The following is a 57,671-nucleotide window of genomic DNA, read 5'->3' as shown; positions in this document are numbered from 1 at the left end:
ATAAATATGGGACAAGCTTTAGTAAGATTCTTTTTTGGATTTATAGATTACATTTTCTTAATTGGATTGATAATTGCGTCTACCGATAAAAATAATAGGCGTATTGGAGATATGGTAGCTAATACTTTAGTTTGTAAAAAAAATAATTGATAAAAGTAAAGCTCAGAGAATCTCCATGTTTCTCTGCGAATCTCAGTGAAACAATAAAAAAATGCAAAAACTAAAAGAAGCCAATTTATATAGAAGCGAACTCATCCCAGTAAGCGGAAAGTTAGTGGAACGTTATAATAAATGTTTAGTAAAACTTGGATTTACAAAAACGAAGTTAAAAACGTTTCATATAGATGGTATAGGGTGGAGTCCGGAGATTGCAGAAGAAAAGAAAGCAATGCATTATCTAAATAATGGTGATGCCAATGCACATGGTATTATAATTTCTCCACTTCAAAAAGGAAAACCTGTCTATGTCCCATTTCATACATTCGATAGAGAAATAATGCAACATGTTTTTAAAACACATGGAGAAAAGATACATGATATTACCCGTGACTGTGCCATTTGCTTAGATTTTGATCAGGGAATAGATGCTTTTTACGAACCTTTAGATGTTTTAAAATACAAAACGGTTTTTATAAATTTCCATTTAATAAATAATTTAGTGGATGTTCAAAAAGAGCAACTAAAACTCATTGAAACCTTCAACAGCGATAATAATTTCATAGATGAGAAAATTCATGAACAACTATTAGTATCAGCTAAAACTTATGGCGATTTGCGTAATAGAGATTTAGAATTATATCAGTTACAATTCAACACCGATTCTTTTTATACCAAAGCATTTAATGGTGTTTATGTGTTACGCGATTTTATTACACCAATAATTGTTTTTGAAGATGAGGCCTGGCATAAAGAAGCCATTAAAGACACAAATTATGATGTGCTAATATATCATATCCATCAACCGGAATTAATGGATAAACTGCGGGATCATGTCATTATAGAATACGATTTAGAAACAGAAGTGAAAACAGAACGTTACGAACGTATTAAAAAGTTCGAAATAACTCAATATTTGGAAAAAACGCAACACCCAGTAAAAGATATTTTAGACAATCCTATTCTGTATAAAAGCTATCTTAATAAATTAGATATAGAATCACGTAAAAAGGTCATGAGTGTTGAACGCTATTTAGAAAAACTAGAAACAAGTAATCAATACAAAATAGCCGATATTGTAGATTTGAAGTTATTTGAAGCCCTACATAAACCACATTCCTCTTTAGAAGGAAGACACCAAGATTTAATTTGGAAACTATTGGTAAACATATCACCTAAAGATGTTTTATATTGGTATTGGTACGATAAAGAAGATTTTTATGCTAGTTTTAAGTCATGGGACGATTCGCTTAAAGAGTGGGTTATAGCTATTATTAGTAACAAAATTTGATAGTTTTAGACTAACTTTATATTATAGTAATTAATGCACTCCTTCCCTAAATAAGGGAAGAGCTTGTGCCGAACTTGATTCGGTATGGATTTAATTCTTTGAAGAATTAAAGACGGAAGGGTAAAATAACCACCTCGTCTTTTGATTTTTGAGAAATCAAAATCCACTCCTCCTTAAAAAAAGGAGGAGAACAACTAAAAAACGAACAAGTACGAGTAAGAAACTTCAAGCTTCAAACTTCGTACTTCAAACTAAATAACAACATGGGACTAGAATTAATAATTTTTATAGCAGCAATCTTTTTTGGCGCCTTTTTGTATTGGCGAGAATCTCATGGTAACGGTTTATATCGGTTTTTTAATAAAGTTTTTAATTCTAAAGAATTACAAATGAAACCAACCGATAAGAAAGGATTTGTATACAAACAAACGTTCTTGGTTCGGCTCATTTTTATCGGATTTATGTTTTTAATAGGTATTGTTATTGTCCGTTTTTTAATCCCAATAGATATAGCCACCATTTCAATATTTGCCTCTATGATTGTTGGTACATTAGCAGGAACGTATTTGGCTAATTTTGTGTTTAAATCTGGTGAAGTTATCGATGAAAAAAGTGATTCTTTAGAAGGTATGGTACACGATACCATTGAAAAAGGAAAAGACTTTATTGAAGATTTAAAAACTAAAGATACCGAAGAAATAGAAGATGTAGAGGAAATAAAAGAAAAACCAGAAGGAGAACAGAAAAGTGCTAGAGAACGATTAAAGGATAAAGGATTGTTGTAATTGTCATTCCTGCGTGGTCATTGAGTGAAGTCGAAGTGAAGGCAGGGGGCAATTTAAAAACATGATAGTTTAATAAGATTCCCGACTTACTGAAACTAGTTCAGCACAGGTCGCGGGAATGACAAAAAGATAATATGATTAAAAACTACTGGAACAGAGGAAAAAGACAAAAGATAAGAACAATTATTATTGCATTGATCTTACTCATTTTATTGTTTATTCTACGAGACGATTATCAACCCGCTTTATTATTTGTTAGAAAATTCATTTTCATCATTTTATTAAGTGCGATTGTTTTATTTTTTGGTTTGAGAAAATTCAGAAGCTCTGCAAGTACCGGAACCCGTTTGAGCATTCTGGGCTTATTGATTGTTTTCTTCGGAGTTTTATATTTAGTAGGCTGGCATTTTAAAATGTATGATTATATGAAAACTTACAATGTTTTTAATAGTCTAAATAGAGTTGAAATTAATGAATTGCCTTTAACACAAAACGAACGTATACAACCTTTAAGAAATGTGTTTTCTATGGCAAATGAAAGCGTTGGAGAAACGAAAGACGTTTCATTGCCACATTTAGTAAGAGTAGGAGATGAAAATAAATGGACCATGGCTATTCAGCCTACAGAAAAGTATGTATGGCAAGGTATGACTGATAATACTGAAGAAGTTTTTGCAGTGTCCAGTACCACACCATTTCCAAGATTTTCTAATGAGAATAGAATCCCTGTAACCTTTTCAATAGGGGAATCATTAAAGTTTAGTAGAAATACTTATAACGCCGTAGTACAACGTTTTAACTTTTTTCAATTATTTACGATGGAACCCAGTGATACCTATTACATGAAAAATGATACAGGGCAATGGGTAGAAGTTGTAAGTTTAATTAAATGGAAAGGATTTTTATTTCCCTATCCAACCTTTGGAGGTGTTATGGTTATTGAAAACGGTGAACATGATTTTAGTGATTATATCGAACGTATTTTAATAGGGAAAGGAACTTATATAAATCCTGATGAGATGAAAAACCACCCGTATCTCACAAAACAAAATACATTAGCAGAAAAAGTCTCCCGATTACAGGCAGAGTCTTTAAAGTTTTTGGGAGGGTTTAGTGATCCATTGCCATGGAACATGGAAACAGCAGTTAAGATTCCGGATTTACCAGACGACCAGAATCAGCAACCATTTGTAACCGATTTTGATTTTTCTGATACCGACTCTGATGCTTATAGCGGATTATATCATTGGTTTGGCTTAGAACCAGTAGGGGATACCCGTACCAGTTTAACCTTTAGCGTTTTTATACCAGCAGATGGTACCGATGCGGTTTATTATTACGACCATGCTTCAAAAAAACAAGGATATGCGGGCGTTTCTGCCATGCCTTTAAAGGTGATTGAATCTCGTAAAGAGTTTGATTGGTCGGTGAATAAGCCTGTTGAGTTTAGACCATATATAAAAGATTTAGCAGGTAGAAAACGTATGTTCTTTTTGGGGACTATATCTGCCATACGAGAAGGTTCCGATAATTTTGATGGATCGGCTACACCAGATTTAGCATTGATTGACAGCGAGTATAGAGACGTAGTTTGGATTGATGTGAAGCACCCAAGTCAATGGGACAAAACTGTTTATGACCAATTAAACGAGGCTTGGAGGGCTAGTGAAGGTATTGGGTATTATTTTGTTGAAGAGACTAAAGAAATAGACATTTCTGAAACTGTAAAAGATTCCATAAGTATTCTTCCTGTAGTTGATAAAAAAGCTGAAGAAATCGAAAGATTGCAGAAACAGATTGATTCGCTCAAGGCAGTTAGCAATTAATATTAAAAAGTTAGTCTCTAAATAGATTCACCTTCTTTATTCTCTTTTGAAATGGTTGATTTTCTATGGGAAAAATGGTCATGGATATGAAGCGGAATATTAAAAAACTGGTTACAACAATAAATAAAAAACAGTTAATTAGTTAGAGTATCGTAAAATAAAAAAGTCGTTTTTAACTTGTTTAAAAACGACTTTTTAGTATTATAAAATCAATTTATTCCTTTTTTGTAAAGGTTCCTATGTATACATAAGTATTGTTACTGTCTACTTCTACAGATTTTAAGACCATTGTAGTTGAATTAAGAGTAACAATTTCTAAAGGTAAATCATCACCTACTATAGTAATAATATTATTATCTATGCTATATGCATGGGTGTAGGTGTTTGATACTTCACATGGAGCACTTCCTGAATTATATTTTATAGATGTAGCTTGTGTTTCTGTGAAAGTATATGATAATTCGCATTCGGTTAATGTCTCAGCAACATCATTTTCGGAAAAAGCAGTCAATTCCCATGTTCCAATAATTAATTCAGAGTTACTTTTTACATCATCGTCGCTACTGCAAGAAAAAGTTAAGCAAACTGTGATAATAGCTAATAAAGAGGTTTTAAAAGTTTTCATTTTGTATTTGGGTTTTTTAATTTTTCGTAAAAAAAGACCAAATTTATTTTATAACAAACTAAAATTTACATTTTTGAATCGTTAGAATTAGGTTTTACCTTTTAACGGATTTTTTTGTTCTACATGGTAACATTTTCCTAAATATTTATAACCTTAAAGTCTCAACATTGTTATTTACTGTTACTTTTTTATGATCAAATACGTCATTATTAAAATACCAATTCCATTTTAATATCACTTCGTTTATAAGGCGTATCAGGTTCTAAAGGTTGTTCTATAAAACCATATTTTCTATAGATGTAAATAGCATTTTCTAAAGAAGTATTAGAGTAGAGAACTAGTTTTGGTAAACCCATTTCTTTAGCAAAATCAATACAGTGTTGCATGAGTTGTTGTCCAATTTTATGTCCACGATGCTTAGGAGAAACAGCCATTTTTGTTAATTCAAAAAGGCCATTATTACCTATAGGCATAAGCGCAACAGTTCCAACAATTTGTTCATTAATTTTTGCAAAAAATATGTGACCTCCTTTTTTTACAATATACTGTTCAGGTTTGCTTAAAACCTCTTCATCATAAGGCTCAACATAAAAATAACGTTTTAACCATTCTACATTCAACTCATAAAAATCCTTAGCATATTGTTTATCAAAAGAAATAATTTCAAGCTCACTCGTTATATTCATTTTAATATTATTTATTATTGTAGTACTGAAACTTTTAGTGTTAAGTTTATTTTCTAAACTGTTTAAATGTTCTATTAAAGAGGAAGAACTTTCTAAAGTATACTCTTTAATTATTTTATCGATACTTTTCCAGATAGGTTTTAACCTTTGTAATAAATTAGAACCTTTATCTGATAAGGAAATTATTTTTTTTCGTTTATCTAGTTTATCAGACTCATATATAATTAAGCCTTTGTCATTTAATTTATTAATAGCCTGTGTTATGGCAGGTTGCGTAAATTGTAGTGCGTTTTGAATTTCAGAATTTGTTACACCATTTTTATTAGCTATAATCTTAAACATAGGGAATAGGTAAGGGTCGAAATCTACATTAAAATGATTGTAAACTAATTGAGTTTCTTTCATCATATATTCACTCACTCTTTTTAACCTAGACCCTAAGCCTAACTCTCCGTAACCACGTAATGCATCCATAATATTATTATTTATATAAGTGCTTATGCAAATATATGTAATTAATTAAATTATCTGAAAATAAAATTATACTTTTATAAAATCTGTAATTAAATAGGTGATAAGTTTCCCAACCATAGTACGAGACTTTTTGTTTGGAGCCGCTTCACAAATATGCAAGTAACAAGCATTATCTTGTTTGGCGAAAAAATTTAAAAAACGTCTTGTTTTGTTAACACTAAAACCACTTGGAGTCATGGCACTACTTGGAATGTTTTCGATAGCATCACAATCTATTTCTATGCCAAATGGTGCTTCGGAAATATGGTTCAAAGCGCGTTTTAACTCTTCTTTAAATTCGAGTTCTTTTCTAATTTCTAACGATTCAAATGTATTGTACTTAATAGACTTTAATTTATTCAACGTTTTAAATAGTTTATCCGATGTATAGTTTTCATGCAGACCAAAAATAAAATAGTTTTTTAAAAAGCCTTCAGCATAGGCATAGCTAAATCCATTACCACTATGTCTTCCTTCTTCGGGTCTAAAATCGGAATGCGCATCAAAATTAATAACATTTATAGGATTGTTTAGTGCTAACGATGCACCCTTTATATTTCCATAAGCATTATTATGTCCGCCACCAATAATGATAGGTTTTTTACCAGCTAGAATTATTTGGTTTATAATAAATGACACTTGGCTATCAATTTTCGAAACTATTTTTCTGGCTTTTAAAAGATCTTTTTTATTAGAAATATCCAATTCTGATATATCCAATATTTCTGAAGTAAAGTCTAGATGCCCCAATATTAAAACTTTGTCAGCCATCGTATACTGGTTACTTTGGATGTTTAACAAAACTTTAAGGGTGGCTTCCCAAGCCTTTGAAGTTCCTGTTTTTCCATGATTAGCAAACACGCCAACATCTTCTGGCAAACCAATAATTACATAAACAACATCCAAATTTTTAAGTTGTTCGTATATATTGGAAATGCTGGTTAATATTTTAATATGTTGACCAAATTTGGATTCACCAAGGCGTTTGTTTATTAATTTATTTAGTGAAGAATTTTTAAATAAAACCAGGTTGTCCATTTAATAAATAAATTTTATTGAGTACTAAAAATACACCAATTATTTGTTTATTGCATTAAAAATTTTAACTAATAAAATTATAATAACACTAGACTTTTAAAAACAAGTAATTATGGAAAACGACAAAAGTATTAAGGGACTTAAGATAGCATTAGGGATCGCATTAGTTTTATTTTTAGGAACCGGATTTTATACAATGAATTTGTATAGAAGCAGTAATCAGGTGCAAAAAGATTTAACAGAAGAAAAGCAATTGGTTATGAACGATTTAAATGCTATGGCAAAACAATATGATGTTGCTATTAGTGAAAATGATGTAGCAAACAAAAACTTATCTGATGCAAGATCTCGTATCCAGGGTTTAATAGACTCATTAAAAATTTCTGAAACAAACGTTAGAAGTTTATGGAGGTATAAAAAGAAATACCAGTCTTTACAAAAAGAAATGGATGTATTGTTAGCACAAAATGATTCTTTAAGAGTTGAAAACTCATATTTAGCAACGTCTTTAGATAGTACTCGTGTGCGTTTAGAAGAACGTACAATATTTACAGACTCTTTATTAGTTCAAAATAATGCTTTAGCCGAAGTTGTTGAAAATGCAGCAGTATTAAATACGGTTGGTTTAAAAGGATTTGGGGTTATTGAAAGAACTTCTGGTAAATTAATACCAACAGAAAGAGCTTCTCGTACAGATAAAATTAGAGTATGTTTTACTGTTGCTAAGAATAGCTTAGTTCAAGCTGGAGACCAAGAATTGTACATACAGGTTATAGACCCAAAAAACAATACTTTAGGTTTAAATGAACAAGTTAATTTTAATCAAAAAGCATTAAGTTATAGTATTATAAGTAAGTTTAACTATGAGAATGCTAGCCTTAATATATGCGAATTTGTAGCATCGAAAGGAAAAAAGAACTTTGAAAAAGGACGTTACATTGTAAATGTTTTTAACGAAAAAGATTTAGTATCTAGCTCAGAATTTACATTAGAGTAAATTATTATTAACACTTAAGCAAGAAGAAGCTTCACTAGAAATAGTGAGGCTTTTTTGTTTTTATTAAAGAACTCTATATGATGTTGTGACTAGATAACTTTAAATAATTCTTATTTTAATACATTATAAATTAGAGGTTGTTAAAAAAAATGATCAAAAAAAACACTAATTTTGTTAAAGTTTCAAATCTGCAAAAGGAAATAATCAAGGGGGATTTTCAAGAAAACATGCATTTAATGAATAATTTGATCTGAGTTGTCTAAATGATAGTGAAGGATGTATATAAATATATTATTTGCAAATTGATAGATAAGTGAATTAATAAATGGTACAAAAGTAAAAGGTGCTATTTTAGAATGTACTCAAATAATATTGGATAGCACAACAAATTAATTTGAGCCTGTTTTCTACGGTTACAAAACACACTCCTAAACAATTTTTATATAGTTAAAATTATAGTAAATGAATCCATATGCCATTTTTGTAAATTCATTTTTAAATGTTTCAGAAGAAACTTTTAATAAGCTTGCAAATATATCAACGTATAAAAAATTTGAGAAAGGCTTTCAAATAGATAGTTCTGGTGAGGTTCCTGGGAAAATTTATCTGCTCACATCTGGGATTGTACGTGCTTACCTTAGTTCTGAAGAAGGAAAAGAATTTAATAAGAGTTTTTTTATGGCTTATAGTTTTGTTGGATCGCTTACAGCCTTAATAAAAAAACAACCTTCAAAATTGACTTACGAAACACTTACTGAGTGTAAAGTGTATGAATTAAGTTTTGATGAAATCACAAAACTTTGTCGTGAAGATATTACTATTAGTAACTTATATAATAAAATATTAGAGTCCATTTTTATTAAATATGAAGAGCGACAATTGGAATTTATTTCTATGAATGCGACGGAGCGATATTTAAAATTGAGAAGGAGAATACCTGAAGTAGATGATTTAATTCCACAATATCATATAGCATCATATTTAAGTATAACTCCAGTACAATTAAGTAGAATTAGAAAAAAAATAGGAAGGAATTAACATTTGTTAATTTTTACTTATATGTTTAATTATATATTTGGTCAGATTTCCTTTTATTGTATATATAAAGGATTGATAATTAACTAACCAACCAAAAAAAAACAGGTAAATATAATTTTACCTGTTTTTTTATATAATAGTAATGATTTATTTTAAGCTCCCAACCATGTCTTCTGGTTTAACCCAATCATCATAATCTTGAGCAGTAACATAGCCTAAATTGATAGCTTCTTCTTTTAAAGTTGTGCCATTTTTATGTGCCGTATTAGCAATTTCTGCAGCTTTATAATACCCAATTTTGGTATTTAGTGCTGTAACAAGCATTAAAGAATTGTTTAGCAATGTTTTTATAACATCGTGGTTAGGTTGAATACCTATGGCACAATTTACATCAAAGCTAATACATGCATCTCCTAAAAGTTGTGCAGACTGTAATACGTTAGCCGCCATTACTGGTTTAAAAACATTTAATTCGTAATGGCCTTGCATACCACCAACCGAAACAGCAACGTCGTTACCCATAACTTGTGCGCAAACCATAGTTAAAGCCTCGCATTGTGTTGGATTAACTTTTCCGGGCATGATAGAGCTTCCTGGTTCGTTGGCCGGAATAATAATTTCTCCTATACCAGAACGAGGACCAGAAGCCATCATTCTAACATCATTAGCAATTTTATTTAAAGAAACGGCCAATTGTTTTAAAGAACCATGAGTCTCTACCAAAGCATCATGAGCAGCTAAAGCTTCAAATTTATTTGGCGCTGTTACAAATGGTAAATTTGTAAACTCTGCGATATATTCAGCAACAAGCTTACTGTAACCTTTTGGTGTGTTTAGTCCGGTTCCAACTGCAGTACCACCTAGTGCTAATTCGCTTAAATGTGGCAAAGTGTTTTCCAGAGCTTTAATGCCATGATCTAATTGTGCTACATATCCTGAAAGTTCTTGCCCCAGCGTAAGTGGCGTGGCATCCATTAAATGTGTACGTCCAATTTTTACAACGGCTTTAAAATCTTCAGATTTATTTTTTAAAGTATTTCGTAATTGTTTAATACCGGGAATCGTAGTTTCTACAATTTTTTTATATGCGGCTATATGCATACCGGTAGGGAAGGTGTCGTTAGAAGATTGTGATTTATTCACATCATCATTAGGTTGAATGGTTTTATCGCCTTCACCAATTACTTTTCCGGCTATTTGATGTGCTCTGTTGGCAATAACTTCATTTACATTCATATTGCTTTGAGTTCCCGAACCTGTTTGCCAAATAACCAACGGAAATTGGTCGTCATGCTTACCTTCTAAAATCTCATCACATACTGTAGCAATTAAATCGCGTTTTTCAATTGGTAATACTCCCAATTCACAATTGGTATATGCCGCTGCTTTTTTTAAATATGCAAAACCATAAACTATTTCTAATGGCATGGATGCAGATGGGCCAATTTTAAAGTTATTTCTAGAACGTTCGGTTTGTGCTCCCCAAAGTTTATCGGCAGGTACTTTTACCTCGCCCATGGTATCTTTTTCTATTCTAAAACTCATCGTTGTAATAATTAAATTTGAGCTGCTAAGTTAGTTGTTTTCAATTGTATTTTATTATGATAACTATCAGTTTTTAAAAGATTTTTTTAACACTTATATAACGAGATAAAAGAAAAAACCATATTAAAATTTGGTATCTTAGCTAGATTAATATTAAACTGAATATAACTATTAAAATTTTATAATTATGGCAACAATTAGATTAGGTGACGAAGCTCCAAACTTTACTGCACAATCTACCGAAGGAAATATAAATTTTCATGATTGGTTGGGGGATAGCTGGGGGATTTTATTTTCGCATCCGGCAGATTATACACCTGTTTGTACTACTGAATTAGGAACTGTAGCAAAATATAAAGCAGAATTTGATAAGCGTAATGTAAAGGTAGTGGCACTTAGTGTTGATGGCATTGATTCGCATAACGGATGGATTAACGACATTAATGAAACGCAGAATACTACAGTTAATTTTCCTATAATTGCAGATGAAGACCGAAAAGTTTCCGAGTTGTACGATATGATTCATCCTAATGCAGATAGCAAACTAACAGTGAGATCTGTTTTTGTAATAGGTGCTGATAAAAAAGTAAAACTTACTATTACATATCCGGCATCTACAGGAAGAAATTTTGATGAACTATTGCGTGTTATCGATTCGTTACAACTAACGGCATATCATAAAGTAGCAACACCAGCAAACTGGAACAATGGTGATGATTGTGTGGTAGTGCCTGCAGTAGCAACCGAAGATATTCCGGCAATATTCCCTAAAGGGTTTAAAGAAGTTAAGCCTTATTTAAGAATGACACCACAACCTAATTTAAACTAGGAGGAGCAAATATTCTTGGGACAAGTCCAAGAAGTAGTTTTACTAATAAATTTTAATTTGATATTGTATAACAATTAGCTTTACGCTATCTTTGCAAAAGATTTTTAAAAGACACTTACAATTATGTTTGATTTTGATCAATATTTAGGATTTTTAGCATTTTTAACCATTTTAACAATAGGATTTTGGTTAATGATTTTTTTATTAACTTTTGTAATTCCTTATTGGATTGGAGGTTCTTTAATTGAAAGAATTAAAGAAATAAGAGCAGAAAAGAAAGCTAAACGTCAAGCTTAAACATAATATTAAATTATAAAAAAAAGGAAACTAATTATTTTAGTTTCCTTTTTTTGTTTTAAGTATTATCTATCCTGCTGATATTATCCTTCAAAACCGAAGTCTTCGTCACCTCCATTATTGCCTCTTCGGCCTTCATTCTCTCGTGTTTTCTTTTGATTAAACCTATGTGTATAAGAGATATTAAAACTACGTTCTCTTCTTTGAAACTCACCATAGCTATTAAACGAATCTGTAAATGATTCTACGATACGTTTTCTGCTATTAAATAAATCATTTATAGAAAAAGCCAGCGATGCCTTGCTCTTAAATAAGTCTTTGCTAAAAGCAAGATTTGATGAGAACATACCTTTACGTAAATTTTGAGCATCTTCTGTTGGTCCCATATAAAATAAGCGTGTTTGCCAATCTATATCTCCTGGTAATGTATATTTATTATTTAACCTAACAAACCAGCTTAAATTATCTGCGTCGTAAATAACATCATTATGACTGCCTCTGGTTTTAGAATCAAATAAATTGAAATTACCGTTTAAGTTCCATTTTTTATTTGGCCTGTAAGTAAGTGTGAACTCGAATCCCAACCTATCGTTAGTTGCCAAGTTTATAGGTGTTCTTCTAATAACAGGTACTTCGGTTCCATTAACTATTGCAAAATCCCCAGTAGCTTCTGTTATAAATGTAAATACATCGGTAGAACGGCTAAAGTAAATTGATGAGTTTAATGTTAATTTTTCAAGACTATTTAAATAACCTAAATCTACTGTATTAGAAAAACTAGGATCTATATCTGGGTTTCCTTGAAATAAGTTGGTTGCACTACTTCTAGAAGGAAATGGGTTGATATAACGAGAACGTGGGCGGCTAATTCTTCTATTGTATCCTAGTATAAAACTTTGATCTTCAGAAACTTCATAAGCTAAGTTTACTGTAGGGAAAAATTCGACATAATTTTTACGATCAAAATCACCACTGGTAATTTGATTAATAGTAATGCGCGTAGATTCCATTCTTAGTCCTAAAAGGAATGAGAATTTGTTAGCTATCTTACTCCCAAATTGGCTATAAGCAGCATTAACATATTCTCTATATATAAGATTATTACTAGCATTAGTATCTAAAACAAAAGCATCATTTTCATTAAATTTTAAGGTGTAATCTGTATTTAATTCGTTAAATGTTCCTCTATAACCTGCTTCAAATTGAGCATTTTCTCCAATAGGGAGCGTATAATCTGTTTGTAAAAGAATTTCATTTTGTTCTTCTAGAGTTCTAACTTGTTCAGCATCATCACCATCTTGAGTTATTATGGCATTTTCATCTTCTGTACTGGTTTCATATTGAAAATCGAACGTTAATCTATGTTCACTATTTCCATTAAATTGTTTGTCGAAATTTATGGAGTACTGAATCGTTTTGTCATCTTCTAATTCGGGCTCTAAACGAATAGACTCACTTAATAGACTACCATCAATATCAAGTTCTGTAATTGTATTGCTAGTATTGGAGGTGTTATCGCTATTTCTATGCACAAAAGAGGCCGTTAATGAAGCTGTATCATTTATATACCATTCTAAACCAAAGTTTGTTGTAAGGCTTTTTCTTTGTCTGTCGAATATTCGCTTTTCATTAATAAATGTATCCGGATCATTAACATCAACTAATAAATCTTCATCAAAATATTCATTAAAATATTGTGTTTCTGTTAAAGCATTTCCAGGAGATTCTCTATAGCTATATCCTGTAGTATTAAAAAAATTAAAGTCTCCGGTTCTATAATTAATATTACCAGAAACTCCTGCAGAAGTTGGGTACCCTGCATTAGTAGTTATAGCGCCATTTAAGCCTTGTAATTTGCTTCTGCGTAATATAATGTTTAAGATTCCTGCAGTACCTTCTGCATCATAGCGTGCCGAAGGAGATGTAATAATTTCTATTTTTTCTATAGCTTCGGCAGGAAGTTGTTGTAGTGCATCTGTAGAATTTAAACCGACCAAGCCAGAAGGCTTTCCATTGATTAAAATACGAACGTTATCGTTGCCCCTCAAGGCTACATTACCTTCAACATCTACAGAAACTGATGGCACATTATCTAATACATCACTTACGGTACCACCTCTAACGGTTAAATCTTTTCCAATGTTATAGATTTTCTTATCAAGTTTTAATTCTACTGTAGTACGTTCGGCTATAATCTCTACTTCTGCTAATGATTCTGTGTCTATTTCTAATAAGTATGTTCCTATGTTTTCTGAAGTACTTAATTTTTTGTTTGGTATTGTGATTGTTTTAAATGAAATATATTCAATTGAAATATCATAGATACCACTTAATACATCAATACTAAAATTTCCATTGATGTCTGTAATACCTCCGGTAACTATTTTGTTTTGTCTTTTATTGAAGAGCGCAATTGTAGCATACTCTAGCGGTTCTTTGGTTTCTTTGTCTATAACTTTTCCTGTAATATTTACTTCTTTTGATTCAGGCCTTTGGGCTGATAAAATATTTGTAAATAAGCTAATAGTTATAGATAAAAATATGGTTTGCCTCATGAGATTGGTTTAGGTACTTTGACGGCAAATTTATACCATGGTTTAACGCGCTTTGGTTAAACTTATGTTAAAAACAAAATGTATTTTATGCTATAGAATGTCGAGAATGACTTCGGGAGGTCTTCCTATTATCGCTTTATTGCCGTTTATAATTATGGGGTTTTTTAACAGACTTGGATATTGCAGAATAATTTTAATTAGCTCTTCGTCCGTAAAGTCTAGATTTCTTAGTAAAGTCTTCCAAATAATCTGACTGGTTTTTATAATATCTATAGGTCTATAATTAAGTAATTTTAAAATTTCTTTTAGTTTTTCCTCTGATAACGCTAGACCTTCATACCTTATGTCATGTTGTCCATTAAATTTTGTTTCAAGTAATTTGATACATTTTCCCGCTATTCTACACTTAGGTTTGTGATAAATTATAATCATATCTATAAAATAAATAAGTAAAATAATTAATCTCTTAAGTAGATAATACGATTTAAACCTTACATAAAAGTTTATTTAATAATGTTTAAAATTAATTCTGGTGGTCTTCCTATCACTGCTTTTTTGCCATTTATAACTATAGGACGTTCTATAAGCTTTGGGTTTTTAACCATAGCATCAATAACTTCCTGATCTGTTAAAGTTTTATCTTTAAAATCACTTTTCCAAATGGGTTCATTTTTTCTAACTAAATCGATGGGTTTGATTCCTAAAAGCGCAATGATGTCTTTTAGAGCTTTTGCAGAAAGATTATCTTCTAGATATTTAACTACTTCGAAAGGTTTTCCGGAGTTTTCAAGAATTTCCAATCCGCAACGTGATTTACTACAGCGGTTATTATGGTATATTTTAATCATTACAAATGAATATTATAGTGTTTTAATTGTTGGATAAGTTGCTCGGGAGATTTAAATTGAATACCGTTTATTCCCAGTTCTTTAGCAACCTCTATGTTTCTTAAGTTATCATCAATAAAAATTGAGTTTTCGGCTATTATATTGTATCGATTTAGGGTAAGGTCATAAATTTCTTTAAATGGTTTTCTGGTTTTTTCTTCACCAGAAACAATAATACCGTCAAACCATTGTAAAAAATCAAAGCGATCTAAAGCAATAGGAAATGTTTCTGCACTCCAATTGGTTAAAGCAACCACTTTATAAGCATCAGATTTAATAAATTTGTCTAGAATTTTTACTGTTCCTTCAATAGCATCTCCTAACATTTCTACCCATCTGCCATAAAACATTCTAATGAGTTTTTCATGTTCTGGAAAAAGAGCTACACGCTCTTCGGTAGCTTTAGCCATAGGGTAGCCAGCATCTTGATTTTCGTTCCAATCACTGGTGCAAATGTTATCGAAAAACCATTGCATCTTTTTTCTATCTCCGTTAAATTCGTCTAAAAAAACGTATTCAGGTTGCCAATCTATTAAAACTCCACCGAGGTCGAAAATTATAGTGTCTATTTTATTCATAATTGATTATCGTCTTCTACTTTTTGCCCCATCATCATTAAATATGATTTTAAAAAGGCGTCAATATTTCCATCCATAACAGCATCTACATTACCAGTTTCGTAAGCTGTTCTCACATCTTTTACTAGTTTATAAGGATGCATTACGTAATTACGAATTTGACTTCCCCATTCAATTTTCATTTTGCCAGCTTCAATATCGTCACGTTGTGCCAGTTGTTTTTGTAATTCAATTTCATATAATTGAGACTTAAGCATTTGCATAGCACGTGCTCTGTTGTCGTGTTGCGAACGGGTTTCGGAACATGAAATTTGAATACCTGTTGGTTTATGAGTTAACTGTACTTTAGTTTCAACTTTGTTAACATTTTGTCCGCCGGCACCACTTGATCGTGCTGTTGTAATTTCTATATCTGCAGGGTTGATCTCAATTTCTATAGTATCATCTACTAGTGGATATACATAAACGGAGGCAAAGCTTGTATGGCGTTTGGCATTACTGTCAAAAGGAGAAATTCTAACTAAACGATGTACACCGTTTTCTCCCTTTAACCAACCAAATGAAAAATCACCTTCAATTTCTAAAGTAACTGTTTTTATTCCGGCGACATCGCCTTCTTGAAAGTTAAGTTCTTTTACTTTAAAACCATTTTTTTCGGCATACATTAAATACATACGCATTAACATACTGGCCCAATCACAACTCTCTGTACCTCCAGCTCCAGCAGTAATTTGTAACACAGCACTTAAGCTGTCTCCTTCTTCAGATAACATGTTTTTAAATTCAATGTTTTCTAGTAAATCGGAAACTTTAATGTATAGTTTTTCTATTTCTTCTGCGGTAGCTTCTCCTTCTTTATAAAATTCGTAAAGAATATCTAAATCTTCAATAAATGTTTTTATGGTATTATAGTCTTCAACCCATTTTTTCTTTACTCGAAGCGATTTCATAATCGCTTCTGCCGTTTTTGAATCATTCCAGAAATTAGGGTCGAACGTTTGTTCTTCTTCGTTTTGTATTTCTATAAGTTTGGCGTCTACGTCAAAGATAGTGCCTTAGTTTGTCAAGGCGGGAATTAAGATCTTTTATTTGATCGGAAGTTATCATAGTTATTCTATTTTTAACAAAAATAGGATTTGAAATACCTATTTAAAAATAAATTCAGTTTTATTTTAAAGACATATTTTGAACCTTAACGATTAAGTTTAATATTGAGTTTTATTAAATCTATTTTTATAGAGACAAGAACAACTCAACTAAATGAAATTAAGTATATTAATTCCAATGTATAATGCTAACAAGTATATTGGGAATTGTCTCGATAGCTTATTGAATCAGGATATCTCTAAAGATGAATATGAAATTATTGTTATGGACGATGGGTCAACCGATAATTCGGTCGAATTGGTAAAAAAATATCAATTAAAAAGCTCGAATATAATTTTGCATGAAGAAGAAAATGTAGGGACTTATTCAACAAGAAATAAATTATTCAAATTAGCCAAAGGCAAATATATATACAATATTGATGCAGATGATTATATTGTACATAATTCATTGGGGGCTTTGTTAAAAATTGCATTTCAAAATGACGTAGATGTTTTAGGGTTTGGAACTTTAGAAACCATAGAATTGGATTTGTTAGGTTTTGATAATAAACTAACAGTTTCTGATACAATGTCTGGAATGAAATTTTTGAAAGATTATAGATATTTAAGACATGAAATATGGTGGTATTTTGTTAAAACGACTTTTATAAAAAGTAATGGACTCTGGTTTGATGCTAATGAATATTTTGGAGATACTACTTTTACATTAAAGCTTTTATCACTAACCAAAAAAATGATTTATGTGCAAGAGTCTATACATAGATACGTGCAAACGACTGACTCTATAATGAGGAACAAAGATTTAAGCAAAAGAAAGAAACAAATAGAGAATATGTTTATATCAATTTATGATTATAGTAAGTTTATAAATAATATTCAATTTAAAAACGGTAGCCAGAAAAAAGCCATCATGGATAACTTAATGTTTCGTAGAGATGCATTGACTTTTTTTACTTTGTTAAAGATGATTAGACTTAATCTAAACACAAAAAAGATAAAAGAGCAGATTAAGGCATTAAAAGCAGTTCAGGCTTACCCTATAACAAACTTTTTGGGAAAAGAACATAATTCATTGCATTATAAAATACTAACCAAAATATTAAATAATGAATTTATCCTATATAAATTAGCGACATTGTTTAATGTTCTTAAGATCAAGCTTTACAGATGAAATTAAGTGTTATAATTCCTGTTTATAATGTTGAAAAGTATATTCGAACATGTCTGGATAGTATTTTAAATCAAGGGCTTGAGCCTTCTGATTATGAGATTATTTTAATAAATGATGGTTCAAAAGACAATTCGGTATCAATCATAAAAACGTATTTAGAGAATTGTCCTAATATGGCGCTTTATAATCAAAAAAACAAAGGATTAGGAGCCACTAGAAATGAAGGAATTAAACTTGCTAAAGGCGATTATATTTATTTTATAGATTCGGATGATTACCTGGCAAAAAATGTTTTAAAAACTATTTTATTACATGGATACAAATACGATTTGGATGTTATAACATTTAATTCGACAGTAACACCTCTATTTGATCTGGATGAATCAAATACAAATAACGATGAGGCGTTTTCTTTAAATACAATGCATGGAATCGATTATATAGGTCATGTAGGTTTTAGAAATGAAGCGTGGTGGTATATTATTAAGAGAGGCTATTTGAGTGAGATAGGCATTACATTTGTTGAAGGACGTTTTTTAGAGGATGCCATTTTTACGGCGTCTTTATTAATTAAATCGAAAACAATAGCTCATATACCAATTGACGCTCATAGATATTTTAAAAGGGAAAACTCGATTATGACTAGCAAGTCTTCCAGTAATAAATTAAAAATGATTTATGATATGGAAGATGTAGTTATTAAATACAAGCCTTTAATTGAAAGTATTCCTGTTACTGTTGAAAACAAATTATGTATTGAAAGATTAAAATCCAGACAGCAATCCTACGTATTTTTTATGATGGTGAGAATATTGAAATCTACAATAAAATTAGCTGAAATTAAAGTAATAATTAACAATATTGCTAAAATAAAAGTGTATCCTTTGAAATCTTTTATAGGAAAAGATTATAATGGAATCGTTTACTTACTAATCACAAACTTTTTTAATGTTAAGTATTTATATTATTTAGCTTTTTTATTAATAAACCCATTTTACAGGATAAAGAAATTTTTGTAAATTATTTAATGTTAATTACTAACCACATAAAATGACTAATATTTTAATAACTTCTGCGGGAAGAAGAGTTTCATTAGTTAAAGCATTTAAAAATGAATTAACGAAAATTGATTCGTCAGGAAAGGTATTTGTAGTAGATGCATCACCCGATATTTCTGCAGCAAGCCAAATATCTGATAAGGCATTCAAGATTTGTGAAATTGAAAACCCTGATTATATAGCCTCTTTATTAAAAATAAGCATTGAAAACAATATAAACTTAATAATCCCTACTATAGATACTGAGCTTTTAGTATTGGCAAAGAATGAAGTGAAATTCTCGGAGTTAGATATTCAATTAGTAGTATCAAGTCAGGATTTTATTAATAAATGTAATAATAAGTTAAAGACTCAAAGTTTATTCGATCAGTTAAATGTGCAAATCCCAAAAGTTTATTCAAAAGATAATTATAAACTACCAATATTTATTAAACCAATAGAGGGTAGTAGTAGTAATGAAAACTATGTTATCAAGAATAAAAATCAGATATCCAAATATCATGAAGAGGATGATTCGTTTTGTTTTTTTGAATACTTGGATCATGATGTTTATAACGAATATACTTGTGATTTGTATTATGATAAAGATAGTATCCTAAAATGTGTTATACCAAGAAAACGAATTGAAACTAGGGGAGGAGAAATTAGTAAGGGCGTTACGAGAAAGAATGAAATAAAAACTTTAATTGAAACTAATTTCAGTTTTTTAGAAGGAGCTAGAGGATGCTTAACGGTTCAATTATTTATACATAAAACACATCGGACTATTTTTGGTATTGAGATTAACCCAAGGTTTGGGGGTGGTTTTCCGTTATCTTATTTAGCTGGTGGTAACTACCCTAAATGGATTATTCAGGAGTATATTTTAAACGAAGCGCTGCATTATTATGATGATTGGGAAGAAAACTTGCTTATGCTTAGATATGATGACGAAATATTAGTTCATAATTATGAATGATAAAAAAATAATCGTTTTTGATTTAGATGATACGCTTTATAATGAAGTTGATTTTTTAAAATCTGCTTTTATCGAAATATCAAGTATAGTTACTAGTAACTCTGATGTTGAAAGTATAACTGTTTATAATAGCATGCTAAACTATTTTTATAATGGTGAGAATGTTTTTGAAGCGATAATCAATGATTATAAATGCTTGCTAAGCATAAAAGAATTACTAAATATATACAGAAACCATAAACCAAACATAAAACTGTCTGATGATAGAATAAATGTATTGAATCAATTAAAAAGTAATAGCAATATTGCAGGCTTAGGCTTATTAACAGATGGTAGGAGCATACAACAACGTAATAAAATAAAAGCTTTAGGGCTTAGTACGTGGATTTCCGAAATTGTGATATCTGAAGAATTTGGTAGTGAAAAACCAAATATGAATAACTATAAATATTTCGAACGAGCTTTAGGAGAAGCTCATTACTATTATGTTGGTGATAATATTAAAAAAGATTTTGTAACTCCCAACCAACTTAATTGGACTACAATTTGTCTGGTCGATAATGGCTCAAACATACATAAACAAGATAAGACATTAGTAACCAAAGAATATTTAGCTAAGCACACTATTATTGAATTCTCTGATTTGTTAAGGATCATCGATTAGTATTAGTTTCGAATTCATATTGACTTTTTCTATTTCATTAAATAAAATCAAGATGATTTCAATAGTAAAAGCCAGAGAATTTTTGTTTTCTCTGGCTTTTACAATTTTATATTATTTAATATTGAATAGGCTATTGTTCACAAACCACAATATGTCCAATCACATATATATCACCAGATAAATTAGGTGTTATGGTATATTGTCCTGGAGCGACAGTGTCTTCTCCTTTTTTAGTCGGATAGCTGTTTTTTCCAGCATAGGTGTGGGTTTCACTTACTGTATAAGCGTCATCTATGTTATATGTTACGGTTACTTCTCCATTATCATATTTAACATCCGCAGTACCAACTAGAGCTCCTTTGTCAGTATCACATTGTCCGGCACCAGCGTAAATATCATACGTATATTCTCCCTCAGAAAGAGGCCCTATAGTCCATCCCCATCTGTTGAAACCGTCTTCTATGAAGCAAGTAGAGTCATTATCACTGTTCCCTTTTGCGAATGCAGTTTCGCAACCCCCTTCTCCTTCTTCTTCACATTCAAAATTGAAATTGAAATCAAATATCCATAAACGTTCGCCAGAATCATTAGTTAACCAACCCCATGTGCTTAATCCATCTTTAGTCGGGTCTGAGTCGTCAAATAAACCTGCTCCAGGACCAACTAAAACACCTAAGTGAGGTGTATTAAGATCATTTGGATCTGGACGTTGTTCAACACCAAAAGTACCTTCTTCTAAACAGTCTCCTCCTGAAGCTGTAATGGTACTTTTTGATGAATCAATCACATAATAGTATAAGTCTTCTTTGACTACATTAGTACAATCATTGGGTTCATCTTTAAATGACCCACCGTCAGCACTAAAAGTGACCCAATCTTTTTTGTCTTTTAACCAGACATCAACTTCAACCACACAACTACCTAAAACGGTAGCCCCCTTAATACTAGCAGTCCCATCATCGTAAGTCGTAAAAGTCATATGATGATCATCGGTTGATCCGAAATATCCATTGTTCCAGTCAGTTGGGTGGCTAGGCCACCAAAAATTTCCTGAGGGTTGGACTCCGTCACATCTATTTAAGTCAATAACTTTACATTCACTTAAAGCTTTAGGCTCTTTTTCTTTGTCTCTTTTGTCAGAACTTATATTTTCGTCCCCGAACACAGCATTTTCTGTGTTATCTAACTTTTCAGTTTGGCAGGATACAAAAAACAAGCTGATTCCTAATAAAATAGTAATTTGTTTTTTCATGAATAAAATTTATTAAGTTAGTAAGTATTTGAATAACAGCAATTATTAATCATAAAAATAATAGAGAAAACTTGTTAGGCATTAAATTTTAGGCTAAACCCTTAATAATTCGATGAATAGGTGGAAATCATATTTCCCCGTTGTATATAATCTGGGATGAATTGACAAAAAATAGCCTGTACAATTACTATAAAAGAATACACTAGATATATGAAATGTGAGGGTTGTAACTTTTAAGAATAGATGTGGTACAAGGATTTATTATTGTAAGTTTAATGATGGCTGGTTTTTGCCTTTAGCCTTAATATAATTATTGTGCTTCATCTAGCAAATAAATATTTTAAACGATTAAGTTTTATTAATCATATAGTTTACATTAAGATTGATGTATAAAATTAAAAACATTGCTTCAATGTCAATATACCACTTCTTTAAGAGGTTATTCTTAAGCTTTATAATAAAGACCAAAGCAAGTTTATTACGCTTTAATTTAATAGCACATTACAGGAATAAGATTAGAGGAATAAATAAGGTTAACGAAGTACCATACTTAGATAAAAATCAAAAAAAAGAGATTGAACAATATTATAAAAAACAGGGGTATCGTGTAAAGTTATATTGGCATCAGTTTTTTATAGCATCAAATAAGCATTTTTCTGTTAAGTACATTCCCGATGATATTTTTCATGCATTTGTAGCAGCTCGTTTAAATGAGTCTAAACAATGGCCGTCACTTTTGGATAAAAACCTATCGGAAGTTTTGTTCAAGGGATATAAACAACCTCAAAGCGTTGTAAAGAATATAAATGGATTTTATTATACTGATGGCGAATTGGTTAGTAAAAAAACAGCCATGGAAATATGTGTGGAAACATCTGAAAAACTAGTAATTAAACCATCGATAGAGTCGGGAGGGGGTAGGCAGGTAATCGATTTTAATATTAGCGGTTCTGTTACAACATACAAAGATTTGTCTATGGATAAACTTTTAAGATTATTTAATAAAGACTTTATTATTCAAAGAGTGGTAAGTCAGAATAAACAATTAAAGCTACTCAATGCAAGTTCTTTGAATACCTTAAGAATAATGAGTTATTTAAAAGATAACCAAGTCTATATATTGTCGACAATTTTAAGAATAGGCAAATCTGGCAAGTTTACAGATAATAACTCTAGTGGGGGTATGGTGTGTGGCATAGATGATAAAGGATGTTTGAAAGAATATGGTTACTACGGGACTGGAAAACGGGTAAATAAGACAGAGTCAGGTTTTGTTTTAAAAGGTTTTGGTATTCCTTCACATAATAAGGTTTTGTCTATAGTTAAAGAATTACATAAAAAAGTGCCTTATTTTAAAATTATTTCTTGGGATATTGCTGTTGATGAAGATAGTGATCCGGTTTTAATAGAATATAATACGTATAAACAAGATATTAGGATTCATCAACTGGCAAACGGCCCTGTTTTTGAGACGGTTTTAAGTGAGTTTTTAGAAATAGGTAGGGGTATGGATTTTTGAATTAAGTATGATAAATTTATAATAATATCTTAAGCAGTATGAAAATTAGATATTTTTTGGGCATTACATTCTTACTATTCCAGGTGCTATTAATCATTTATGCTCGTTTTGTTCCCGAACGCTTTTTTTGTTGGGCTCCTTATGACCAACATACTCAAATGGAGGTTGAAGTAGTCATTAACAATAAAAAGCTAACCAAAAAAGAAATACAAGAGCGATACCATTATAGATCTATTGGATGGGAGAAAAGATCTATAAATAATGTGTTTGATATCATTAAACAATATGAGTCCACTTACGGCTTAAACGATAATGCAAAAGTAGTAGTTAAATATTCTATAAATGGACAAAAACAGCAAATATGGACTTTAAAGTAATTACCTCGTCTCCCTTTTTTCCGTTAGGGTTTGTAAATACTAGTATGAGGCCAAACGTGCTCTTAATGTGTAAACTAGTTTTTTTGTTATTGGTTTTTCATGGTTTCTATGCCATTATAAATGATCCCTATATCCCTTTTATTTCTTATCTGGACAAGTTTAATGATTTTCCAAATGTTTATAAAAATACGCTAAGAACTCTATTTTTTACTTCAGGAATATTTATGCTTTTTAATTTTAAGGTTAGATATATGTCCTTTGTTTTAGGGTTAACGATTGCTTTTGTATTATTAGCATCTAAGCCTAATTTTGCAAACCATTATTTCATTTGTGCCTGTATATTAATATTGGCAAGTCTTATTGATAAAAAACAAACACCATGGCTATTATTTATGCAAATTAGTATACTATATTTTGGTGCTGCAATTAATAAAATGCTTCAAGTAGACTGGTGGAATGGACAATTTATGCATAATTGGCTTGCAAATGCAAGAGAAACCCATGTATATATATACATGTCGGATCTGCTACCCGAAATGTGGCTTGCAAAGCTATTATCATGGGTAGCTATGCTTGTTGAAATAAGCATTGCAGTACTTGTCTTGTTTAAGAAAAAACATCGTTTAGTTACATGGATGATATTATTGTTTCATACTTTTTTATATACGCTAACAGCATTTAGGTTTGGTCATTTTTATGAAGATATATTAATAATTCTATTAATTTTTATTAATCATATACCAGGAATCATTCGAGTAAGTTTTAATAAGTTAAAAGAACCTTTTGTCACAAAACTTTTTAGTTTTTTGAATTTCAATGATACATTTAGCTTTGAGAATAGAGTTTTAAAAAATAATAAATGGCTTGAAGTTGAAATTAAAAACACAACAGTTTCAAATTGGGATGCATTAAGGTTATTTCTTTTATATAACACTAATTTCTATATCTTTCTGTTTTTATTAGATTTGCTAATAAGATATTTGTTCAATGGTTTTTTAATGAATTTCATTCATATTTCTTTAATCTGGATAACTATTTTATTCTTTCTTCCGTTATTGCTGAAAAAACGAAAAGGTCAGCTGATTTGAGTAATATATAAATAGCTAAAAATGAAAAAGCAAAAAAAAGCCATATTAATTCCGGACGGAGAGAGTCATATTCTATTATATGTTATTAATTGCCTTGCTCAGGTGAAAAACCTGAAAATTTATGTTATGTCCAATAAAAAGCATAACCCTATGCGTTATTCCAGACATATAAAGGGGTTTTCGTATTATGAACAAACAAGTTCTGATTTAGATTGGATTTATAATATAAACAAAGAAGTAGAAAAACATGATATAGATGTTATAATGCCCATTTTTGAAACTGGTATAAGAATACTCATAGAGCATAAAACTAAGGTGTTACATCAGGATAGATTGGGATTATTACCTTCTTTAGCTGATTTTGATACAGCCATAAATAAAGGATTTTTATCTGAGCATCTGGAAGAAAATAGAATTCCAGGACCTAAGAGTGTAATTGTAGCATCAAATACCGAGTTAGATAGAGTAGATGCCTTAAGCTTTCCTGTAATTATAAAGCCTATGGAAGGGTTTGGAGGAGGACAGGGCATTAGTATATTCAATAGTAAAGAAGACTTAAAAAAGCATTTTACCAGCCATAATTTTAATTATATAAACATTATACAGGAGTATATTGAAGGTTATGATATAGATTGCAGTGTACTATGCAAAAACGGTGAAATTTTGGCTTCTACAATTCAAAAAGGTAATATGATAGGTAAAAGCCAATTTACACCTCAATTTGGATTACTCTTTTTATATGAAGAAGCATTATATCAGGTTGTAGAAAGGCTTATGAAATCTCTTAACTGGAGTGGTGTTGCTCATATTGATATGAGATATAATCAAAACACCAAACAATTCAATATTATTGAGGTTAATACGCGATTTTGGGTGTCTTTAGATGCATCATTAATAGCAGGAGTAAACTTTCCTCATTTATATTCTTTGTCTAGTATAGGTAGTGTGTTCCCTAAACCAGAATACAAATTTGTAGAGTACTTAAACTTAAAAGGGTTAGTGAGGAAAATAAAACAAAACATAACGTTTCTTTTTAAAGTAAAATTTATACTAAACAATACCCCTTTGAAATTTGCTTTATTAGACCCATTACCTATGGTTTATAAGTATATTACAAGAACGAGGAATATTTTAATATCAAGATTTAGATAATGCTTTTAATGATATATGATATGATGTTATTGCAAAATAAAACAACCAACTAAAAATACCAACAAACTTAACAGCAACCCTAGCAATAAAATACCATTGGTATAGATGGAAACCGTGAAGAAGTATTTTTTTAACATAAATTAAGAGTTGTAATTGTTAACTACCTTTTTTCGCTTTCCGGAAGCAAGTAAAGGTATTTCATCTACATATGTAATCGTTACTTTAGCATCATTTCCAAAATCACTCTTAATACTTTCGATCAGCTCCTCTTCGTATGGAAATGTGTCAAATACATTTAGTTTTATTTCATATTCTTTTTCATCTTGTTGAATAAATTGATATTGTTTTAGCAGTTTATAATGCTTGTAGAATTTAGTATAGACTACAAAAGATGAGACGATGTTCCCTTTTGTGTCATAAATTAGATCCATTTTGCGGCCTTCAATTTTTTCAAATTTAGTTTGGCCATTTTCAAGCACCATCAATTTGGCAATATCACCAGTGTCATATCTGATAATAGGCATGCTATAGTTAAACAAATCGGTAATCACAATTCTTCCAAATTCTCCAGGTTTTACTGGTTTGTCTTTGTCTAGGTCTAACAACTCCACATGATAACTAGCATGATTTATTACAAAATGCTCGGTTGAATTACTTGTCTGCTGTGCTATAATTCCAACTTCTTCACTTGAATACCTTGATAAGACAGGAGTGTTGAAGTGTTTGCTCAATGATGTTTTTGTATAATAATTCAGGTATTCAGAATTAGCTATAACAGAATTAATATTTAAGTCACTGAGGTTTAAATTATTTCTATCCAAATATTGGCATATTTGCTCATAAGAAGATGCAAACCCGAGGATATTCTTTTCTTGTTTTGATCTTTTAAGCAAATTTATAAAACTTAAAATTCTGGAATCTGTCAGTTTGGAAATGTCAAACTGTATAACATTTTGCAACCAGGATTTAAAACGTCCTTTTTTGTTATGTGCTCTCCATACTTCCAGTTCGTATAACCTGTTTCCAATTTTAAAATTTGATTGACCAGAAAAGTATAAAACATCAGCTGTATTTCTGTTTCTTTTATTTTTATTCTGAAAAAGAAAAAATGGAATACCCGTAGAACCACTTGTAGATACTTTATAATTTTGTTTTTTAGTATATGGAATCGATTGGAAATCCTTAAAGTTTTCCTGAATAACCGTTTTTCTTATAACAGGAAACACATTAATATCAGTTACGTTTTTATAATCAAAATAAAAAGGGGTTGATTGCGCAGCATGTATTAATAAACCTTCTAAGTGCTTTTTTCTAATTTTTAAAGCATCAGAGCTATTAGGGTTACTAAGAATATATGAGATTTCACCCAAATGATGTTTAATATTTCCTCCTTTTAAGAAATCTATTAACCAAAAAGATTTATTTCTCAAATAATTGAGCAAGTTCATAAAATAAATTTTCTGAATATTAAATTTTGAGGGATAGTTCAAATATAGTATTCCAATATCATTGTCTAATATTTATAAGTTATAATGCTGATTTTAAACGATATTATGAAAATTAGGACTTAAAAATAGGGTGGGGGTTTTAGATCTAGTTTGCGGAGATTCCTTTAAAAATAAGAAATTAAAACACGGAAAATAAACGACTATAAGTTTTATATTTGTGATTGTTGAATCCATATACGTACAGCTTAATATATTTTAATGAGAATTGACCTAAGAAGCGACACAGTTACAAAACCGACCAAAGAGATGCTTGATGCTATGATGCAAGCTAGAATTGGTGACGATGTTTTTAGAGAAGACCCAACAGTTAATGAACTGGAATGTCGTGTTGCAGATATGTTTGGAAAAAGTGATGCTTTGTTTTTCCCTAGTGGAACCATGGCAAATCAAACTGCGTTAAAACTACATACAAACCCGGGAGATCAGGTCATTTGTGATAAGTATTCCCATATTTATAATTATGAGTCTGGTGGCGCATCTTTTAATAGTGGTGTTTCTTGTAAACTAATGGATGGTAATAGGGGAATGTTTAAGGCAGAACAAGTATTAGAAGCCATAAACCCAGAAGCTTATTATTATAGTCAAACTAGTTTAGTAGAAATAGAAAATACCACAAATAAAGGAGGAGGAGCCTGTTGGGATTTAGAAGAGATTAAAAAAATAAGAACCATTTGCGATGAAAACAATCTTGGGTTTCATTTAGATGGAGCACGCATATGGAATGGCTTAGTAGCCAAAAATGAAACAACAGTACAGTATGGTAAACTTTTCGATACCATTTCTGTATGTCTAAGTAAGGGTTTGGGGTGTCCGGTAGGGTCGGTTTTGGTAGGAAATGCTGAAATTATGAAACAGGCTATTCGAATAAGAAAGATTTTTGGTGGTAATATGCGTCAAGCCGGTTATTTAGCAGCTGCAGGGTTGTATGCTTTAGATAATCATATTGAAAGGTTGGTCGAAGACCATAGAAAAGCCCAAGAGATAGGAGAGGAGCTTACTGGGCTATCTATTGTAAAAGCTGTTGAACCTGTTGAAACTAACATTGTTATTTTTGAGTTGAACTCAGATGTAAATGAAAATGCATATATACAAAAGTTAGCAAATAAAGACATTCATATAATTAGCATGGGAAACAATAAACTACGAATGGTCACACATTTAGATTATACAAGTGCTATGCATGATAAGTTATTAAGTACGTTACGTAACTAATCTTATTTAAACATATCCATTCCGGGGATATTAGGCATGCCCTCTTTAGCAGTAGCAGCTAACTCTGCCTCGTTTATCTTTGTCGCTTTTTCAATAGCTTTGTTAAGGGTAAGAATAAGATAATCTTCCAGCTGCTCTTTATCTTCCAGTAATTCATCATCAATTTTAATAGATTTAATGGATCTGTTAGCTGTAAGTGTCACCTTAAGTTTATCGTCACTACTGGCCTCATCAACTAAAACAGTATCTAAGCGTTTTTTAGTTTCTTCAACTTTTTTCTGAGCTTCTTTAAGTTTGCCCATCATATTCATCATATCTCCAAACATAAGTTTTTATATAGAATTATTTAATACAAAAATATTAAAATAATTAAGGTAAATTTATCCAACTAAACATATTAAATGAAAAATCAAGTTATTATTTTATTCTTAAGCATTATTTTTGCGCTTTCCTGTAAAGAAAATCTACAAATGACACAAAAAATAACTGCTCCTAAATCACCTAAAGCCAAGAAGATTTCAAAAAAACTTAGTATTCATAATGATACACGTATTGATAATTATTATTGGTTAAATGATAAAGAAAACCCTGAAGTTATAGCATACTTAAATGCTGAAAACGATTATACAAAAAGTATGATGCAGCATACAGAAACCTTTCAAAAAGAACTCTTTGAGGAAATGAAAGGCAGAATAAAAGAAGACGACATCACAGTACCTTACAAGCTTAATGGCTATTGGTACTTAACACGTTATGAAAAAGGCAAGGATTACCCAATTTATGTTCGAAAAAAAGAACATTTAGATGCTACCGAAGAAATTTTGTTTAATTGTAATGACATGGCTAAAGACCATGCTTATTTTAATTTAGGAAGTATAGCTATAAGTCCAGATAACACATTAGCAGCATTTTCTACAGATACTGTTAGCAGAAGACAATATACCATTCAAATTAAAAATTTGATTACAGGTGAAATATATCCAGATAAGATTTTAAATACAGCAGGAACTGCCACATGGGCTAATGATAATAAGACCTTATTTTATTCCACTAAAGATAGCGTTACGTTACGTTCGCATAAAATTTTAAAGCATAAATTACATACAGATGCAAAAACAGATGTTGAAGTTTTTTATGAAGAAGATGAAACCTATAACACGTTTGTATATAAAACAAAATCTAAAAAGTATATAATCATTGGGTCTATAAGTACTTTAACCACAGAGTACAGGGTTTTAAATGCAGACACGCCAGATGATAAATTTAAAGTTTTTCAAGAACGTACTCATAAGTTAGATTATAATATTTCTCATTTTGAAGATCATTTTTATATAATAACCAATAGTGATGGAGCAACAAATTTTAAATTACTTAAAACTCCCGAAGCAACTACTCAAAAAGAACATTGGAAAGAAGTTATTCCACATAGAGAAGATGTTTTATTAGAAGATATCGAGATTTTTAAAGATTATTTAGTGGTAAATGAACGTGAAAACGGACTCAATAATTTACGAATTATAAATTGGGATGGAAATGAAGATTATTATCTACCATTTGATTCGGAAACTTATACCGTGTATATTGGTAATAACCCCGATTTTGATAATGATGTATTGCGTTACGGTTTTAATTCTTTAACATCTCCAAGTTCTGTAATTGATTATAATTTAAAAACTAAACAGAAAGAGATTAAGAAAGAACAAACCGTATTAGGAGGTAAATTCGATAAAAACAATTATGAATCTAAACGAATTTGGGCAACAGCCAGAGATGGAGTAAAAATACCTATTTCTTTAGTTTATAAAAAAGGAGTTAAATTAGATGGAACAAACCCGTTGTTACAATATGCTTATGGTTCTTATGGTTCAACTATCGATCCGTCATTTTCAAGCATTCGTTTAAGTTTATTAGATAGAGGTTTTGTTTATGCCATTGCCCATATACGTGGCGGAGAGTATTTAGGAAGAGATTGGTACGAAAATGGAAAATTACTCACTAAATTAAATACATTTCACGATTTTATAGATTGTTCAAAACACTTAATAGAACAAAAATACACATCAAACAAACATTTATATGCTTATGGAGGTTCAGCTGGAGGTCTTTTAATGGGGGGTATTATAAATATGAATCCAGAGCTCTATAACGGTATTTTAGCGGCAGTACCTTTTGTCGATGTCGTTACAACGATGCTGGATGATAGTATACCGTTAACAACAGGAGAATACGATGAATGGGGAAACCCAAATGAATTAGAGTATTATAATTATATGAAATCATATTCTCCTTATGATAATGTAGAAGCTAAAAACTACCCTAACATGTTGGTTACTACAGGACTGTATGATTCGCAAGTACAATATTGGGAACCGACAAAATGGGTTGCTAAACTAAGAGAACTGAAAATAGATACTAATAAATTGTTATTGCATACAGACATGGATTCCGGTCATGGAGGTGCTTCTGGACGATTTGAAAGTTTAAAAGAATCTGCCTTGGAATACGCCTTTTTATTAGATTTAGAAGGAATTTATAGGTAATACAAAAAAATATTTTATTTTTGTCTGGTTTTAGGTTACAAATATTTTTAGTAATATTACCAAAGCTTATAAAGAGCATTTATGAAACACAAAAATCAGGTTTTTGACAATCTATTAGATTTAATAGGTCATACACCACTTATTAAACTTAATAAAATAGCCTCTAAGTTTAAAGGAAACTTTTATGCAAAAGTGGAATCTTTTAATCCTGGGCATTCTTCAAAAGATAGAATAGCACTTTACATTATAGAGCAAGCGGAGAAAAAAGGAATACTAACTCCTGGAGATACTATCATAGAAACAACATCGGGTAATACCGGGTTTAGTATTGCTATGGTAAGTATAATAAAAGGATATGACTGCGTTTTAGCAGTAAGTTCTAAGTCTTCGGCAGATAAAATAGACATGCTTAAAACAATGGGAGCTAAAGTTTATGTGTGTCCTGCACATGTAAGCGCAGATGATCCTAGGTCATATTATCAAGTTGCTAAACGTTTACACGAAGAGATTAAAGGTTCGGTTTATATAAACCAGTACTTCAATAAATTAAATATTGATGCACATTATAACTCTACTGGCCCGGAGATTTGGAAACAAACGGAAGGTAAAATAACGCATTTGGTAGCATGTAGTGGTACTGGAGGAACTATTTCGGGTACTGCTAAATATTTAAAAGAACAGAACCCTAATATCAAGGTTATAGGAGTAGATGCTTTTGGTTCTGTTATTAAAAAATATCATGAAACCAGAGAGTTTGATGAAAAAGAAATTTATCCATATAGAATCGAAGGATTAGGAAAAAATTTGATTCCTACCGCTACAGATTTTGATGTTATTGATGAATTTGTAAAAGTAACAGATGAAGAAAGTGCTCACACAGCCAGATTAATCGCTAAGTCCGAAGGTTTGTTTGTTGGTTACACTTCTGGTGCAGCAATGCAAGCCATTATGCAATTGGGAGAAGATGGAGAATTCAAAAAAGAAGATAATATAGTTATTATTTTTCCAGATCACGGATCGAGATATATGAGTAAAGTATACAGTGATAAATGGATGAATGAACAAGGCTTTTTTGATAGTAAAAATGAAGCAGCAGCACAAAACATACAATATATAAAATAGTAGAAATCATTACTTTAAGAGGGAGATCGAATTTTGTTTTTATGACAAAATTCGATCTCTTTTTTTATTTTATCAATAATTGAGCAGTAAAAATTATGTTCAAACGATATAAATATTTAATTTTGCATTACTAATTAAGGACAAAAGCTTTCATGAAATATACTTAAACATTATAATTGTTTTTGTTTTCCCTCAAGAGCAACTACTATCAACGTAGTTATGTCTTAAAATTTTAATAGCAATAAGATTATAATAGATGAAGGATTTATTTGAAAAAATTTATAAGGACAAAGGGCCATTAGGTAAATGGGCTTCTCAAGCTGAAGGTTACTTTGTATTCCCTAAATTAGAAGGAGAAATTTCTAACCGCATGAAATTTCAAGGAAAAGATGTTATTACTTGGAGTATTAATGATTATTTAGGACTAGCTAATCATCCGGAAGTAAGAAAAGTAGATGCGGAAGCAGCAGCTCAATATGGATCTGCTTACCCTATGGGAGCCAGAATGATGTCTGGACATACAGATTTACATGAAAAACTACAAGATGAATTAGCATCATTTGTGAAAAAAGAAGCAGCATATCTATTAAATTTTGGATATCAAGGTATGGTATCTACTATAGATGCTCTAGTATCTAAAGACGATATTATTGTGTATGATGTAGATGCTCATGCTTGTATTATTGATGGAGTTCGTTTGCACATGGGTAAACGTTTTACCTATAAACACAATGATGTTGAAAGTTTAGAAAAAAACTTAGATAGAGCTACAAAAATGGCAGAGCAAACTGGAGGAGGTATTTTAGTTATTTCTGAAGGTGTGTTTGGAATGCGTGGAGAGCAAGGCCGATTAAAAGAGATTGTAGCCCTAAAAGAGAAGTATAATTTTAGATTGTTTGTTGATGATGCCCATGGTTTTGGTACTTTGGGAGCAACAGGAGCAGGAGCAGGAGAAGAGCAAGGTGTGCAAGATGATATTGATGTTTATTTTGCAACATTTGCTAAATCATTAGCAAGTACAGGAGCGTTTATTGCTGGAGATCAAGAAATAATGGATTATTTAAAATATAATTTACGATCTCAAATGTTTGCAAAATCATTGCAAATGCAATTAGTTGTTGGTGCTTTAAAGCGTTTAGAAATGCTTAAAACTATGCCAGAACTTAAAAATAAGCTTTGGGAAAACGTAAATGCTTTACAATCTGGGTTAAAAGATCGTGGTTTTGATATAGGAACAACTCAAAGTTGTGTAACACCAGTATATTTAAAAGGGAGTATTCCAGAAGCCATGGCGCTAGTAAGGGATTTACGAGAAAACTATGGAATCTTCTGTTCTATAGTTGTTTATCCGGTAATACCTAAAGGATTAATCTTGTTAAGATTAATACCAACTGCAACACATACATTAGAAGATGTATCGGAAACTTTAACAGCTTTTGAAGCTATTAGGTCCCGATTAAAAAATGGAACATACAAACGCTTATCTGCCTCAGTAATGGCAGCCATGGGCGAGTAAAGTATATTTCATAATATAGATGGAAAATCCGATTCTAATTGAATCGGATTTTTTTATGAAATATCTTTTCTAAAAGTACAACGTCTTTTGTTGACAACGGGTTTGAAATTTTTCCATATTTGCTGAATAGCAACATTGTCATCTAGCTCAGGACCTCTTACGCATACTTCAATACCTTTTTCTGCAAATGTTTTGTAAAACTCATTAAAAATAATGGCAGTAACTCCTTTATTTTGGTATTCGGGTAAAATACCAATTAAATAGAAAGTCACTGTTTTAGCATGTTTCTTTGCATGTAGCAAGTGCTTTATACCAAAAGGAAAAAGTTTACCATTCATTTTTTGCAAAGCCTTAGCATAAGAAGGGGTTACAATTCCAAAGCCAATCAATTTATCATCCTTATCTACAACAAATTTTACATATTCGGGATTAAGAAAACCAATAAATTTTTTCTTAAAATACTCACGTTGCTCATCATTTATCTCAACAAATGTAGAAAGTACTGCATGCGATTTAGAAAACACTTCAAACATTTCATCAGTATAAGGTAAAATATCTTTGTTTTTTGAAAAATTTAAAGCTTTTAGTTGGTAACGTTTTTTTATTATCTCTTGTATTCTTGCGAAAGATTCTGGCTGGATGTTTTTAAAATTCATGACATTCTCAGAATATGTTTTTGCTACATCGTAGCCCAGCTTTTTAAAATGTGTCGCATAATAAGCAGGATTATGCCATGTAATCATACTACCAATCTGGTCAAACCCTTCCGTTAATACACCTACTTTGTCAAGATTAGAAAAACCAACAGGTCCTTCAATAAATTCAAGTTCTTTTTCTTTTCCAATTTCAATAACTTTATCAAGTAAAGCCTTAGTGACATTAATATCGTCAATAACATCAAACCATCCAAAACGCATTTTTTTCAACGTTTGGTCTTTTACTTCCAACCAATTGATTATAGCAGCGATACGACCGACAATTTTTTTGTCTTTGTAAGCCAGAAATAATCTGGCTTCTGCATCATTAAATACAGGGTTTTCTTTTTTGTTAAAAGTTTTAATCTCCTCACTAATAATAGGAGGTACCCAATATTTAGAATTTTCATTAAGTTTAAATGGGAATTTAACAAAGGCTTTTAATTCTTTTTTTGTATGTACTTCTTTAAGTATAATCATATATAATGACAGCTCTTTAGATTCTTAATTGTCGTTAAAATCTATATCGTCTTTTTTTTGTTTTTTCTTTTTAACATCTTGAGTATCGGCATCTTTCTTTTTTATTTTGCTTTTGTTGCGCCTAGACCTTCTTTTTCCTTCTTCTTTAGCAGTGTTACCATTATCTATTTTTTCGTTTTTAATTTCTTTATCTTTATGAAAATCTAATCTATAAGATACACCGAAGTTTGCACTAAAAACAGAAGGGGTGTCTTTAGTATTAAAAGTAAGAGCCGTATCTAACTGAAGATTTTTTTGCCATAAATATGCCCCTCCAAACCTAAAAAGGTTATCCGCATAAAAATCACTCTGAATACCTTGGGCTTCTCCAAATATAACCCACTTGGGGTTAAAAGAATGGGTTAATGTTAATATATATTGAAAATCTGATTGATCAGAGCCTATTCTATCTTTTATTAAATTCATAACGAAAACCCATCCACCAGGAAAGTTATTTTGGGTAGCGATCATTATTTTAGGACTAAAACCTTCAACACCTGCGGCCGTATAAGGATTATTATCTGTGTCAAAATTAGCTCCCAGATATACTGAAACAGCGGGAATTAACGAGCTCCATTTAAAACTATGGTTTGCTCTCCAGCTATACAAATTAGGTTTGTTTTTTTCTGAATTTTTATAAGGGTCATACATTAAATATTTAGCTCCAAATGTTACTGTTTTAAAATTAGCGCGTTCTTCTTTGGTAGATAAATTAGATGTAGAGGTTTTAGTGTCGTTTTGGTAGGTGCCTTCAATGTTTAATTCCAGTTCTTCAAATAATAGCCCATAACGTGCTGCAAAATCAATACCATATCCAGACACTTTATAGGAAGTAACGGGAGTTCTTTTCTCATCTATAATATAAGGCCCAATTTCAAATTGGACAACATTTGTACCTACAGAAAAGGCACTACGTGATGCACCGGGTCTATTAGAATTGATGACATCTGTATATTGACTATATGCTTGAATTGAAGTTAAAATCAATAATAAGCAAAGTGTAGATTTAATTGGGTTCATAATTAAGGTTTTAGTTTACAGCTAGTAATGGTTTAGTAATATACAGTTATCATTTTTAGCTCTAAAGACTTTTTCAAATATAGATATTTTATACTTTTTTTATCATTTTTGAGCGTTTTTTAAACATATAGAATTGTATTTTTGTTAAAAATATTTTTTATGCTACAATTTGCATCTGTAACAGGTTTTGTTAGAATGGTGTTAATCATCCTTCTTATTTATTTCGGAATAAAAATTTTATCTCGCTTATTTGCACCGTTTCTTATTAAGTATGTTGCTAAAAAAGCAGAGCAGCGTTTCGGAGATCAGTTTGGTCAACAGCAAAGACAAGAAAAACCAAAAAAAGAAGGTGAAGTAACTATCGATAAAATACCAAAAGCCAAAACCTCAAATAAAAATGTTGGGGATTATGTCGATTACGAAGAAATTGACTAATTTTCACAATCATAGTTTTAATATACTTTCATGCAATTTTCAATAAAAAAAGCACTTCCTCATTTATTAATTTTAGTAGGGTTTGTAGTGCTGTCTTTAGCTTATTTTAGCCCTGTTTTAAAAGGGGAACAAATATTTCAAAGTGATATCATGCACTATATAGGCATGAGTAAGCAGCAAAAGGATTTTAAAGTAGAAACAGGTGAAGAGACCTATTGGACCAATAGTGCATTTGCAGGGATGCCGACCTATCAATTAGGAGCGAGGTATCCACATAATTATATCAAAAAGATAGACTCAACGCTTCGGTTTTTACCTAGACCAGCAGATTATCTTTTTTTATATCTGTTAAGTTTTTATATTCTATTGTTGGTTTTAAAAGTCGATTTTAAACTTGCAGCACTTGGAGCGATTGCCTTTGGGTTTTCAACTTATTTAATAATTATTTTAGGCGTAGGGCATAATAGTAAAGCGCATGCCATTGCTTATATGCCATTGGTTTTAAGTGGTATTTTGCTTGTTTTTCAGAAAAAATATATTTTAGGTTTTTTGTTAACTGTTATTGCTATGGGCTTAGAGCTGGTGGCTAACCATTTTCAAATGACCTACTATTTGCTGTTACTGGTTATCATTTTGGGGATTGCGTATTTAGTAGATGCTTATAGAAAAAAAATACTAGCACATTATTTTAAATCAATAGGAATTTTAATTGCAGCGGTTGTTTTGTCCATTGCTTTAAATGCTACAGGTATATTAGCAACACAAGAGTATGTAAAAGAAAGTACTCGTGGCAAGAGTGAGTTGACTATAAACCCTGATGGCTCTACAAAAGAAGTGACTTCTGGTTTGGATAGATCTTATATAACTGCTTATAGCTATGGAATTGTAGAAACTTTCAATCTTTTCATTTCAAGGTTTATGGGAGGAGGGAATTACGAAGATTTAGGTAAAGACTCAAATACATATGAAGCTTATAGAAAGTTAGGAGCCAGCACAACACAAGCATTAGAGGAATCCAAACATGTGCCTACATATTGGGGTAATCAGCCTGGAGTGGAAGCGCCGGCTTATATTGGAGCTGTTATTTTGTTTTTATTTGTTTTCGCATTATTTCTTGTAAAAGGTCGATTGAAGTGGTGGTTAGTTGGAGGGACTATACTCTCTCTATTGTTGTCTTATGGGAAGAATTTAGGCTTTTTAACGAACTTCTTTATTGATTATGTACCACTTTATAATAAATTTAGGGCTGTAAGTTCTATTCAAGTTGTTTTAGAGTTATGTATCCCTGTATTAGCTATTTTCGGACTGGTAAGATTGTTTAATGATTTTGAAAAGAAAGAAGATAAGCTAAAAGCATTAAAATTCGCTACCATAATAACAGGAGGTTTTGCTCTTATATTCTTGCTGTTTAAATCATCATTATTTGATTTTGTTGGTAATAGAGATGGTCAGTTAATACAAGCTTATGGTCAGGATTTTATTAGATCTATTAGGGAGGATAGAAAAGTCATTTTTACCCAAGATACTTTGCGAACTCTTGTTCTAGTGTTATTATCTGCCGGAGCTATTTTTATGTTTTTAAAGGGTAAACTAAAAGAAAAGTGGGTGATAACAGCGTTTTTTGCGCTGATTCTTTTTGATTTGGTAGGTGTTGATAGGCGTTACGTTAATAACGATGACTTTGTATCGAGTATTAGAGTAAATAAACCATTTCAAGCCAACGAAGTAGATAAAGAAATTTTAAAGGATAAAACACATTTTAGGGTGTTTGATCTGGTTTCAGCACCTTCACAACCTACAAAAGCATCGTATTTTCATAATTCATTAAATGGTTATAATGCTGCAGAATTAAAGCGCTATAGAGAGGTTTTTGATTTTTATGTATTACGAAACAATATCAATGTACTTAACATGCTTAACACAAAGTATATTATAGTACCAGATGATAAGGGGAGTATGTTTTCCTATAAAAATGATGAAGCAAACGGTAATGCCTGGTTTGTGAAAAATTTGCAAAATGTAGAATCTGCAGACGAAGAAATTAAGCAATTAGATAGTCTGTCTAATAAAGTTAAAGCTGTTTATTCATCACATAAAGCTTTAGAAAAATTAAAAGATATTAAACCACATTATGTGGTTGACTCATTAGCTTCTATTGATTTGGTTGAAGTAAAACCAAATTATTTAAAATACGAGTCTCAAAATTCAAATGAAGGTTTTGCAGTCTTTTCTGAAGTGTATTATGGTAACGGGTGGAAAACCTTTATAGATGGAAAAGCAAGCTCGTATATGCGTGTTAATTACACATTACGAGGTATGCAAGTGCCAGCAGGGAATCATACTATAGAGTTTAAGTTTGATCCAGATGTTGTTAAAACAGGAAGTAGTATTGCTTTAGCAAGTTCAGTTTTGTTTGGAATATTGCTGCTTGGCGCATTGTTCTATGAATTTAAGAAAAAACAATAATTGTTATTTCTGTACGTCAATGGCAGCTTGTTGGAGAGAAAGAAGGCAAGGGCATATATTATCGTAATACAATTTCAATTTATAAGATTACTTGCATTCGCAGGAATGAAAGATGAAAAAGAAGGCACTCATAATAACGTATTATTGGCCACCTGCAGGAGGGCCTGGGGTACAACGTTGGTTGAAATTTGTTAAGTATTTGTCAGAATTTGATGTAGAGCCTATTGTTTATATTCCTGAAAACCCTAATTATCCATTGGTAGATGAAAGTTTAACTTCTGAAATACCAGATAATATCACCATTTTAAAACAGCCCATAAAAGAACCTTATAAATTAGCCGGGATATTTTCAAAAAAATCATCAAAAACTATAAGCAAAGGCATTATTTCAGATTATAAAAAGCAATCCTTTATTGAAAAAGTGATGCTCTATATAAGAGGGAATTTTTTTATACCAGATGCTCGTATTGGTTGGGTAAAGCCTTCTGTGGCATATCTTTCAAAATATATTTCAGATAATAGCATAGAAACTATCATCACTACTGGACCTCCTCATAGTTTACACTTAATCGGATTGCAACTTAAGAAAGGGCTAGGGGTTAAGTGGTTAGCCGATTTTAGAGACCCCTGGACAACCATTGGATATCATAAACAATTAAAGTTAACCAATGCTTCTAAAGAAAAACATAAAACTTTAGAAAAACAGGTTTTAAATACTGCAGATCATATAATAGTAACTAGTTTTACTACTAAAAAGGAATTTCAGGCTATTACAAATCAACCCATTGAAGTTATTACAAATGGTTACGATTATGAACCTGCCAGTGTGGTTAAACTGGATTCTAAATTTTCAATAGCACATATTGGTTCTTTATTGTCAAAACGTAATCCGAAAATTTTATGGCAAGTATTAAGTGATCTCATTAAAGAGCGTGATGATTTTTCAAAAGATTTCGAGCTCAATTTTGTTGGTGCAGTTAGTAAAAATGTATTGGAATCTATTAAGAATAATAATTTAAGTAATTATATCAATGAGGTAGGATATGTTTCACATAAAGAGGCTATTAAATATCAAAAAAAATCACAAACACTATTGTTAATAGAAATAGATTCTGAAGACACTAAGTGTATTATTCCTGGGAAATTATTTGAATATATGGCTTCCAATCGCCCCATTATAGCTATGGGGCCAGAAGATTCTGATGTTGAAAAAATAATTAAAGAAACCAATACTGGAACCTACTTTAACTATAATGATTACGACTCACTAAAAAGAAGTATATTAGAATCTTATAAAGCTTTTTTAAACAAAAGCTTACAATCGCATCCAATTGGCTTGCAAAAATATAGTAGAAAAAATCTAACTCAACAGTTAGCAGAGATAATCAAAAAACAAGAACCTTCAGATTATCAAGTTTGAGTGTTTTTTTAGAATTTTAATCTTTTAAAAAATTAATGGGAATAGTTGCTTCACAATCTTTTAAAAACGTCATATCAACTTATTTGGGCTTTTTAATAGGAGCAATTAATACGTTATTTCTTTATACAAAATTTCTTAGTGACGAATATTACGGAATGGTAGGGTATATGCTGTCTTTAGCATATGTTATTATGCCTTTAATGGCGTTTGGCGCACATAATACACTCGTTAAATTTTATTCATCTTTTAAAACAAGAATATCTTTAAACAGCTTTTTAACACTTATGCTGTTTTTACCATTTTTAATTACGATTCCATTAAGTGTTTTTAGCTACCTATGTTATGATATGATTGGTGATTTTTTATCACAAAAGAATGATATTATTAAAGGGTATGTATGGCATGTTATAATCATAGCTCTTGCATTGGCTTATTTTGAAGTGTTTTTTGCATGGGCCAAGGTGCAAATGCAAACCGTATTTGGAAACTTTATGAAAGAAGTTTTTCACCGAGTGGGAACCATGATTTTATTGTTTTTATTGTATTTAAAAATAGTTGATGTAGAACAGTTTATGATTGGATTGGTTTGTGTTTACGTTTTAAGGATGTTTGTTATGAATGCATATGCTTTTAGCGTTAAACTTCCAGTTATCACATTTAAAAGAATTAATGGTTTAAGCGATATTTTTAAATATTCGTTTTTAATAATTATAGCAGGGTCTATAGCTACTATTTTTTTAGATGTCGATAAGGTTATGCTGGGACATTATATTGAAATAGAAGAAATAGCATATTATAATGTTGCGGTTTTTATAGCGGCAGTTATTGCAGTGCCTCAGCGTTCTATGCAACAAATATTAATGCCATTATCGGCCAAGTATTTAAATGAAAGGGATTTTGATGCTTTAGGAGATTTATATAAAAAGAGTTCGTTGAATTTATTTATAATCGCTGGATTTATATTTCTTTTAATCGTATTAAACATTAATCAATTGTATTATATAATTCCTGAAGAGTTTAGTGGAGGGCTTTTTGTAGTATTAATAATTAGTGTAAGCAAATTGTATGATGCGCTTTTAGGAAGTAACAACGCCATTCTATTTAATAGTAATTACTATAGAGCAGTATTGTATTTAGGGGTTGTCCTAGTAATCTTGATGATTGTACTAAATATTGTTTTTATTCCTTTGTTTGGCATTAATGGAGCGGCTTTAGCAACTTTTTTAGCCATTTTTGCATATAACTCCATAAAATTACTTTTCGTTTATAAAAAATTCAAAATTCATCCCTTTACTGGAGATATACTAAGAATAACCGGTTTAATATCTTTATGTGTTTTGTTATTTTATTTTTGGGAATTCCCTTTTAACACCTTAATTAATATTGCTTTAAAATCGACTTTAATTACCGTATCGTATGTGTTTGTGGTTTATAGATTTAAGTTTTCTGAAGATATTACGATGCTTATTAAACGTTATTTGAAAATTAAATAATGTAGTTTAAGTATATATATATATAAGGGAATTACAGTGAACTTATTTAAGTTATTGTTCTAAAACAGAAAACCCCACGATGTCGCTTTGAGGCAAACATATCGCAGGGTTTTCCAAACTAACCAACCAAAATTGTTATGATCTTCTTCTACTAGTAGTAGTTGATCTTGTATTGTAATTACTAGATTTACTTCTGTTTTGAGTAACTTTTGGTCTGCTGCTTTGAGTAGACTTGCTAACGCTTTTTCGTTGTGTTACTCTAGGTTTACTTTGAGTAGTAGTACGCTGTGTAACTACCCGTTTTGTACTTCTAGTATTGTTGTTTCTATTATATGTACGAGTATTCTGTGTTCTTGGTTTTTGAGTAACTACATTTTTACTTTTCCTAGTTACTGTACTTGTTCTAGGTTTTATTGTTGTATTAACGTTTACTCTAGTTCTTTTAGTATTATTTGCTTGCGCATAATTTCTAGTATTATTATTACGTCTAATAGTTTCGTTTCTAGAAATTACAGACTTACTTTTTGTGTTTCTGTTAACATTAGAATTGTTACGTCTAGTTGTATTTTTATTTCCTGTTGAATAATTTCTTCCAGAGTTTCTATTAACAGTACTATTACGTCTTATCTTATTAGTTTGCGCAACATGTCTTCTGGTATTAGCATTTCTGTTTATACGTGTTACGTTTCTTGAACTTCTATTTACAGTAGCATACCTTTTGTTTCTTGTTATTACATGACCACGTCTGCTAGCAATAGAAGTTCTAGGTCTGTAGTTATTGTAAAACGGTCTGTTATAAACATAGCGTACAGGCTTATAATATTGTCTGTAAGGTCTGTTGTAAACCACACAGTGGTTGTATGCAGGAATGCTATAATATCTATGCCAAGGTCTGTAAACATACCCTCTGTTAAATACATTTATAAAACCAGTGCAGTGAGAGAAATTGTTATACCTGTTATAATGTACGTATAACCCACCTACACGAGATACATATCCAAAGTTATTATAGTAAATATTCACATTTCCTACCTGACTAATACGTCCGTAATAATCATAATAAATAGGCGTATTTTCAATTTGAATTATAGCACCATATTCATCATATTGTACATAAGCATTATAGTCGTATCCAGAATTAAAACTGAAGTTTACATTTGGAGTTCCTATCGAAACATTTACATTAGGACGGTAGCGTTGTATGTTAAAATCAAACTGTCCATCACGGAATACTGAAAACTCTATATCATTTTCAACAAATATGAAAGAGTTACCATAACCTCTGTTGTAATTAAATGTACTTGTATCTGTGTTGGTTGTGGTTGCGTTAGAAGTAAACCCTATAAGGATTATACTTGCTACTAAGAATATATACTTTTTCATAATAATTTATTTTAATGGATGAATATGTTTGAATAATTACAAACAGCGTGCCAAAAAAAGACGTTAGCAGTTAAGGTATTGTAAATCAATGATTAATAATTAATATGGTTTAGTAATAAAAAGGGTTTAATTGAAATTTGATGATTAAAGGAGCGTTTTTTTAAGTTGTTTATTAAGCTATTAAAAATTAGTCAAATCGTTTCTAGGGATATTAGCGAATAAAAAAACTCGAAGCTTATAAGCTTCGAGTTTTTAATTTTTAGACTAATCAAATAATATTATTTGTTATTTCTACAGTGGTTTAATACATATTGTTAATTGAAATCACCATAGGAATGAATAGATTTCATGATGTCCTCATAAAACAAAACAGCAGAGACTAGGTTGCCTGTATCGGAATATGGTAAAATCACTTTTTGAAACTCAATGGTGTTTTTTACATAAGTATCAGTATTTTCAATTTGATTGTCAAGAGCTTTTCTATTACTGTTGCTATTTGGAATACCTAAAGTGGACATGGTAATACCAGGTTTTGTAGCAAAAGCTATATAAGGTAATATATTTGCTAGAACTTCAATTCTTTCGGTATACAAGTTTAATAATTGACCTTTTTGCATTCGCTCTAGCTCTTCACTGTCGTGATACTTTTTTATGCCTACATTACTTATGATACTTTTTGGGGTATCTTTTTTTTGAGCAAAACTGGAGGCTGTAATAAAAAAGCAAAAACTTAATAGGATAATTTTTATTTTCATGATTATGGGATTAAATTTGCCTACTCTTTAGCTTTTCGGCTTGCGCTATTTTGTTTAAATGGCTTTCAATTTGCGTGCCAAAAATGTATGTAATTGGTTTTTAGTCAATTATACGGTATGATTGCTTAGGTGTAAAGAAAATTTATATAAAGACTCCTATTTCTTTTAAAGTCATTATTTTAAAATCCTTATTTTTATAAAAACCAACCGTTTTTAATGAAAACAGAATTAGAAACCTGTAAAAATTGCGAAAACCTATTTGAAGAAACGTTTAGGTTTTGTCCGCATTGCGGACAGCAAGCTAAAGACGATCTTACTGTAGGAGTGCTGTTTTACAATACGATAAGTAATTATTTTTCTTTTGATGCACGGTTTTTTAAAAGTTTTTTCCCCTTATTGTTTAAACCTGGATATTTAGCAAGAAAGTTTGTTGAGGGCAAACGTTTAATGTATTTGCATCCAGCACAGCTTTACTTGTTTGTATCAGTGGTGTTTTTCTTTTTACTTTCTACAACTATAGTTAGAAATCAAGTACAAAGTTTAGATACAGAATTAAAAAAGACTATAAAAAAACCTCTAATTTCTGATAGCATTCAATTGAGAAATCAGAAAATAATAGATTCTATTAAATTGGATAGTCTTTTAAGCCCTATTTCAGAAAAAGGTATTCCTGGGATCAAAGCAGAAGAAATGAAAATTTTAGATTCTGTAATTAAATCTAGTACCAGTAAAAAATCAGAATTTTCATTTGGTATTAATGAAAAACAAATAGATTCCTTAGTGGCAATTGGCGTGCCAAACAATGTAATTTATAAGGCTATGGGTATGAGTGATGATGCTGGCTATATTACCAAGAAATTTTATACACAAACACTTAAGTTTTATAAGCAACGTAATGGTGGGCAAATTTTACAAGCTATTTATGATACGATTCCTATTTCATTATTTATTTTATTGCCAATTTTCGCTTTAATATTGAAGTTGTTATTCTATAGACGTGGTAGTTATGCATATCATTTAGTTTTTAGCTTTTACTATTTCTCATTCTTGTTTACTGTATTTAGTTTAATTTTAATAGCTAATAACTTTTTTGAAGTTCCAGACTGGATAATTGGCTACTGGTAATATCTACTTATTTTTATTTATTTGTTGCTATTAAGCAGTTTTATAATCATGGTTGGTTTTTAAGCTTTATAAAAACCAGCATATCGAGTTTTGTCTATTTAATGTTTGTGATCCCAATTGCAGTCGTAATAATAAGCTTTATAGGTTTCTTGTTTAATTGAATTTAAAAGATCAAGGTGTTAAAGTTTTTCTTTTAAATATTTCCCGGTCTCTGAAGTTTCTACTTTTATGATATCTTCTGGTGCCCCTGAAGCTACTAAGTTTCCACCGGTTTCTCCACCTTTAGGGCCTAAGTCTATAATATGATCGGCGCATTTAATAAGTTCTAAATTATGTTCTACCACAATTATAGAGTGACCGTTTTCAATAAGTGCAGTAAATGATTTTAATAACTTTTGAATGTCGTGAAAATGCAGTCCAGTAGTAGGTTCATCAAAAATAAATAGTGCTTTATCTTTATTGTTGCCTTTACCTAAAAAAGATGCCAACTTTATACGTTGTGCTTCGCCTCCCGAAAGGGTAGAAGAACTTTGTCCTAAAGTAACATAACCTAAACCAACATCTTGAAGTGGTTGAAGCTTCTTTTTAATTTTAGTTTGTTTCTGAGTATCAAAAAAATCGATAGCATTATCTATAGTTAGGTTTAAGATATCATCAATATTCTTATCACCAAATGTTACTTCTAATACCTCTTTTTTAAAGCGTTTCCCTTTGCATGTTTCACATTCTAAATGCACATCTGCCATAAACTGCATTTCAATGGTTACTTCTCCTTCTCCTTTACAAGTCTCACAACGTCCGCCATCTACATTAAAAGAAAAATGTTTTGCTTGATAATTTCTTATAGTACTTAATTTCTGCTTAGAAAATAATGCTCTTATGTCATCATATGCTTTTATGTAAGTTACCGGGTTAGAACGTGAGGAACGCCCGATAGGGTTTTGATCTACAAATTCGATATGCTTGATATTACTAAAATTACCATCTAATACAGTAAATTGACCCGGTTTATCTCCAAAATCGGTTAATTTTTTCTGTAAAGCAGGATATAGTATTTTTTTTATCAATGTACTTTTTCCACTACCAGAAACTCCGGTAATAACAGTAAGCATACCTAGCGGAAACCGAACATCAATATTTTTTAAATTATTCTCGCGAGCTCCCTTAATATCTACATAGTATTTTGACGTTCTACGTTTTTTTGGTACTTCAATCTTTAACGACTCATTTAAATATTGTGCTGTTAAAGAATCTGATGCTAAAAGATCTTTATAAGTTCCATTTGCAACAACATGACCTCCAAAGGTTCCTGCCTCCGGGCCAATATCTATAATACTATCGGCAGCAATCATAATATCTTCATCATGCTCTACCACTATAACTGTATTACCTAAATCTCGTAACGATTTTAATACGGAAATTAATCGCTCTGTATCTTTAGGGTGCAAACCAATACTCGGCTCATCTAAAATATACATAGAGCCTACTAAGCTACTTCCTAAAGAGGTTGCTAGATTAATACGCTGACTTTCTCCACCAGATAAGGTGTTAGATTTTCTGTTAAGCGTTAAATATTCTAAGCCAACATTAGCAAGAAATGATAACCTGTTATTGATTTCCTTTAAAAGTCTGTGGGCTATTTGTGTATCATAATCGTTTAATTCTAATTGCTTGAAGAAATTTGCCAGTTTGTCTAAAGGCATGTCGACCAAATCATTAATTGTAGCTCCTCCTATTTTTACATAATTTGCTTCAATACGTAGACGTTTACCTTGACATTCTTTGCATTTAGTTTTTCCACGATAACGCGATAGCATAACGCGGTTTTGAATCTTATATGCTTTAGATTCCAACCCTGCGAAAAATGCAGTGAGTCCTTCAAAATATTCATTTCCATCCCAAATAAGTTGTTTTTGGGCATCGCTTAATTCGAAATATGGTTTATGAATAGGAAAATCGAATTTATGTGAATTATTTACTAATAAGTCCCTATACCAACTTAGCGTTTCTCCACGCCATGGAAATATAGCATTTTCATAAATAGAAAGTCCTGTATTTGGTACTACTAAATCATCATCAATGCCGATAATATCACCATACCCTTCACATTTAGGGCACGCTCCATAGGGGTTGTTAAAACTGAATAAATGTACATTTGGCTCTAAGAAATTGATGCCATCTAATTCAAACTTATTACTAAAAACGCGTTGTTTTTTATCACTTAAAGTTTCTATAATACATGTTCCTTTGCCTTCAAAAAATGCTGTTTGTATGGCATCAGCCAGTCGATTAAGGAAATCTTCTTCTTTTTTAATAATAATTCTGTCGACAACTAATAGGATGTCTTCGTTATATGGTATGTTATCTATTTCATCAATACGAATAACAGCATCTTTTATTTTAACCCTGGCATATCCCTGTTGTTGTAAGGCTTTAAGTTTGTTGTCCATACTACGTTCTTCTTCTAAATGAATAGGAGCGAGGAGTAGGAGTTTTTCTCTTTCAGGAAATGTTTTTAAATAATTTAAAACATCTGTAACAGTATCTTTTTTAACTTCGCTACCGGAAACAGGCGAGTATGTTTTTCCAATTCTGGCGAATAGTAGTTTTAAATAATCGTAAATTTCTGTGGTCGTACCAACGGTTGAACGTGGGTTTGTTGAATTCACCTTTTGTTCAATAGCGATGGCAGGAGCAATCCCTTTTATATAATCTACTTTTGGTTTGTTTAATCTGCCTAAAAATTGGCGCGCATAACTCGATAAGCTTTCTACGTAGCGTCTTTGTCCTTCTGCATACAAAGTATCAAAGGCTAAACTAGACTTTCCAGATCCTGATAAACCAGTAATGACTACTAATTTGTTTCTTGGTATCACTACATCGATATTTTTTAAGTTATGCAATTTTGCACCTTTAATAATGATGTTTTCTTTAGGGTTTACTTCAGAAATATTAGTATTCATAGGCTTTTTAAAGAAATAATTTTGCAAAGATACTATAACTATTGCAGCTTAAAAAATGCGTTATAATGTAAATAAATATTAAAAAAAACGATTAATTTTTGCTTTTTAGGAACGAATGTTGTTATATTTGAACTAATTAGTTAAACAAAATTCAACTCTCGCCTATAGCAAAAAATTACTTTTAAATATGTAACCCCAAGCAAAGAAGCCCTCTTCGATGCACTAAAAGTAATTATTATGCAACAAGAATTTATTTCAGATGCTAACTTGGTTAGTAACTATATTAAAGGTGAAGAAAGTGCTTTAGAAATCCTTATCACCAGGCACAAACAAAAAATTTACAGTTTTATTTATTCTAAGGTTTATGATAGAGATGTCGCAGAAGATATCTTCCAAGACACTTTTATAAAAGTGATTCGGACACTTAAGCGCGGCGCTTATAATGAAGAAGGGAAGTTTTTACCTTGGGTAATGAGAATTTCCCATAACTTGGTCATTGATTTCTTTAGAAAAAACAAAAGAATGCCAAAATTTGATAATGCAGGAGAGTTCAGTATTTTTTCTGTACTCAGTGATACTAGCTTAAATGCAGAGAAGAGTATTATTAAAGAACAGGTTGAAACTGATGTGAGACGCTTAGTAGATGAGCTCCCTGAGGATCAAAAAGAAGTCTTATTGATGCGTATTTATAATGATATGAGTTTTAAGGACATCTCAGATAAGACAGGTGTTAGTATAAATACTGCTCTGGGTAGAATGCGTTATGCTTTAATTAATTTAAGAAAAATCATAGATAAGCATAATATTGTTTTAACAAACTAATACAATAAAGATAATTTTGCTGCGTTAATAATTTGTATAAACCCATAAATTGTTAAAATGGCGAAAATTTACTCTGAAAATTCTATTAAAAATTTAAATGAACATGAACCGAGGGAAGAAACGGTTAATTTTCTTCTAAATTACTCTAAGGCTTTAAGTGTTATAAATTGTAATAAAAAGAAGTTTGAAGCGCTTCTAAATTAAAATTCCGAAAGTCCTAGTGCATATTCATTGTATTAGGACTTTTTTAGTTTGTTGTATTCATTTATAACAGACCGCCTTCCAATCGTTTTTGTTATAATATCTTTATCTAGATCCCAACCTCTTGCTGGCGAATATTCTCTGCCATACCAAATAATTTGAAGATGTAAATCATTCCATAACTCTTTTGGAAACAACCTTTTTGCATCTTTTTCTGTTTGTACAACATTTTTACCATTACTTAAGTTCCATCGATACATAAGTCTATGTATGTGTGTATCTACAGGAAAAGCAGGGATACCAAAAGCTTGAGACATAACAACACTAGCGGTTTTATGTCCCACAGCAGGTAAATCCTCTAAAGCTTCAAAGCTTTGAGGTACTTCGCCATTATATTTTTCTATAAGTATTTTTGATAAACCATAAATACCTTTGCTTTTCATTGGAGATAAACCTACCGGTTTTATAATATCTCTTATTTCTTCTACAGAAAGCTTAACCATATCATAAGGATTGTCAGCTTTTTCAAAGAGCAATGGCGTTATTTTATTAACCCTAACATCTGTACTCTGAGCAGACATTAACACTGCTATTAATAGGGTGTAAGGATCTTTATGATCTAATGGAATAGGGATTTCTGGGTAAAGCTTATATAATGTATTAATAACAAAGTTTACGCTTTCTTGTTTGGTCATTCGTTTGTATTTTAGCAGTAACAAAGTTATAAAATATGAACACATTAAAAGTAGGAGATAAGGCACCAAATTTTGAAGCTTTAGACGAACAAGGAAATACGGTTAAATTATCAGATTTTAAAGGTAAAAAATTAGTGGTTTTCTTTTACCCAAAAGCAAACACACCAACTTGTACTGTAGAGGCTTGTAACTTACGGGACGAATATACTGTTTTACAAGAACAGGGCTATGAAATTTTAGGAGTTAGTGCAGATACTGAAAGAAAACAATTAAACTTTAAAAAGAAATTTAATTTCCCGTACCCCTTATTAGCTGATGTTGACAAAGAGCTTATTAATGCTTTTGGTGTTTGGGGAGAGAAAAAATTTATGGGTCGTACTTTTGATGGTATTCACCGCATTACTTTTGTTATTAATGAAAATGGGGTTATTGAAAAAGTGATCGATAAAGTAAAGGCTAAAATACATACAGCCCAAATATTAGAATAAAAAAGAGGCTGCCCATAATTATAATAATTTTCAGGCAGCCTTTTATATAAGTTGTATGTAACTATTTACGTTTAGTCAAGGTTAAAGGTTTTCTGGTATATCCAAACAAGCGATAATCCTTAATTAAATCTGCAGTTCCTTCCGGTACCATGTCTTCCCAACCACGATCACCTTCAGAAATCATACTCAAAATTTCACGAGAGAAGATATTCATTATACTAGTGTCGTAATCTTCTATATCGATTACTTTCCCATTGTATTTAAAGAATTTATACAATTCTTTCATACGTGGGTATACTTTTAAATTTTCACTATTAATTAGTTCACCGGTTTTAGGATCAAGCATAGGATACAGATAAACTTTTAAATCTTTGAAAAATAATTTTCCGAAAGCTTCAAGGATTCCTCCACTTATATGGCGATAGTATTTTTCGTCAAAAATATCGACTAGATTACTCACTCCCATAGCTAAGCCCATTCTGGCTTTGGTGTAGTTTGAGAAATACTCAACAACCTTATAGTACTCTTGAAAATTAGAAATCATTACAGATTGCCCTAACGAGCATAATAAATCTGCTCTATCTATAAAATCTTGTTCATCAATTTCTCCTTCTGCTCTTAAATTAGATAATGTGATTTCAAAAACAACTACAGTTTTATCCGGGTTAACTTTATTTTCCTTAATAAACATATCATACGACTTCTCATACATAGCCATATTTACCTTGGTTACGGGTCTAAAACTACCGCGTAAGGCTAATATGTTTTTTTTGTAAAAAACCCTAGCAGGAAGCACGTTTGTCCCATCTGGGCCAAAAACAACGGCATCAGTCATACCGTTTTTAACAAGCTGCAAGCTCATTAATCGGTTATCGACATTTTCAAAAGCAGGTCCGGAAAAATTAATGGTATCAATCTCTAGTTGATCTTTGTCTAAGTGATCATATAAATAGCGTAGTAATTTTTTTGGCTTATTATGTTTATAAAACGCTCCATAAATGAGGTTTGTACCCAATACACCTAGTGTTTCTTGTTGCAAACGTGCATCGGTTTCTTTAAAACGAAGGTGCAAAATAATTTCATTATAATCTCCTGTAGCTTCAACCTGATATTTAAGACCTACCCAACCATGTCCTTTAAATTGTTTGGCGAAATCTATGGTAGCAACAGTGTTAGCGTATGTGAAAAATATTTTATTTGGATGCTTCTCTCGTGTCAACCTAGTTTCCATAAGATCCATTTCATGACTAAGCATCTTTCTTAAACGAGCTTCAGTTACATAACGACTATCTTCCTCTGCACCATAAACGGCATCACTAAAATCTTTATCATACGCAGACATAGCTTTTGCAATAGTTCCTGACGCACCTCCAGCTCTGAAAAAATGACGACAAGTTTCTTGACCTGCTCCAATTTCTGCAAATGTGCCGTAAATATTTTCGTTTAAATTAATACGAAGTGCTTTCGATTTCAATGATGGAACATCATTGAATTCTTTATCACCTTTTATGGTTATTTCCATATAATAACTGGTTATTTGTACGTCTACAAAGGTATTAAATATGTATAGCAAACAAAAAAATAACGCTATTTTTGTGCAAAACTTATACAATTGAAAATAACCTTTCTTGGAACAGGAACATCACAAGGAATTCCAATAATTGGAAGCAGTCATCCTGTTTGCTTAAGTACAAACCCGAAAGACAAGCGATTGCGTGTTTCTGTTTTAGTAGCATGGGATACTTATAAGTATGTTATTGATTGTGGTCCCGATTTTAGGTATCAAATGTTAAGAGCAGGATGCGAAACTATTGATGGTATAGTTTTTACACATGAACATTCAGATCATGTATTAGGCTTAGATGACATTAGACCATTTTACTTTAGGCAAGGTGATATTCCTATTTATGCGCATAAACGTGTATTGAAATCTTTGCACAAGAGGTTTGATTATATTTTTGCTACTAAAAATAAATATCCAGGAGCGCCTACTGTTATTACGAACAGGATAAAAAACAAACCATTTAAATTGAAAAATTTAGAAGTAGTACCTGTAAATGGCCTACATGATACATTGCAGGTGTTTGGGTTTAGATTTAATGACTTTGCATATTTAACAGATATGAAAACGGTAACTAATAAAGAAATTAAAAAAATTAAAGGAGTCAAAGTCTTAGTTGTTAATGCTTTAAGGATAGATTCGCATCGTTCGCATTTTAATTTAGAAGAAGCATTACAGTTTATTGATAAAGTAAAACCAGAAACAGCTTACTTAACCCATATTAGTCATTTACTCGGATTTCATGAAGAGATAGAGAAGATATTGCCTAAACATGTTTTTTTAGCTTATGATGGTTTAGAAATAACAATTTAAATTAGATTTTATGAAACAAAGGATTTTTATGTATTTATTCGTTTTTGCAGCATTACTGGTTTTATTTCAGTATGTAAACTCAAAGCGTGTATTTGAAGATATAAATAGTAAGCTAGTAACTCAGACAGAAGTAATAAAAAAATATAAGGATTCGGTAGCTGTTTTGCAAGATGACATTTTAGAAGTCTCGCATTTTAATTTAGATAGAAACGAGGATGCTATTAGTTATTTTGAAAATGATGGGTACAATGTGTCCGAATTAATTCCCTTTATTAAAGATGAACTTTACAAATTAAATGAAGTTAAAGGAGAGCATCCTATAGTACCGTATGCGGCCAGTGAAGGTAGAAAAATACTGATTAATACTGTAAAAATGCTAAATCATAAATGGATAATTGCCGATTTTTCGGATGGAGAATTTTGGGGTGAAATCTTTTTAACCTATGAAATAACAGAAGATAAGCAGCTTAAATTCAATTTAGTTGAATCTTTTTTATATCCGTTTTATTAATGCTTATTTAACTTTGTAAGCTATACCTTTTTGTTTCTTTGTTTCACCTACATAAGAATACCCAAAAGTATAGGAAGAGTCTGTTGTAGTTAAAATTTTTAAATGAATATCTTTTTGTTCTGCCATGTTTTTAGGATTGATTGTTTTAAAAACAACCTCGCAGTCATTAATCCAACGTAGTTTAGATGAATCTATCTTGTTATTATAAGTTTCAATTTGTAAAGTTTCTGTGCGTTTAAATTTAGATTTAAATAATTCATCATTAATGATTACTTCACTGTAAAACTCACCTATTTTATAATCTTTGCAATTACGGGTTGTTTCATAACAGCTACCCATAGATACTAGTAGAATAATTAGGAACAGAAATCTCATATTATAAATTTAGCTGCAAATTTACTAAAGAATAATACTAATTCTGATAATTTTTAAAACTTCCATCAGAATAAAAAATAACGATACGTTCTACCTCCTTTTTTTCTTTTTTGCTAGTAGCTTCAGTTTTCAATTCTTCGTTTATAGAGAACAGATCCGTTTCTCTTTTAGTTGGTTTAAATTCACTTTTTGATGGAAACTCACCTTTACCATTAAATAGCCAATACAAATCCACTTCAGGGTAGGCAGAAAGGATTTTTAAAATAAAATCTAAACTGGGTTTATTTCTACCAGATAGGATATGTGAAATACTAGAACGTTGTACTCCAATTTTTTCAGCAAAGGAGGAAGCAGATTCACCATAGTAATCTATTATTTTTTGCAGCCTGCTTATAAAATCACCTATGTTTATCATTGTAAACAGATTAAAATTGTATACGATTACAAATGTAACAATATAACTTTTAAAATGGGTGTTTATTGTAATATATTTGATTTTTATTAGAATATTTACTTTATATAATACGCATTAATCAACTAGTAAACAGATATTTATGTATTTTACAATTAATTGTAATAAATTCAGTAAACAAACAGTGTTTAAAGGCTAAATGTCTGTATAAAGATGTAAACAAATCTTATATTTTTATAGTTTACAATTGTGAATTTGTAAATGTTTACATTTGTAGCATAAAAAAACAGTATGCAAGTACAAGACATAAAATCATTATTTTTAAAACACAAGGAACCTAACTTATTTCATCGTTATATAACTAATAAACACATAGAACCTCTCTTAAACAATTTAGAAAACCATATAGAGATAAAAACCGTTGGTAAATCAGTTTTAAACAACTCTATTTATGGGTTGAAAATAGGTGAAGGCAATAAACGAATTTTAATGTGGTCTCAGATGCATGGCAATGAATCTACCACTACTAAAGCACTATTTGATCTGTTAAACACCTTTTTAAATAAAAATGGGCATCTTAAACATGTTTTAAAGGCCTGTACCTTATATATTATACCTATACTAAATCCGGATGGCGCTGAAGCTTATACACGAGTTAACGCCAATAATGTAGATTTAAATCGAGATGCTCAAAACTTATCACAACCAGAAAGCCGGGTTTTGAGAACAGTTTTTGAATCGTTTAAACCTCATTTTTGTTATAATTTACACGGCCAACGCACTATTTTTAGTGCTGGTACTGTTAATAAATCTGCTACAGTATCGTTTTTAGCACCAGCGCAGGATGAAGCTTGTACCATAACTTCTAACAGAAAGATTGCTATGGAAGTTATAGGAGTTATGAATGATATTTTACAAAAGATTATTCCAAATCAAGTAGGAGTGTATGATGATGCATTTAACTTAAATTGCGTCGGTGATACTTTTCAAAATGAAAATATTCCAACAATTCTGTTTGAGGCCGGCCATTATAAAAATGACTATGAGCGTGAAATAACACGTGAGCTTATTTATATATCGTATATCTCCTCATTAAGCTATATTTCTAATAATATAGTAACTGGGCATCATTATGAGTCTTATTTTAAAATTCCAGAAAATGAAAAGTGTTTTCACGATATTATTATAAGAAACGCTAAAGTAGCGAATGATTCAAATGAAAAAATGAATGACATTGCAATCCAATATCAGGAAAAACTGATTAATGGAAAAATTGAATTCATTCCAAAAATTGAAAAAATTGAAAAATTAAACTCATTATATGGTCATAAAGAAATAGATGCCAAAGGGTTTGAGGTGTTTGGTATGGATAACCAACTGGTTAAAATTAATTACGAAAACGTTTTCGTAATAATAAATAATGATAAAATCGCATTATTATCGAAATAAAACATATTAATTATGCGTAATTATTAATGAAAATGTATTATTTTTGGTTTTTATTTAAGAATAATTAATTATGGGGAAAATTAAATTAGACGAAATCGACCACCAAATTCTTGATATGCTAATAGATAATACAAGAATACCATTTACAGATATTGCAAAAAAGCTATTAATTTCTGCAGGAACTGTACATGTTCGTGTTAAAAAAATGGAAGAATCTGGAATTATTAAAGGCTCTTCATTAATGTTAGATTATAAAAAACTTGGTTATTCATTTATAGCATACGTAGGTGTGTATTTAAATAATACGTCTCAAACTAAGTTTGTTTTAGAGCGCATTAATGAAATTCCATATGTCACTGTTGCACATATTACTACAGGAAAATTTAACATTTTTTGTAAAATCAGAGCTAAAAGCACAGAACATGCTAAAGAGATTATTTTTCTTTTAGATGACATCGAAGGTGTATACAGAACAGAAACTATGATATCTCTAGAAGAAAGCATAAATGATAAAAAACGATTAATGCATTCTATATTTAAAAATTTGTAAAATAGGTGTATAATTAATATAAAAAAGCCCTCTAAGTGGGGCTTTTTTTATGCTATTTCTTTTCGCAACAAAAACAGTTATTTACTTTATAATAACCTCTTTTATGTAAGGATTGTATAATTCTTTCTTTAAATTTTAAACTATAAACTTCAAATTTGGTATATCCAAAATTGCTGATGCTTATTGAAGGATCAAGTGATTGTACATAATGCCACCAGTTTTGAGGTACAAATAATACGTCACCTGGCTCCAGAATTACAGTTTGAAAGTCATTATTCATAAATTCAGGGAATTTGTCTTTATCAAAATTGTTAATATCGACATCACTGGCTACAGCTCCATAAATATGCTTACTACTTGGATACATCGTTTTATTAAACTTTGTTGAGCAAATTATAAACATTTTTTTTCCTTTTATTTGGGCATATACATTATTGGCTGTATCTGCATGAAAACCAGATATGGTGTTGGCAGGTCCAATCCAAGCTGTAATGTCGTTTACTTTTGTATGGGCTTCAAAAAAAGAGAAGTCAATATGACTTTTAAGCTCTGGATAGTATTCAAAAATGTCTAATGTTGTTAAATAATCTTTAAACCTTTTATTATTATTTTCAGCATCTTTTAATTGTTTTATGTAGTCTTTAAAAGAAGCTTTTCTGTATCTGTTGTCATCTTGAATAAAATTGTCTGATAATAAATATACATCTTTATCATCTTTAAGGTTCAGGAAAAAATCTAAGTTCCATTTTTGTGTAGACTCCCATTTTGAGGCTAACCCTTTAATAATAACAGGTTTTTTCTTGTTGAAATACTCTTTTTTAAAGGAAGAGGCATCTATAGAGGTTATTTCTTTAACCGATTGACTTTGGTCTAGGATCTCAGATACTATATTCATGTTCTGTAATTTTATGGTTAAGAGTAACTAAAAAGCTATTTTGTTAGATAAAATTATCAAAATATTTAATGCTAATTCACTTATATTATATTATTAGATTATTGGGGCGATTATTTCGATATACCACCTAATAATGCAGTAATAATAGATTATCTGTAGATTACTTTGTGCTATTTGCATAGTAATCATGTAATTCAAAGAATAATTTTGACATTCTAGATGTGTTGTAGGACATTTAACGATATTTAGACTATTAACATATTTTAATTGGTTAGTACATGGTATTTAATTCTATAGAATTTTTCATTTTCCTTTTTATAGTTTTTGTTTTTTATTGGTCCCTCTTTAAAAAGAGCGTTAAAATTCAAAATGTCTTCTTACTTATAGCTAGCTATATGTTTTATGGTTGGTGGGATTGGAGATTTCTTTCGTTAATATTATTAAGTACTACTGTTGACTATTTCGTTGGGATCAAAATAGATTCATATACCAAACATTCAAAGCGAAAATTATGGCTATGGGTTAGCGTTATATTTAACGTCGGACTTTTAGGATTTTTTAAATACTACAATTTCTTTGTAGACTCGTGGATAGATATGTTTTCTATGTTAGGGTACGATATTAAGAGTACATGGACGTTAAAGGTTATTCTTCCGGTAGGTATTTCTTTTTATACGTTTCAAACCATGTCTTATTCTTTTGATATTTATTATAACAAATTAAAACCAACCAG

At 30.8% G+C, this 57,671-nt stretch carries 54 protein-coding genes (2 of these 54 running past the window's edge); 32 read left to right on the top strand and 22 right to left on the bottom strand.

What is annotated here, in order from left to right; all coding sequences use genetic code 11:
* From Q4Q35_RS15475 to Q4Q35_RS15460, 4 genes are all read left to right on the top strand, one after another.
* On the top strand, positions 1-150 hold the 3' end of the coding sequence (locus Q4Q35_RS15475; RefSeq protein ID WP_303278910.1) for an RDD family protein. The gene continues 288 nt to the left of window position 1, outside the view; only the last 150 of its 438 coding nucleotides appear in the window; its start codon lies off the left edge, out of view; the stop codon is at positions 148-150.
* Between the two features lie 61 nt (positions 151-211).
* Complete coding sequence (locus tag Q4Q35_RS15470; protein WP_303278908.1) at positions 212-1,447, top strand: DUF6638 family protein; 1,236 nt, start codon at positions 212-214, stop codon at positions 1,445-1,447.
* Between the two features lie 263 nt (positions 1,448-1,710).
* Positions 1,711-2,232, top strand: a complete 522-nt coding sequence (locus Q4Q35_RS15465) for a stage II sporulation protein M (protein WP_303278907.1) — start codon at positions 1,711-1,713, stop codon at positions 2,230-2,232.
* 134 nt (positions 2,233-2,366) lie between these two features.
* On the top strand, positions 2,367-4,058 hold the full coding sequence (locus tag Q4Q35_RS15460; RefSeq protein ID WP_303278906.1) for a hypothetical protein: 1,692 nt from the start codon (positions 2,367-2,369) through the stop codon (positions 4,056-4,058).
* Between the two features lie 214 nt (positions 4,059-4,272).
* Here the strand turns inward: Q4Q35_RS15460 and Q4Q35_RS15455 are convergent, their stop codons facing one another.
* The 3 genes from Q4Q35_RS15455 to Q4Q35_RS15440 all read right to left on the bottom strand — a co-directional run bounded on the left by Q4Q35_RS15455 (position 4,273) and on the right by Q4Q35_RS15440 (position 6,920).
* Positions 4,273-4,683: a lipocalin-like domain-containing protein gene (locus Q4Q35_RS15455; protein WP_303278905.1), complete on the bottom strand. Its 411-nt coding sequence runs from the start codon at positions 4,681-4,683 to the stop codon at positions 4,273-4,275.
* 209 nt (positions 4,684-4,892) lie between these two features.
* Positions 4,893-5,843: a bifunctional helix-turn-helix transcriptional regulator/GNAT family N-acetyltransferase gene (locus tag Q4Q35_RS22425; protein ID WP_367892752.1), complete on the bottom strand. Its 951-nt coding sequence runs from the start codon at positions 5,841-5,843 to the stop codon at positions 4,893-4,895.
* A gap of 66 nt (positions 5,844-5,909) precedes the next feature.
* A complete protein-coding gene (locus Q4Q35_RS15440) occupies positions 5,910-6,920 on the bottom strand; it encodes a formimidoylglutamase (protein ID WP_303278904.1) in 1,011 nt (336 codons plus the stop codon).
* Between the two features lie 112 nt (positions 6,921-7,032).
* Between Q4Q35_RS15440 and Q4Q35_RS15435 the strand changes: the two genes are divergently transcribed.
* On the top strand, positions 7,033-7,917 hold the full coding sequence (locus Q4Q35_RS15435) for a DUF8428 domain-containing protein (protein WP_303278903.1): 885 nt from the start codon (positions 7,033-7,035) through the stop codon (positions 7,915-7,917).
* Between the two features lie 462 nt (positions 7,918-8,379).
* Positions 8,380-8,955, top strand: coding sequence for a Crp/Fnr family transcriptional regulator (locus tag Q4Q35_RS15430; protein WP_303278902.1), 576 nt, complete (start codon positions 8,380-8,382; stop codon positions 8,953-8,955).
* Positions 8,956-9,102: 147 nt separating this feature from the next.
* Here the strand turns inward: Q4Q35_RS15430 and fumC are convergent, their stop codons facing one another.
* Complete coding sequence (gene fumC, locus Q4Q35_RS15425) at positions 9,103-10,500, bottom strand: class II fumarate hydratase (protein WP_303278901.1); 1,398 nt, start codon at positions 10,498-10,500, stop codon at positions 9,103-9,105.
* A gap of 187 nt (positions 10,501-10,687) precedes the next feature.
* On the opposite strand from fumC, the gene Q4Q35_RS15420 reads away from it, so the two are divergent.
* Both Q4Q35_RS15420 and Q4Q35_RS15415 read left to right on the top strand, forming a co-directional pair.
* Positions 10,688-11,329: a peroxiredoxin gene (locus Q4Q35_RS15420; protein ID WP_303278900.1), complete on the top strand. Its 642-nt coding sequence runs from the start codon at positions 10,688-10,690 to the stop codon at positions 11,327-11,329.
* Between the two features lie 123 nt (positions 11,330-11,452).
* Positions 11,453-11,626: a hypothetical protein gene (locus Q4Q35_RS15415; protein WP_303278899.1), complete on the top strand. Its 174-nt coding sequence runs from the start codon at positions 11,453-11,455 to the stop codon at positions 11,624-11,626.
* Between the two features lie 83 nt (positions 11,627-11,709).
* Here Q4Q35_RS15415 and Q4Q35_RS15410 read toward each other — a convergent pair whose 3' ends face one another.
* From Q4Q35_RS15410 to prfB, 5 genes are all read right to left on the bottom strand, one after another.
* Positions 11,710-14,181, bottom strand: coding sequence for a TonB-dependent receptor (locus Q4Q35_RS15410; protein ID WP_303278898.1), 2,472 nt, complete (start codon positions 14,179-14,181; stop codon positions 11,710-11,712).
* Between the two features lie 90 nt (positions 14,182-14,271).
* Positions 14,272-14,613 carry an arsenate reductase family protein gene (locus Q4Q35_RS22420; RefSeq protein WP_367892751.1) on the bottom strand — a complete coding sequence of 114 codons (342 nt, stop codon included), beginning with the start codon at positions 14,611-14,613 and terminating at the stop codon, positions 14,272-14,274.
* Between the two features lie 71 nt (positions 14,614-14,684).
* Positions 14,685-15,029, bottom strand: a complete 345-nt coding sequence (arsC, locus tag Q4Q35_RS15405; protein WP_303278897.1) for an arsenate reductase (glutaredoxin) — start codon at positions 15,027-15,029, stop codon at positions 14,685-14,687.
* Positions 15,029-15,646 carry an HAD family hydrolase gene (locus Q4Q35_RS15400; RefSeq protein ID WP_303278896.1) on the bottom strand — a complete coding sequence of 206 codons (618 nt, stop codon included), beginning with the start codon at positions 15,644-15,646 and terminating at the stop codon, positions 15,029-15,031. Before Q4Q35_RS15400 ends, arsC begins: the two co-directional genes overlap by 1 nt.
* A protein-coding gene (gene prfB / locus Q4Q35_RS15395) for a peptide chain release factor 2 (protein WP_303278895.1) occupies positions 15,643-16,753 on the bottom strand; the annotation gives its coding sequence in 2 pieces (ribosomal slippage) (positions 15,643-16,689 and positions 16,691-16,753; 1,110 coding nt in all). Before prfB ends, Q4Q35_RS15400 begins: the two co-directional genes overlap by 4 nt.
* Positions 16,754-16,906: 153 nt before the next feature.
* Here prfB and Q4Q35_RS15390 point away from each other — a divergent pair.
* From Q4Q35_RS15390 to Q4Q35_RS15375, 4 genes are read left to right on the top strand one after another with little or no spacing between them, the layout of a single operon-like run.
* The gene (locus Q4Q35_RS15390; protein ID WP_303278894.1) at positions 16,907-17,926 is read left to right on the top strand and encodes a glycosyltransferase family 2 protein; all 1,020 of its coding nucleotides are present in this window, start codon (positions 16,907-16,909) and stop codon (positions 17,924-17,926) included.
* Complete coding sequence (locus Q4Q35_RS15385; protein WP_303278893.1) at positions 17,923-18,945, top strand: glycosyltransferase family 2 protein; 1,023 nt, start codon at positions 17,923-17,925, stop codon at positions 18,943-18,945. Before Q4Q35_RS15390 ends, Q4Q35_RS15385 begins: the two co-directional genes overlap by 4 nt.
* 31 nt (positions 18,946-18,976) lie before the next feature.
* The gene (locus Q4Q35_RS15380) at positions 18,977-19,942 is read left to right on the top strand and encodes an ATP-grasp domain-containing protein (protein ID WP_303278892.1); all 966 of its coding nucleotides are present in this window, start codon (positions 18,977-18,979) and stop codon (positions 19,940-19,942) included.
* Positions 19,935-20,606, top strand: a complete 672-nt coding sequence (locus Q4Q35_RS15375; RefSeq protein WP_303278891.1) for an HAD family hydrolase — start codon at positions 19,935-19,937, stop codon at positions 20,604-20,606. Before Q4Q35_RS15380 ends, Q4Q35_RS15375 begins: the two co-directional genes overlap by 8 nt.
* Before the next feature lie 130 nt (positions 20,607-20,736).
* Here Q4Q35_RS15375 and Q4Q35_RS15370 read toward each other — a convergent pair whose 3' ends face one another.
* Positions 20,737-21,858 (bottom strand): hypothetical protein, encoded by a 1,122-nt coding sequence (locus Q4Q35_RS15370; protein ID WP_303278890.1) that lies wholly within the window; start codon positions 21,856-21,858, stop codon positions 20,737-20,739.
* Positions 21,859-22,270: 412 nt separating this feature from the next.
* Here Q4Q35_RS15370 and Q4Q35_RS15365 point away from each other — a divergent pair, with 412 nt between their 5' ends.
* The 4 genes from Q4Q35_RS15365 (at position 22,271) to Q4Q35_RS15350 (ending at position 25,994) form a co-directional block, all read left to right on the top strand.
* On the top strand, positions 22,271-23,377 hold the full coding sequence (locus Q4Q35_RS15365; RefSeq protein WP_303278889.1) for a sugar-transfer associated ATP-grasp domain-containing protein: 1,107 nt from the start codon (positions 22,271-22,273) through the stop codon (positions 23,375-23,377).
* Between the two features lie 38 nt (positions 23,378-23,415).
* Positions 23,416-23,754, top strand: coding sequence for a hypothetical protein (locus Q4Q35_RS15360; protein WP_303278888.1), 339 nt, complete (start codon positions 23,416-23,418; stop codon positions 23,752-23,754).
* 65 nt (positions 23,755-23,819) lie between these two features.
* Positions 23,820-24,842 carry an HTTM domain-containing protein gene (locus tag Q4Q35_RS15355; RefSeq protein ID WP_303278887.1) on the top strand — a complete coding sequence of 341 codons (1,023 nt, stop codon included), beginning with the start codon at positions 23,820-23,822 and terminating at the stop codon, positions 24,840-24,842.
* A gap of 21 nt (positions 24,843-24,863) precedes the next feature.
* Entirely contained in the window at positions 24,864-25,994 is a 1,131-nt protein-coding gene (locus Q4Q35_RS15350) for a carboxylate--amine ligase (RefSeq protein WP_303278886.1), read from the top strand.
* Between the two features lie 140 nt (positions 25,995-26,134).
* On the opposite strand, the gene Q4Q35_RS15345 is transcribed toward Q4Q35_RS15350, so the two are convergent.
* Entirely contained in the window at positions 26,135-27,442 is a 1,308-nt protein-coding gene (locus tag Q4Q35_RS15345; RefSeq protein ID WP_303278885.1) for a phenylacetate--CoA ligase family protein, read from the bottom strand.
* Between the two features lie 258 nt (positions 27,443-27,700).
* On the opposite strand from Q4Q35_RS15345, the gene Q4Q35_RS15340 reads away from it, so the two are divergent.
* Positions 27,701-28,714, top strand: a complete 1,014-nt coding sequence (locus tag Q4Q35_RS15340; RefSeq protein WP_303278884.1) for a threonine aldolase family protein — start codon at positions 27,701-27,703, stop codon at positions 28,712-28,714.
* A 2-nt stretch (positions 28,715-28,716) separates the two neighbouring features.
* Here the strand turns inward: Q4Q35_RS15340 and Q4Q35_RS15335 are convergent, their stop codons facing one another.
* Positions 28,717-29,040, bottom strand: coding sequence for a YbaB/EbfC family nucleoid-associated protein (locus Q4Q35_RS15335; protein WP_303278883.1), 324 nt, complete (start codon positions 29,038-29,040; stop codon positions 28,717-28,719).
* Between the two features lie 75 nt (positions 29,041-29,115).
* On the opposite strand from Q4Q35_RS15335, the gene Q4Q35_RS15330 reads away from it, so the two are divergent.
* The 3 genes from Q4Q35_RS15330 (at position 29,116) to capB (ending at position 33,892) form a co-directional block, all read left to right on the top strand.
* Entirely contained in the window at positions 29,116-31,254 is a 2,139-nt protein-coding gene (locus Q4Q35_RS15330; RefSeq protein WP_303278882.1) for a S9 family peptidase, read from the top strand.
* A gap of 81 nt (positions 31,255-31,335) precedes the next feature.
* Entirely contained in the window at positions 31,336-32,376 is a 1,041-nt protein-coding gene (capA, locus tag Q4Q35_RS15325) for a cysteate synthase (RefSeq protein WP_303278881.1), read from the top strand.
* A 256-nt stretch (positions 32,377-32,632) separates the two neighbouring features.
* Entirely contained in the window at positions 32,633-33,892 is a 1,260-nt protein-coding gene (capB, locus tag Q4Q35_RS15320) for a cysteate-C-fatty acyltransferase (RefSeq protein ID WP_303278880.1), read from the top strand.
* A 53-nt stretch (positions 33,893-33,945) separates the two neighbouring features.
* On the opposite strand, the gene Q4Q35_RS15315 is transcribed toward capB, so the two are convergent.
* Together Q4Q35_RS15315 and Q4Q35_RS15310 are read right to left on the bottom strand one after the other, a co-directional pair.
* Entirely contained in the window at positions 33,946-35,067 is a 1,122-nt protein-coding gene (locus Q4Q35_RS15315; protein ID WP_303278879.1) for a GTP cyclohydrolase, read from the bottom strand.
* Between the two features lie 24 nt (positions 35,068-35,091).
* On the bottom strand, positions 35,092-36,126 hold the full coding sequence (locus Q4Q35_RS15310; protein ID WP_303278878.1) for a transporter: 1,035 nt from the start codon (positions 36,124-36,126) through the stop codon (positions 35,092-35,094).
* A gap of 159 nt (positions 36,127-36,285) precedes the next feature.
* Here Q4Q35_RS15310 and Q4Q35_RS15305 point away from each other — a divergent pair, with 159 nt between their 5' ends.
* The 4 genes from Q4Q35_RS15305 (at position 36,286) to Q4Q35_RS15290 (ending at position 41,940) form a co-directional block, all read left to right on the top strand.
* The gene (locus Q4Q35_RS15305; RefSeq protein ID WP_303278877.1) at positions 36,286-36,561 is read left to right on the top strand and encodes a DUF4834 family protein; all 276 of its coding nucleotides are present in this window, start codon (positions 36,286-36,288) and stop codon (positions 36,559-36,561) included.
* Positions 36,562-36,591: 30 nt separating this feature from the next.
* Positions 36,592-39,027 (top strand): YfhO family protein, encoded by a 2,436-nt coding sequence (locus tag Q4Q35_RS15300; RefSeq protein ID WP_303278876.1) that lies wholly within the window; start codon positions 36,592-36,594, stop codon positions 39,025-39,027.
* Between the two features lie 112 nt (positions 39,028-39,139).
* Complete coding sequence (locus tag Q4Q35_RS15295; protein ID WP_303278875.1) at positions 39,140-40,447, top strand: glycosyltransferase family 4 protein; 1,308 nt, start codon at positions 39,140-39,142, stop codon at positions 40,445-40,447.
* A gap of 35 nt (positions 40,448-40,482) precedes the next feature.
* Positions 40,483-41,940, top strand: coding sequence for a lipopolysaccharide biosynthesis protein (locus tag Q4Q35_RS15290; protein ID WP_303278874.1), 1,458 nt, complete (start codon positions 40,483-40,485; stop codon positions 41,938-41,940).
* A 135-nt stretch (positions 41,941-42,075) separates the two neighbouring features.
* Here Q4Q35_RS15290 and Q4Q35_RS15285 read toward each other — a convergent pair whose 3' ends face one another.
* On the bottom strand, positions 42,076-43,323 hold the full coding sequence (locus Q4Q35_RS15285) for a hypothetical protein (RefSeq protein WP_303278873.1): 1,248 nt from the start codon (positions 43,321-43,323) through the stop codon (positions 42,076-42,078).
* A 314-nt stretch (positions 43,324-43,637) separates the two neighbouring features.
* The gene (locus Q4Q35_RS15280) at positions 43,638-44,078 is read right to left on the bottom strand and encodes a hypothetical protein (RefSeq protein ID WP_303278872.1); all 441 of its coding nucleotides are present in this window, start codon (positions 44,076-44,078) and stop codon (positions 43,638-43,640) included.
* Between the two features lie 216 nt (positions 44,079-44,294).
* Between Q4Q35_RS15280 and Q4Q35_RS15275 the strand changes: the two genes are divergently transcribed.
* Positions 44,295-45,203: a DUF3667 domain-containing protein gene (locus Q4Q35_RS15275; RefSeq protein WP_303278871.1), complete on the top strand. Its 909-nt coding sequence runs from the start codon at positions 44,295-44,297 to the stop codon at positions 45,201-45,203.
* A 179-nt stretch (positions 45,204-45,382) separates the two neighbouring features.
* Here Q4Q35_RS15275 and uvrA read toward each other — a convergent pair whose 3' ends face one another.
* Positions 45,383-48,166, bottom strand: coding sequence for an excinuclease ABC subunit UvrA (gene uvrA, locus Q4Q35_RS15270; protein ID WP_303278870.1), 2,784 nt, complete (start codon positions 48,164-48,166; stop codon positions 45,383-45,385).
* A gap of 237 nt (positions 48,167-48,403) precedes the next feature.
* On the opposite strand from uvrA, the gene Q4Q35_RS15265 reads away from it, so the two are divergent.
* Positions 48,404-48,988 (top strand): RNA polymerase sigma factor, encoded by a 585-nt coding sequence (locus tag Q4Q35_RS15265; protein WP_303278869.1) that lies wholly within the window; start codon positions 48,404-48,406, stop codon positions 48,986-48,988.
* A gap of 236 nt (positions 48,989-49,224) precedes the next feature.
* Here Q4Q35_RS15265 and Q4Q35_RS15260 read toward each other — a convergent pair whose 3' ends face one another.
* Positions 49,225-49,884 carry an endonuclease III domain-containing protein gene (locus tag Q4Q35_RS15260; RefSeq protein WP_303278868.1) on the bottom strand — a complete coding sequence of 220 codons (660 nt, stop codon included), beginning with the start codon at positions 49,882-49,884 and terminating at the stop codon, positions 49,225-49,227.
* A 35-nt stretch (positions 49,885-49,919) separates the two neighbouring features.
* Here Q4Q35_RS15260 and bcp point away from each other — a divergent pair, with 35 nt between their 5' ends.
* Positions 49,920-50,372, top strand: coding sequence for a thioredoxin-dependent thiol peroxidase (gene bcp, locus Q4Q35_RS15255; RefSeq protein WP_303278867.1), 453 nt, complete (start codon positions 49,920-49,922; stop codon positions 50,370-50,372).
* 61 nt (positions 50,373-50,433) lie between these two features.
* Here bcp and Q4Q35_RS15250 read toward each other — a convergent pair whose 3' ends face one another.
* On the bottom strand, positions 50,434-51,894 hold the full coding sequence (locus Q4Q35_RS15250) for a TonB-dependent receptor (protein ID WP_303278866.1): 1,461 nt from the start codon (positions 51,892-51,894) through the stop codon (positions 50,434-50,436).
* A gap of 90 nt (positions 51,895-51,984) precedes the next feature.
* Here Q4Q35_RS15250 and Q4Q35_RS15245 point away from each other — a divergent pair, with 90 nt between their 5' ends.
* Together Q4Q35_RS15245 and Q4Q35_RS15240 are read left to right on the top strand one after the other, a co-directional pair.
* Complete coding sequence (locus Q4Q35_RS15245) at positions 51,985-52,746, top strand: MBL fold metallo-hydrolase (RefSeq protein WP_303278865.1); 762 nt, start codon at positions 51,985-51,987, stop codon at positions 52,744-52,746.
* 10 nt (positions 52,747-52,756) lie between these two features.
* Positions 52,757-53,257 carry a hydrolase gene (locus Q4Q35_RS15240; protein WP_303278864.1) on the top strand — a complete coding sequence of 167 codons (501 nt, stop codon included), beginning with the start codon at positions 52,757-52,759 and terminating at the stop codon, positions 53,255-53,257.
* A gap of 3 nt (positions 53,258-53,260) precedes the next feature.
* On the opposite strand, the gene Q4Q35_RS15235 is transcribed toward Q4Q35_RS15240, so the two are convergent.
* Complete coding sequence (locus Q4Q35_RS15235; RefSeq protein ID WP_303278863.1) at positions 53,261-53,632, bottom strand: DNA topoisomerase IV; 372 nt, start codon at positions 53,630-53,632, stop codon at positions 53,261-53,263.
* Positions 53,633-53,669: 37 nt separating this feature from the next.
* A complete protein-coding gene (locus tag Q4Q35_RS15230; RefSeq protein WP_303278862.1) occupies positions 53,670-54,047 on the bottom strand; it encodes a helix-turn-helix domain-containing protein in 378 nt (125 codons plus the stop codon).
* Between the two features lie 288 nt (positions 54,048-54,335).
* Here Q4Q35_RS15230 and Q4Q35_RS15225 point away from each other — a divergent pair, with 288 nt between their 5' ends.
* Positions 54,336-55,493, top strand: a complete 1,158-nt coding sequence (locus Q4Q35_RS15225; protein ID WP_303278861.1) for a M14 family metallopeptidase — start codon at positions 54,336-54,338, stop codon at positions 55,491-55,493.
* Between the two features lie 70 nt (positions 55,494-55,563).
* On the top strand, positions 55,564-56,043 hold the full coding sequence (locus Q4Q35_RS15220) for an Lrp/AsnC family transcriptional regulator (RefSeq protein WP_303278860.1): 480 nt from the start codon (positions 55,564-55,566) through the stop codon (positions 56,041-56,043).
* A gap of 52 nt (positions 56,044-56,095) precedes the next feature.
* Here the strand turns inward: Q4Q35_RS15220 and Q4Q35_RS15215 are convergent, their stop codons facing one another.
* Positions 56,096-56,938: a cupin-like domain-containing protein gene (locus Q4Q35_RS15215; protein ID WP_303278859.1), complete on the bottom strand. Its 843-nt coding sequence runs from the start codon at positions 56,936-56,938 to the stop codon at positions 56,096-56,098.
* Between the two features lie 395 nt (positions 56,939-57,333).
* Here Q4Q35_RS15215 and Q4Q35_RS15210 point away from each other — a divergent pair, with 395 nt between their 5' ends.
* Positions 57,334-57,671: the 5' portion of an MBOAT family O-acyltransferase gene (locus tag Q4Q35_RS15210; RefSeq protein WP_367892750.1), read on the top strand. Its footprint extends 997 nt past the window's final position; the window shows 338 of its 1,335 coding nt (coding positions 1-338); it begins with the start codon at positions 57,334-57,336; the stop codon falls past the right edge of the window.

Origin of the sequence: Flavivirga aquimarina, from assembly GCF_030540835.1 — a bacterium.
Taxonomy (GTDB): Bacteria; Bacteroidota; Bacteroidia; order Flavobacteriales; family Flavobacteriaceae; genus Flavivirga; species Flavivirga aquimarina.
The sequence above is the reverse complement of the archived record's forward strand: the minus strand, read 5'-3'. Positions and strand labels throughout refer to the sequence as shown.

Coding starts and splice junctions, on each gene's coding strand:
- Q4Q35_RS15310 (WP_303278878.1), bottom strand. CDS start 36,126: ATGAACCCAATTAAATCTACACTTTGCTTATTATTGATTTTAACTTCA.
- Q4Q35_RS15295 (WP_303278875.1), top strand. CDS start 39,140: ATGAAAAAGAAGGCACTCATAATAACGTATTATTGGCCACCTGCAGGA.
- Q4Q35_RS15330 (WP_303278882.1), top strand. CDS start 29,116: ATGAAAAATCAAGTTATTATTTTATTCTTAAGCATTATTTTTGCGCTT.
- Q4Q35_RS15275 (WP_303278871.1), top strand. CDS start 44,295: ATGAAAACAGAATTAGAAACCTGTAAAAATTGCGAAAACCTATTTGAA.
- Q4Q35_RS15370 (WP_303278890.1), bottom strand. CDS start 21,858: ATGAAAAAACAAATTACTATTTTATTAGGAATCAGCTTGTTTTTTGTA.
- Q4Q35_RS15290 (WP_303278874.1), top strand. CDS start 40,483: ATGGGAATAGTTGCTTCACAATCTTTTAAAAACGTCATATCAACTTAT.
- Q4Q35_RS15305 (WP_303278877.1), top strand. CDS start 36,286: ATGCTACAATTTGCATCTGTAACAGGTTTTGTTAGAATGGTGTTAATC.
- Q4Q35_RS15385 (WP_303278893.1), top strand. CDS start 17,923: ATGAAATTAAGTGTTATAATTCCTGTTTATAATGTTGAAAAGTATATT.
- Q4Q35_RS15300 (WP_303278876.1), top strand. CDS start 36,592: ATGCAATTTTCAATAAAAAAAGCACTTCCTCATTTATTAATTTTAGTA.
- capB (WP_303278880.1), top strand. CDS start 32,633: ATGAAGGATTTATTTGAAAAAATTTATAAGGACAAAGGGCCATTAGGT.
- Q4Q35_RS15315 (WP_303278879.1), bottom strand. CDS start 35,067: ATGATTATACTTAAAGAAGTACATACAAAAAAAGAATTAAAAGCCTTT.
- Q4Q35_RS15355 (WP_303278887.1), top strand. CDS start 23,820: ATGTGTAAACTAGTTTTTTTGTTATTGGTTTTTCATGGTTTCTATGCC.
- fumC (WP_303278901.1), bottom strand. CDS start 10,500: ATGAGTTTTAGAATAGAAAAAGATACCATGGGCGAGGTAAAAGTACCT.
- Q4Q35_RS15400 (WP_303278896.1), bottom strand. CDS start 15,646: ATGAATAAAATAGACACTATAATTTTCGACCTCGGTGGAGTTTTAATA.
- Q4Q35_RS15240 (WP_303278864.1), top strand. CDS start 52,757: ATGAAACAAAGGATTTTTATGTATTTATTCGTTTTTGCAGCATTACTG.
- Q4Q35_RS15225 (WP_303278861.1), top strand. CDS start 54,336: ATGCAAGTACAAGACATAAAATCATTATTTTTAAAACACAAGGAACCT.
- Q4Q35_RS15350 (WP_303278886.1), top strand. CDS start 24,864: ATGAAAAAGCAAAAAAAAGCCATATTAATTCCGGACGGAGAGAGTCAT.
- Q4Q35_RS22425 (WP_367892752.1), bottom strand. CDS start 5,843: ATGGATGCATTACGTGGTTACGGAGAGTTAGGCTTAGGGTCTAGGTTA.
- uvrA (WP_303278870.1), bottom strand. CDS start 48,166: ATGAATACTAATATTTCTGAAGTAAACCCTAAAGAAAACATCATTATT.
- Q4Q35_RS15285 (WP_303278873.1), bottom strand. CDS start 43,323: ATGAAAAAGTATATATTCTTAGTAGCAAGTATAATCCTTATAGGGTTT.
- bcp (WP_303278867.1), top strand. CDS start 49,920: ATGAACACATTAAAAGTAGGAGATAAGGCACCAAATTTTGAAGCTTTA.
- capA (WP_303278881.1), top strand. CDS start 31,336: ATGAAACACAAAAATCAGGTTTTTGACAATCTATTAGATTTAATAGGT.
- Q4Q35_RS15375 (WP_303278891.1), top strand. CDS start 19,935: ATGAATGATAAAAAAATAATCGTTTTTGATTTAGATGATACGCTTTAT.
- Q4Q35_RS15360 (WP_303278888.1), top strand. CDS start 23,416: ATGAAAATTAGATATTTTTTGGGCATTACATTCTTACTATTCCAGGTG.
- Q4Q35_RS15390 (WP_303278894.1), top strand. CDS start 16,907: ATGAAATTAAGTATATTAATTCCAATGTATAATGCTAACAAGTATATT.
- Q4Q35_RS15465 (WP_303278907.1), top strand. CDS start 1,711: ATGGGACTAGAATTAATAATTTTTATAGCAGCAATCTTTTTTGGCGCC.
- Q4Q35_RS15410 (WP_303278898.1), bottom strand. CDS start 14,181: ATGAGGCAAACCATATTTTTATCTATAACTATTAGCTTATTTACAAAT.
- Q4Q35_RS15265 (WP_303278869.1), top strand. CDS start 48,404: ATGCAACAAGAATTTATTTCAGATGCTAACTTGGTTAGTAACTATATT.
- Q4Q35_RS15345 (WP_303278885.1), bottom strand. CDS start 27,442: ATGAACTTGCTCAATTATTTGAGAAATAAATCTTTTTGGTTAATAGAT.
- Q4Q35_RS15220 (WP_303278860.1), top strand. CDS start 55,564: ATGGGGAAAATTAAATTAGACGAAATCGACCACCAAATTCTTGATATG.
- Q4Q35_RS15440 (WP_303278904.1), bottom strand. CDS start 6,920: ATGGACAACCTGGTTTTATTTAAAAATTCTTCACTAAATAAATTAATA.
- Q4Q35_RS15380 (WP_303278892.1), top strand. CDS start 18,977: ATGACTAATATTTTAATAACTTCTGCGGGAAGAAGAGTTTCATTAGTT.
- Q4Q35_RS15430 (WP_303278902.1), top strand. CDS start 8,380: ATGAATCCATATGCCATTTTTGTAAATTCATTTTTAAATGTTTCAGAA.
- Q4Q35_RS15365 (WP_303278889.1), top strand. CDS start 22,271: ATGTCAATATACCACTTCTTTAAGAGGTTATTCTTAAGCTTTATAATA.
- Q4Q35_RS15420 (WP_303278900.1), top strand. CDS start 10,688: ATGGCAACAATTAGATTAGGTGACGAAGCTCCAAACTTTACTGCACAA.
- Q4Q35_RS15280 (WP_303278872.1), bottom strand. CDS start 44,078: ATGAAAATAAAAATTATCCTATTAAGTTTTTGCTTTTTTATTACAGCC.
- Q4Q35_RS15235 (WP_303278863.1), bottom strand. CDS start 53,632: ATGAGATTTCTGTTCCTAATTATTCTACTAGTATCTATGGGTAGCTGT.
- Q4Q35_RS15340 (WP_303278884.1), top strand. CDS start 27,701: ATGAGAATTGACCTAAGAAGCGACACAGTTACAAAACCGACCAAAGAG.
- Q4Q35_RS15260 (WP_303278868.1), bottom strand. CDS start 49,884: ATGACCAAACAAGAAAGCGTAAACTTTGTTATTAATACATTATATAAG.
- Q4Q35_RS15250 (WP_303278866.1), bottom strand. CDS start 51,894: ATGGAAATAACCATAAAAGGTGATAAAGAATTCAATGATGTTCCATCA.
- Q4Q35_RS15215 (WP_303278859.1), bottom strand. CDS start 56,938: ATGAATATAGTATCTGAGATCCTAGACCAAAGTCAATCGGTTAAAGAA.
- Q4Q35_RS15460 (WP_303278906.1), top strand. CDS start 2,367: ATGATTAAAAACTACTGGAACAGAGGAAAAAGACAAAAGATAAGAACA.
- Q4Q35_RS15230 (WP_303278862.1), bottom strand. CDS start 54,047: ATGATAAACATAGGTGATTTTATAAGCAGGCTGCAAAAAATAATAGAT.
- Q4Q35_RS15435 (WP_303278903.1), top strand. CDS start 7,033: ATGGAAAACGACAAAAGTATTAAGGGACTTAAGATAGCATTAGGGATC.
- Q4Q35_RS22420 (WP_367892751.1), bottom strand. CDS start 14,613: ATGATTATAATTTATCACAAACCTAAGTGTAGAATAGCGGGAAAATGT.
- Q4Q35_RS15335 (WP_303278883.1), bottom strand. CDS start 29,040: ATGTTTGGAGATATGATGAATATGATGGGCAAACTTAAAGAAGCTCAG.
- Q4Q35_RS15455 (WP_303278905.1), bottom strand. CDS start 4,683: ATGAAAACTTTTAAAACCTCTTTATTAGCTATTATCACAGTTTGCTTA.
- Q4Q35_RS15470 (WP_303278908.1), top strand. CDS start 212: ATGCAAAAACTAAAAGAAGCCAATTTATATAGAAGCGAACTCATCCCA.
- Q4Q35_RS15415 (WP_303278899.1), top strand. CDS start 11,453: ATGTTTGATTTTGATCAATATTTAGGATTTTTAGCATTTTTAACCATT.
- arsC (WP_303278897.1), bottom strand. CDS start 15,029: ATGATTAAAATATACCATAATAACCGCTGTAGTAAATCACGTTGCGGA.